The 57477-nt window shown below is 48.5% G+C and carries 53 protein-coding genes, 1 tRNA gene and 3 pseudogenes (2 of these 57 running past the window's edge); 23 read left to right on the top strand and 34 right to left on the bottom strand.

From position 1 onward, the window contains the following. From H6G00_RS11075 to H6G00_RS11005, 15 genes are all read right to left on the bottom strand, one after another. A protein-coding gene (locus H6G00_RS11075; RefSeq protein ID WP_190796754.1) for an alkaline phosphatase PhoX crosses the window boundary here: on the bottom strand, nucleotides 1–1821 show its 5' portion. Its footprint begins 72 nt before the window's first position; the window shows 1821 of its 1893 coding nt (coding positions 1–1821); its start codon is at nucleotides 1819–1821; its stop codon lies off the left edge, out of view. A gap of 373 nt (nucleotides 1822–2194) precedes the next feature. Further along, nucleotides 2195–2716 (bottom strand): hypothetical protein, encoded by a 522-nt coding sequence (locus H6G00_RS11070; RefSeq protein ID WP_190796753.1) that lies wholly within the window; start codon nucleotides 2714–2716, stop codon nucleotides 2195–2197. Nucleotides 2717–3344: 628 nt separating this feature from the next. Further along, nucleotides 3345–5612: a Tex family protein gene (locus H6G00_RS11065; RefSeq protein ID WP_190796752.1), complete on the bottom strand. Its 2268-nt coding sequence runs from the start codon at nucleotides 5610–5612 to the stop codon at nucleotides 3345–3347. Between the two features lie 123 nt (nucleotides 5613–5735). After that, on the bottom strand, nucleotides 5736–6824 hold the full coding sequence (locus tag H6G00_RS11060; RefSeq protein ID WP_190796832.1) for a choice-of-anchor A family protein: 1089 nt from the start codon (nucleotides 6822–6824) through the stop codon (nucleotides 5736–5738). A 327-nt stretch (nucleotides 6825–7151) separates the two neighbouring features. Continuing rightward, nucleotides 7152–7391, bottom strand: coding sequence for a DUF3134 family protein (locus H6G00_RS11055; RefSeq protein ID WP_190642077.1), 240 nt, complete (start codon nucleotides 7389–7391; stop codon nucleotides 7152–7154). A gap of 109 nt (nucleotides 7392–7500) precedes the next feature. Further along, a complete protein-coding gene (locus tag H6G00_RS11050) occupies nucleotides 7501–8598 on the bottom strand; it encodes a fatty acid desaturase (protein ID WP_190685487.1) in 1098 nt (365 codons plus the stop codon). Nucleotides 8599–8747: 149 nt separating this feature from the next. Then, entirely contained in the window at nucleotides 8748–9152 is a 405-nt protein-coding gene (locus tag H6G00_RS11045) for a fasciclin domain-containing protein (protein WP_190642079.1), read from the bottom strand. 175 nt (nucleotides 9153–9327) lie between these two features. After that, a complete protein-coding gene (locus H6G00_RS11040) occupies nucleotides 9328–10386 on the bottom strand; it encodes a SpoIID/LytB domain-containing protein (RefSeq protein WP_190796751.1) in 1059 nt (352 codons plus the stop codon). Nucleotides 10387–10428: 42 nt separating this feature from the next. Further along, entirely contained in the window at nucleotides 10429–10833 is a 405-nt protein-coding gene (locus tag H6G00_RS11035; RefSeq protein WP_190642081.1) for a hypothetical protein, read from the bottom strand. A 68-nt stretch (nucleotides 10834–10901) separates the two neighbouring features. Next, nucleotides 10902–12002, bottom strand: a complete 1101-nt coding sequence (locus H6G00_RS11030) for a DUF2382 domain-containing protein (RefSeq protein WP_190796750.1) — start codon at nucleotides 12000–12002, stop codon at nucleotides 10902–10904. Between the two features lie 229 nt (nucleotides 12003–12231). Next, a complete protein-coding gene (locus H6G00_RS11025; RefSeq protein WP_190796749.1) occupies nucleotides 12232–13083 on the bottom strand; it encodes a helix-turn-helix domain-containing protein in 852 nt (283 codons plus the stop codon). Nucleotides 13084–13209: 126 nt separating this feature from the next. Then, nucleotides 13210–13755 carry a G/U mismatch-specific DNA glycosylase gene (mug, locus tag H6G00_RS11020; protein ID WP_190796748.1) on the bottom strand — a complete coding sequence of 182 codons (546 nt, stop codon included), beginning with the start codon at nucleotides 13753–13755 and terminating at the stop codon, nucleotides 13210–13212. Between the two features lie 12 nt (nucleotides 13756–13767). Continuing rightward, nucleotides 13768–14022, bottom strand: a complete 255-nt coding sequence (locus H6G00_RS11015) for a SemiSWEET transporter (RefSeq protein WP_190642085.1) — start codon at nucleotides 14020–14022, stop codon at nucleotides 13768–13770. Between the two features lie 213 nt (nucleotides 14023–14235). After that, on the bottom strand, nucleotides 14236–14907 hold the full coding sequence (locus H6G00_RS11010; RefSeq protein WP_190796747.1) for a hypothetical protein: 672 nt from the start codon (nucleotides 14905–14907) through the stop codon (nucleotides 14236–14238). Between the two features lie 191 nt (nucleotides 14908–15098). Then, nucleotides 15099–15788 carry a glutathione S-transferase family protein gene (locus H6G00_RS11005; RefSeq protein ID WP_190796746.1) on the bottom strand — a complete coding sequence of 230 codons (690 nt, stop codon included), beginning with the start codon at nucleotides 15786–15788 and terminating at the stop codon, nucleotides 15099–15101. Between the two features lie 356 nt (nucleotides 15789–16144). Between H6G00_RS11005 and H6G00_RS11000 the strand changes: the two are divergent. Further along, a pseudogene (locus tag H6G00_RS11000) lies at nucleotides 16145–16504 on the top strand (transposase); the annotation flags it as partial. Nucleotides 16505–17128: 624 nt separating this feature from the next. Beyond that, entirely contained in the window at nucleotides 17129–17329 is a 201-nt protein-coding gene (locus H6G00_RS10995; RefSeq protein WP_190642089.1) for a hypothetical protein, read from the top strand. Between the two features lie 181 nt (nucleotides 17330–17510). Here the strand turns inward: H6G00_RS10995 and H6G00_RS36590 are convergent. Both H6G00_RS36590 and H6G00_RS10990 read right to left on the bottom strand, forming a co-directional pair. Beyond that, nucleotides 17511–17724, bottom strand: a pseudogene (locus H6G00_RS36590) (PIN domain-containing protein). Beyond that, nucleotides 17724–17966 carry a hypothetical protein gene (locus H6G00_RS10990; RefSeq protein WP_190796745.1) on the bottom strand — a complete coding sequence of 81 codons (243 nt, stop codon included), beginning with the start codon at nucleotides 17964–17966 and terminating at the stop codon, nucleotides 17724–17726. Before H6G00_RS10990 ends, H6G00_RS36590 begins: the two are co-directional and overlap by 1 nt. A gap of 811 nt (nucleotides 17967–18777) precedes the next feature. Between H6G00_RS10990 and H6G00_RS35265 the strand changes: the two are divergent. The 3 genes and pseudogenes from H6G00_RS35265 to H6G00_RS10975 all read left to right on the top strand — a co-directional run. Further along, nucleotides 18778–19010: pseudogene (locus tag H6G00_RS35265) on the top strand (ABC transporter ATP-binding protein); the annotation flags it as partial. A gap of 12 nt (nucleotides 19011–19022) precedes the next feature. Next, the gene (cynS, locus tag H6G00_RS10980; RefSeq protein ID WP_190796743.1) at nucleotides 19023–19472 is read left to right on the top strand and encodes a cyanase; all 450 of its coding nucleotides are present in this window, start codon (nucleotides 19023–19025) and stop codon (nucleotides 19470–19472) included. 223 nt (nucleotides 19473–19695) lie between these two features. Beyond that, nucleotides 19696–20169 carry a tryptophan-rich sensory protein gene (locus H6G00_RS10975; protein ID WP_190642092.1) on the top strand — a complete coding sequence of 158 codons (474 nt, stop codon included), beginning with the start codon at nucleotides 19696–19698 and terminating at the stop codon, nucleotides 20167–20169. A 144-nt stretch (nucleotides 20170–20313) separates the two neighbouring features. Here the strand turns inward: H6G00_RS10975 and H6G00_RS10970 are convergent, their stop codons facing one another. Continuing rightward, entirely contained in the window at nucleotides 20314–21339 is a 1026-nt protein-coding gene (locus H6G00_RS10970; protein ID WP_190796742.1) for an Npun_R2821/Npun_R2822 family protein, read from the bottom strand. 721 nt (nucleotides 21340–22060) lie between these two features. On the opposite strand from H6G00_RS10970, the gene nuoB reads away from it, so the two are divergent. Then, complete coding sequence (gene nuoB / locus H6G00_RS10965; protein WP_190796741.1) at nucleotides 22061–22861, top strand: NADH-quinone oxidoreductase subunit NuoB; 801 nt, start codon at nucleotides 22061–22063, stop codon at nucleotides 22859–22861. Nucleotides 22862–22885: 24 nt separating this feature from the next. Continuing rightward, a complete protein-coding gene (locus tag H6G00_RS10960) occupies nucleotides 22886–24055 on the top strand; it encodes a PAS domain-containing protein (protein WP_199318428.1) in 1170 nt (389 codons plus the stop codon). A 153-nt stretch (nucleotides 24056–24208) separates the two neighbouring features. Here the strand turns inward: H6G00_RS10960 and H6G00_RS10955 are convergent, their stop codons facing one another. The 3 genes from H6G00_RS10955 to H6G00_RS10945 all read right to left on the bottom strand — a co-directional run bounded on the left by H6G00_RS10955 (nucleotide 24209) and on the right by H6G00_RS10945 (nucleotide 26889). Beyond that, nucleotides 24209–24502, bottom strand: a complete 294-nt coding sequence (locus tag H6G00_RS10955; RefSeq protein ID WP_190642095.1) for a septal ring lytic transglycosylase RlpA family protein — start codon at nucleotides 24500–24502, stop codon at nucleotides 24209–24211. A gap of 312 nt (nucleotides 24503–24814) precedes the next feature. After that, nucleotides 24815–25858, bottom strand: a complete 1044-nt coding sequence (locus H6G00_RS10950) for a hemerythrin domain-containing protein (protein WP_190642096.1) — start codon at nucleotides 25856–25858, stop codon at nucleotides 24815–24817. 521 nt (nucleotides 25859–26379) lie between these two features. Then, entirely contained in the window at nucleotides 26380–26889 is a 510-nt protein-coding gene (locus H6G00_RS10945; RefSeq protein WP_190642097.1) for a hypothetical protein, read from the bottom strand. Nucleotides 26890–27151: 262 nt separating this feature from the next. On the opposite strand from H6G00_RS10945, the gene H6G00_RS10940 reads away from it, so the two are divergent. Both H6G00_RS10940 and H6G00_RS10935 read left to right on the top strand, forming a co-directional pair. Then, entirely contained in the window at nucleotides 27152–28222 is a 1071-nt protein-coding gene (locus H6G00_RS10940) for an S-layer homology domain-containing protein (RefSeq protein ID WP_190796740.1), read from the top strand. Nucleotides 28223–28411: 189 nt separating this feature from the next. Continuing rightward, nucleotides 28412–29497, top strand: a complete 1086-nt coding sequence (locus tag H6G00_RS10935) for a class I fructose-bisphosphate aldolase (protein ID WP_190796739.1) — start codon at nucleotides 28412–28414, stop codon at nucleotides 29495–29497. Nucleotides 29498–29541: 44 nt separating this feature from the next. On the opposite strand, the gene hisIE is transcribed toward H6G00_RS10935, so the two are convergent. From hisIE to H6G00_RS10920, 3 genes are all read right to left on the bottom strand, one after another. Beyond that, nucleotides 29542–30192: a bifunctional phosphoribosyl-AMP cyclohydrolase/phosphoribosyl-ATP diphosphatase HisIE gene (gene hisIE / locus H6G00_RS10930; RefSeq protein ID WP_190796738.1), complete on the bottom strand. Its 651-nt coding sequence runs from the start codon at nucleotides 30190–30192 to the stop codon at nucleotides 29542–29544. Between the two features lie 101 nt (nucleotides 30193–30293). Further along, on the bottom strand, nucleotides 30294–30626 hold the full coding sequence (locus tag H6G00_RS10925) for a KGK domain-containing protein (protein WP_190796737.1): 333 nt from the start codon (nucleotides 30624–30626) through the stop codon (nucleotides 30294–30296). A 74-nt stretch (nucleotides 30627–30700) separates the two neighbouring features. Further along, nucleotides 30701–31144: an RrF2 family transcriptional regulator gene (locus tag H6G00_RS10920; RefSeq protein ID WP_190796736.1), complete on the bottom strand. Its 444-nt coding sequence runs from the start codon at nucleotides 31142–31144 to the stop codon at nucleotides 30701–30703. A gap of 738 nt (nucleotides 31145–31882) precedes the next feature. Here H6G00_RS10920 and H6G00_RS10915 point away from each other — a divergent pair. Then, nucleotides 31883–32281 (top strand): AbrB family transcriptional regulator, encoded by a 399-nt coding sequence (locus H6G00_RS10915; RefSeq protein ID WP_190642103.1) that lies wholly within the window; start codon nucleotides 31883–31885, stop codon nucleotides 32279–32281. A gap of 417 nt (nucleotides 32282–32698) precedes the next feature. Beyond that, nucleotides 32699–33346, top strand: a complete 648-nt coding sequence (locus H6G00_RS10910; protein WP_190642104.1) for a class I SAM-dependent methyltransferase — start codon at nucleotides 32699–32701, stop codon at nucleotides 33344–33346. Between the two features lie 64 nt (nucleotides 33347–33410). Here the strand turns inward: H6G00_RS10910 and H6G00_RS10905 are convergent, their stop codons facing one another. From H6G00_RS10905 to chlP, 3 genes are all read right to left on the bottom strand, one after another. Further along, nucleotides 33411–34301: a 3'(2'),5'-bisphosphate nucleotidase CysQ gene (locus H6G00_RS10905; RefSeq protein ID WP_347277312.1), complete on the bottom strand. Its 891-nt coding sequence runs from the start codon at nucleotides 34299–34301 to the stop codon at nucleotides 33411–33413. A gap of 654 nt (nucleotides 34302–34955) precedes the next feature. Then, nucleotides 34956–35837, bottom strand: a complete 882-nt coding sequence (locus H6G00_RS10900) for a PfkB family carbohydrate kinase (RefSeq protein WP_190642105.1) — start codon at nucleotides 35835–35837, stop codon at nucleotides 34956–34958. Nucleotides 35838–35953: 116 nt separating this feature from the next. Beyond that, nucleotides 35954–37177: a geranylgeranyl reductase gene (chlP, locus tag H6G00_RS10895; RefSeq protein WP_190642106.1), complete on the bottom strand. Its 1224-nt coding sequence runs from the start codon at nucleotides 37175–37177 to the stop codon at nucleotides 35954–35956. Nucleotides 37178–37422: 245 nt separating this feature from the next. Here chlP and H6G00_RS10890 point away from each other — a divergent pair, with 245 nt between their 5' ends. From H6G00_RS10890 to fba, 4 genes are all read left to right on the top strand, one after another. Further along, nucleotides 37423–38592 carry a DNA double-strand break repair nuclease NurA gene (locus H6G00_RS10890; protein WP_190682916.1) on the top strand — a complete coding sequence of 390 codons (1170 nt, stop codon included), beginning with the start codon at nucleotides 37423–37425 and terminating at the stop codon, nucleotides 38590–38592. An 88-nt stretch (nucleotides 38593–38680) separates the two neighbouring features. Then, nucleotides 38681–40591, top strand: a complete 1911-nt coding sequence (locus H6G00_RS10885) for a ShlB/FhaC/HecB family hemolysin secretion/activation protein (RefSeq protein WP_206757008.1) — start codon at nucleotides 38681–38683, stop codon at nucleotides 40589–40591. Between the two features lie 153 nt (nucleotides 40592–40744). Further along, a tRNA-Lys gene (locus tag H6G00_RS10880) sits at nucleotides 40745–40816 on the top strand. A gap of 212 nt (nucleotides 40817–41028) precedes the next feature. Continuing rightward, nucleotides 41029–42108, top strand: coding sequence for a class II fructose-bisphosphate aldolase (fba, locus tag H6G00_RS10875; RefSeq protein ID WP_190642108.1), 1080 nt, complete (start codon nucleotides 41029–41031; stop codon nucleotides 42106–42108). Between the two features lie 509 nt (nucleotides 42109–42617). Here fba and H6G00_RS10870 read toward each other — a convergent pair. After that, nucleotides 42618–42914, bottom strand: coding sequence for an RNA-binding protein (locus H6G00_RS10870; RefSeq protein ID WP_190642109.1), 297 nt, complete (start codon nucleotides 42912–42914; stop codon nucleotides 42618–42620). Between the two features lie 322 nt (nucleotides 42915–43236). Further along, nucleotides 43237–45507, bottom strand: coding sequence for a transglycosylase domain-containing protein (locus tag H6G00_RS10865; protein ID WP_190642110.1), 2271 nt, complete (start codon nucleotides 45505–45507; stop codon nucleotides 43237–43239). 293 nt (nucleotides 45508–45800) lie between these two features. On the opposite strand from H6G00_RS10865, the gene H6G00_RS10860 reads away from it, so the two are divergent. The 3 genes from H6G00_RS10860 (at nucleotide 45801) to H6G00_RS10850 (ending at nucleotide 48353) form a co-directional block, all read left to right on the top strand. Further along, nucleotides 45801–46454, top strand: a complete 654-nt coding sequence (locus tag H6G00_RS10860) for a DUF4439 domain-containing protein (protein WP_190796735.1) — start codon at nucleotides 45801–45803, stop codon at nucleotides 46452–46454. Nucleotides 46455–46837: 383 nt separating this feature from the next. After that, the gene (locus H6G00_RS10855) at nucleotides 46838–48211 is read left to right on the top strand and encodes an HlyD family type I secretion periplasmic adaptor subunit (protein ID WP_190796734.1); all 1374 of its coding nucleotides are present in this window, start codon (nucleotides 46838–46840) and stop codon (nucleotides 48209–48211) included. Further along, complete coding sequence (locus H6G00_RS10850; protein ID WP_190796733.1) at nucleotides 48186–48353, top strand: hypothetical protein; 168 nt, start codon at nucleotides 48186–48188, stop codon at nucleotides 48351–48353. Before H6G00_RS10855 ends, H6G00_RS10850 begins: the two co-directional genes overlap by 26 nt. A 12-nt stretch (nucleotides 48354–48365) precedes the next feature. On the opposite strand, the gene H6G00_RS36065 is transcribed toward H6G00_RS10850, so the two are convergent. Both H6G00_RS36065 and H6G00_RS10845 read right to left on the bottom strand, forming a co-directional pair. Continuing rightward, nucleotides 48366–48488 (bottom strand): hypothetical protein, encoded by a 123-nt coding sequence (locus H6G00_RS36065; protein ID WP_277881866.1) that lies wholly within the window; start codon nucleotides 48486–48488, stop codon nucleotides 48366–48368. A 99-nt stretch (nucleotides 48489–48587) separates the two neighbouring features. Next, nucleotides 48588–49469, bottom strand: coding sequence for a hypothetical protein (locus tag H6G00_RS10845; protein ID WP_190796732.1), 882 nt, complete (start codon nucleotides 49467–49469; stop codon nucleotides 48588–48590). A 197-nt stretch (nucleotides 49470–49666) separates the two neighbouring features. Between H6G00_RS10845 and H6G00_RS10840 the strand changes: the two genes are divergently transcribed. The 3 genes from H6G00_RS10840 to H6G00_RS10830 are packed head-to-tail and all read left to right on the top strand — an operon-like array spanning nucleotide 49667 to nucleotide 53657. Continuing rightward, nucleotides 49667–51454: an ABC transporter substrate-binding protein gene (locus H6G00_RS10840; RefSeq protein WP_190796731.1), complete on the top strand. Its 1788-nt coding sequence runs from the start codon at nucleotides 49667–49669 to the stop codon at nucleotides 51452–51454. 13 nt (nucleotides 51455–51467) lie between these two features. Next, on the top strand, nucleotides 51468–53252 hold the full coding sequence (locus H6G00_RS10835) for an ABC transporter substrate-binding protein (RefSeq protein ID WP_190796730.1): 1785 nt from the start codon (nucleotides 51468–51470) through the stop codon (nucleotides 53250–53252). A 51-nt stretch (nucleotides 53253–53303) separates the two neighbouring features. Further along, nucleotides 53304–53657: a zinc ribbon domain-containing protein gene (locus H6G00_RS10830; RefSeq protein ID WP_190796729.1), complete on the top strand. Its 354-nt coding sequence runs from the start codon at nucleotides 53304–53306 to the stop codon at nucleotides 53655–53657. A 230-nt stretch (nucleotides 53658–53887) separates the two neighbouring features. Here the strand turns inward: H6G00_RS10830 and H6G00_RS10825 are convergent, their stop codons facing one another. Further along, nucleotides 53888–54355: a hemerythrin domain-containing protein gene (locus H6G00_RS10825; RefSeq protein ID WP_190642118.1), complete on the bottom strand. Its 468-nt coding sequence runs from the start codon at nucleotides 54353–54355 to the stop codon at nucleotides 53888–53890. Nucleotides 54356–54736: 381 nt separating this feature from the next. Further along, nucleotides 54737–55714, bottom strand: a complete 978-nt coding sequence (locus H6G00_RS10820; RefSeq protein WP_190796728.1) for an SDR family oxidoreductase — start codon at nucleotides 55712–55714, stop codon at nucleotides 54737–54739. A gap of 244 nt (nucleotides 55715–55958) precedes the next feature. On the opposite strand from H6G00_RS10820, the gene H6G00_RS10815 reads away from it, so the two are divergent. Beyond that, nucleotides 55959–56378 carry a metalloregulator ArsR/SmtB family transcription factor gene (locus H6G00_RS10815; protein ID WP_190642120.1) on the top strand — a complete coding sequence of 140 codons (420 nt, stop codon included), beginning with the start codon at nucleotides 55959–55961 and terminating at the stop codon, nucleotides 56376–56378. Between the two features lie 197 nt (nucleotides 56379–56575). Here H6G00_RS10815 and H6G00_RS10810 read toward each other — a convergent pair whose 3' ends face one another. Beyond that, a complete protein-coding gene (locus H6G00_RS10810; protein ID WP_190642121.1) occupies nucleotides 56576–56680 on the bottom strand; it encodes a PetM family cytochrome b6-f complex subunit 7 in 105 nt (34 codons plus the stop codon). Nucleotides 56681–56751: 71 nt separating this feature from the next. Here H6G00_RS10810 and pdxA point away from each other — a divergent pair, with 71 nt between their 5' ends. Beyond that, on the top strand, nucleotides 56752–57477 hold the 5' portion of the coding sequence (pdxA, locus tag H6G00_RS10805; RefSeq protein ID WP_190796727.1) for a 4-hydroxythreonine-4-phosphate dehydrogenase PdxA. 393 nt of this gene lie beyond the right edge of the window; the window shows 726 of its 1119 coding nt (coding positions 1–726); it begins with the start codon at nucleotides 56752–56754; its stop codon lies beyond the right edge, outside the window.

Below are 57477 nucleotides of genomic sequence, written 5' to 3'. Positions count from 1 at the left end.
TTGGGGTGCTGGGAAGTTGGTCAGCGCTGGGTCACCATCACCTGGGTGCTGAAGGTTGACAAACATGGTTCGGCGATCGGGTGTTACGGTAATACCAGTAACTTCACAAGCCGTTACTCCAGAGAAGATGCGGCGAATTTCCCCTGAACCTGGGTCAGCAACCAACATTTGATCATTTAGCTTCACACCATTAACTTCAGGCTGCTCTCCATCAGTTTGAATGAATAGCCGTCCATCGGGGTCAGCCCATAGACCATCTGGGCTACCAAAAGCGCTCTTCTCAGTAGAGTGAGTATCTGTCGCAAGAACGAAGATATCCCAGGTAAAGGTGGTGCCGACGTGATTGTTGCTATCGCGCCACTTGATGATGTGACCAAAGGGGTTGGGTGCCTGTGGGTTAGGAGGGGTAGCTTCTGTGCGTCGAGTGTTGTTGGTGAGAGTCGCGTAAACATCTCCGTTGGGTCCAGCAGAAATCCACTCTGGGCGATCCATTGGGGTAGCCCCTACCGCGTCAGCTGCAAGGCGAGTGTAAGTTAACACTTCAGCCTGATCTGCAAATTTAGCTCTGAGAGCAGGGTTGTTGATGGTGAGTTCAATCCAGCTGCCTGTGCCGTCGTCGTTGAACTTAGCAACGTAGAGCTTACCCTGATCCAGTGGGCTGATGCCCCGTGCAACCATCGATCGCCAATTGCTATCAGAAACAAACTTGTAGATGTAGTCAAAGCGCTCATCATCACCCATGTAGACTACGGCACGACCGCCTTGTCCAACTACAACCTCTGCATTTTCGTGCTTAACCCGACCCAGTGCAGTACGTTTCACAGGTGTTTGAGAGGCGTTCATTGGATCGATTTCAACCACCCAGCCAAAGCGGTTCTCTTCATTGGCATAGCGGGGGTTTGACAGATCAAAACGAGGATCAAAGACATGCCAATTGTAGCCAGCACCACCTGCTGAAAAACCATAGCGAGCTTGCGCTTCTGTGGGCGTCCAAGCACCCGTTGCACCAAAGTAGCCGTTGAAGTTTTCCTCACAGGTGAGATAAGTTCCCCAAGGGGTTTTGCCGTTAGCACAGTTGTTCACGGTTCCCAAAGGTGCATTTCCTGCAGCGGTTCTGAGCAGACGGCTGTTGGCAGCTGGACCACTGAAGGTAACGGGTGTGTTGACGTGAATGCGGCGAGCATTGGAGCTGCTGACATTCTGCCACCTGCCATTCACTTTTCTAATTTCAACTACTGATGCACCATGAGCGTGCTGGGAGAGACGTACATCTTCAAGGCTTTCTGGCGCTTCTTTACCAAGGATGTGAGTGTTGTCACCAAACTCGTGGTTAATTGCTAGCATTCCGTGATCGTTACCCTCACCAATGGGGAAGAACCACATGCCGTCGTGACCAATTCCCACTTGCTGAGCCTGCTGGGCGGCGGTGGGTCGTCTGTTGGGTTCACCGTTGTAAGCTGGACCACCGGGTTGAATGGGGGTTCCCCAGGGGATTAGCACCTCGTACTGATAATCAGATGAAATGCTGGGGGTAGCGCCTGCGCCATCTGCCGCACGGACAAATGAGAAGTTGATGAGGCTGCCGCCTTGACGGGCGATCGCCGTTCCAGTACCTTGAGCAACGGCATCACCAGCAGCCTGGGCTGTAGCAGCAGTGGCTTCCTGAGTAAACAGCTTGTTGCCAGCTAGCGCTGCTAAAAAACCAGTGGCTGACAGTGCAGCACCACGCGCAAGAACGTTACGCCGAGACATTCTAGCCCGCAGAACGTCCTCAAAAGAACGGTTGCCCGATCTATTGCTACTTCCGTTATCGTGAATCACCTGTGTTCTCCTCTCAATATTGAACTTGCTAGCCGAATCTGTTGTCAAACTAACTAACTGAACCTGTTAGGGTTAGAAAAATGACTTACAGCAGTTTCCACTTGTGTAGACCACAAATTTCTGCAGGGCAGTTCGCCAACTGCCCCTACCCGTGGCTTATCCACCTGACAATGGCTGTAAGTCCTGGAATTCGATCAACGTGAAACCACCCACTTTTGAGTCAAAACACGGTCAGCACCCTCCCCATTAGAATCTGAAGCTTTTCTCTGATGAGAACTCACACACTTGATTGCGACAGAACTTTGAGTTCTTATCAGGGATTTATCACCAGTCCGTCACATCAATTGGACAGGCTTGCACTCGGACCTCAAAATCAATCCAGATCACTCAGATAATCCTGGGCGGCTGCTCCAGTGAGACGACCCGAATCAAAGGCTTCATCGATCCAAAAGCGATCTTGGATATCAGTGTTTCCATCCGCAGCTCTAGCTGGAGCCACTGCCACTGTTTCCGCTGCCTCATGTCGTTGAAGCAAAGCGTAAGAGGCACGGTAATATCGGCTCCAGGCACTCACCTGAGGATTTGCCTGCCACTGAGCGCAAGAAACAGTCACGGTCAGAATTGGAATCATCTCACCATTGCGATCGCCCACCACATCTACTTGAAGAGTCGAAAGATCAGGGTTTTGGCTAAACTGACGACTGATCGCCTCGCCCAGCAGCGACTCTGCCTGTGCAACCAACTCACTGTGATCGACCTGCCTATCTACGGGCATATCAATCACAATCCGTTCATCTTCTGCCTGTGCAGGCTGATAGTTTGCACTCAAAAAACTAAACATGAATGAGACTGCGATCGCCATCCAAAATCGGTGAGTAAAAGTCTTTTGAGACACGAAATCAAAAACCTATCTAAAGTACTCTGCTTGAGTAAGAAGTCTGAAATATTACAGACCATTTGGTTTACAACCGTATTGATGTTCCCATTAATTTTTTATGAGAAGGTCAAGCAAGGGTTAAGCCGAGTTGAACTGAACTTTAAAAGAGCGAGAACAAGTATGAAGATATTGTGAGGCGTACTCAATCAGGAAGTACGTCTCTGGCTCTCGGCTCTGTCCAAGTTTTGTTTGTTACAGCAGTGGGACTTACAGCAGTCTCCCCTTGTATAGCTACAGCGATAAATTCCTCTACTGACGCATTTAAGCTAATTTACTGCGTTAGTTTCAGGACTCATACGGAATCCATTTCGTAAAGAATCACTATTGGGTGTAAGGGCGAAGCATTCGGTCATGATTCCTGCCACTAAGGCACAATTCTTTTGCCGAATGCTTCGCCCCTCCCGGTACTGCTACTCTACAGACGGATTTAGTATCGGATCTTCCAGCTCAGTTTCTTTAACAGCATGGGTTCTGCTCTGCTTCACCCATCCTACAAAACTCTTGAAGTAGGTTGAGTGGAGCAAAGCGGAACCCAACGTTTTAAGCGTGTTCCGCTACTAAATGGCTGGTCTGAGTCAGCAACACCCTACTTTCGTTTGCCAAACTTCGCTTTCAGATCTTCTAAAGTGGGAGCTGAAGGCTGCGAAGCTGACGGTTGAGATTTTCCTTTTTGGGGACGATTTTGAGCAGGAGCAGGCTTATCGGCAGAACGCATGGACAGACTAATTCGTTTAAGCTGTTCATTCACTTCTAAAACGCGTACCGTCACCACCTGCCCGACTTTGACCACCTGTTTGGGATCGCTAATGAATCGGTCTGCCAACTGCGACACATGCACTAACCCGTCCTGATGGACACCAACGTCAACAAAGGCACCAAAGTTAGCCACGTTGGTGACTACACCTTCTAGCTCCATGCCCTCCTTTAAATCAGAGATTTCCTTTATCCCTTCCTTAAACGTGGCATATTTGAACTCGGCACGGGGATCACGTCCCGGCTTCTCCAACTCCGTCAGAATGTCACGCAGGGTTGGTTCACCGATCGCCTCTGTCACATATTTCTTCAGGTCAATCTGCTTTAACCGAGCGGCAATTTCAGTGATGTTTTGCAGCGGCTGGTTTAAATCAGCCGCAATTTGCTCAACTACGCGATAGCTTTCTGGGTGAACCGCTGTGTTGTCTAACGGATTTTCGCCCTCTCGAATGCGTAAAAAACCAGCCGCCTGTTCAAATGCTTTTGGTCCCAATTTGGGTACTTTCAACAGTTGGCGACGATTGCGAAATGCGCCATTTTGATTGCGATAGGCGACAATGTTGTTGGCAACGGCAGCAGAAATTCCCGACACAAACGTGAGTAATTCCTTTGAAGCGGTGTTGAGATCTACGCCAACGTAGTTCACGCAGCTTTCAACGGTTTCGTCCAGTTTCTTTTTCAACAGTTTCTGGTCAACGTCGTGCTGATATTGCCCCACGCCAATCGATTTGGGATCAATTTTCACCAGTTCTGCAAGTGGATCTTGGAGACGACGACCAATGCTAACGGAGCCGCGAACGGTGATATCTTGATCAGGAAATTCGGCGATCGCCACCTCGCTGGCTGAATACACCGACGCACCCGCCTCATTCACGATTACCGAAATGGGCTTGCGTTCTAACGTTTGCAGTACTTCTTTGACAAACTCATCGGTTTCCCGTCCAGCGGTGCCATTACCGATCGCCACCAGTTCAATGTGATAAGTCTGAATCAGGTCTGCGAGCGTTCGGGCTGCCTGTTTGCGCTGCTCAGCCGAATGGTGGGGAAAGATCGTTTGATACTTTAAAAATTGACCCGTTTGATCCAGCGCGACCACTTTGCAGCCTGTGCGAAAACCGGGGTCGATCGCCAGCGTTGGCTTCATTCCGGCAGGTGCCGCTAACAACAGTTCTCGCAGGTTTGCCTCAAAGGTTTTGATCGACTCTACATCAGCGGCTTGCTTTTTGGCAGTGCGAACTTCAGTAATCAGTGAGTTTTTCATCAGGCGATCGAAGGCATCTTGCACCATTGCCCGATAAAAGTCACGCACGGGTTTCACTTTTGTGCGAATTTCCTCAGATTCTAGGTAAGACAAGACTGCATCCTGGTCAAACTCCAGCGCTACTTCCAAAATGCCCTCTGCTTCACCTCGATAGAGCGCTAACAGGTTATGGGGTGCAACCGTTTTAACCTTCGTTTGATAGTTGCGATACATCTCAAACTTGGTCGATCCTTCTGCATGATCTGGTTTGATGCGCGAGGTCAATACGCTGGATTCCATCAGGTATTCGCGCAAATAGGCGCGGTGTTTGGCAGTGTCTGCTACCTCTTCTGCCAGGATGTCTGACGCACCACTCAGGGCAGCCTCAGCCGTTGCTACTCCCTTCTCCGCAGAAACGTATTTGGCGGCTTCCTCTTCTAGCGATCGCTCCTCTGCTTTGGGATGATTCAGCGATTTAATCCAGGTTGCGAGTGGTTCCAGCCCTTTCTCACGAGCGATCGCTGCTCTGGTACGACGTTTGGGACGATAGGGCAGATACAAATCTTCTAAGTCATTTTTTTGCAGACACGCCTCTATTTTGGTGCGTAGCTCGTCGGTGAGTTTGTCCTGCTGGGCGATCGACTCCAGAATGCTCTGCTTCCGCTCTTCCAACTCTGTCAAGTAGGTGTAGCGATCGAACAGCTTACGCAATTGCGTTTCGTCCATTTCGCCTGTGCGCTCTTTGCGATAACGGGCAATAAACGGCACCGTTGCGCCTTCGCCAAAAAGCTCCAGCGCATTTTGAATCTGAAACGGTTTGAGCGAGAGTTCGTTTGCCAGCAGTTGAGGAATGTTCAGCATCGAGTCTATCTAGAGAGCCTGATCTAGGATAGACCCTATGATAGCGGGATTAGGGATTGGGGACTTTAAACCTCGTTTCCAGGTTCTACCTTGTAACGAGGAGCCCTCAACCCCCAACTCCTATCACTCAGCTTTTTTACGACGAGATGCGCCGAAAGCAGCTAGCGACAAGATAATTCCCGCTACCGTTCCGGGTTCTGGAACCGACTCAGTATCAGGACTTTCGGGACGATCACCTTTAAACAGATGCAAGTTAGACTGACCGTTGCCTGACAGAGAGCCTGCGATCAGGTTGCCGTTAATGTGACCATTGTTGAATTTCACATCGGCATTCGGAGCTAAGACGCTGCCCATGATGCTGATGCTGTTCAGGTCAAGCGACTTTGCCTCAGAGAAGTTGAACAAGACATTTTGGGCTTTGCCTCGGCACCCCATGTGGACATTGCTGTTGTTGCAATCTTCCCCATTGAAGAAGAAGCCAAACTCAGACATGGAGGCAACTTCGCCAGTGACGTTGATTAGAACAGTGGAGTCTTCAGGAGCCAAAATGTTGAAGTATTTCGTATTTGCCAACTCATCAGCAAAGATATTGAAAATATTCAGCTTAGAGTCAGAACCTTCCATGGTCGCCAATAGGCTGGTGCCATATTGCTCAAATAATGTTTTGGTATTGTTTCCAATGAGGGTGGTGAAACGGTTGCCCCATTCTTCTCTCACTTCTTTGGTTGTGGGGACAGCCTGTGACTGGGCGTGGAGAGAGGCTGATAGCGTGCGTAGGTGCTGTCCGGCAGCAGCAAAGTCAATCGGCTTACTCTGAGTGATGTTGCCCTGCCGAATCACCTGATTGTTGGTATCTAATACTTCAAAGCCAACATTGGAGGCGATCGCCTGATTTCCACCAAACGTGGCATCTCCATAGACCTTGCCATTGCTGAGGGTTGTGTCTCCCCCAACAACCATGGCCTCTCCATTGCCCTCACCCCTTAGCAGCATTCCGACGGCAAAGCCATCCGTAAAGCTGGCATCACCCCCGACGGCTAATTTTCCTTCGGTATCTGTGCCGGTCTGGTTATAGTCTCCCAATACAAAGACGTTGTATTCGGCAGCGGGCCCGAGGCTAACCGCGCCTGCCTGCGTTGCATAACCAACGCTAAAAGCAACAACTGGAAGGGTCGCTGCCAATTGCCCAAAGCGAATCAGTGTATGACTCATAGTCGAGAGTTCCAATAAGTGGTGCAACTTCTGTAACTCTCATCGGACAACTGGGGACATTACAGGGCGTTTGTATCAGAGCTTACCGTCTCTTTACCAGAGGTCTTAGCTTTGTTAGCAAGAGAACAAATTTTCTCTAATCAAGTGGTGGAGCGGAATTCAGGAGAAAAAAGAAAAATTGCAGCCTCAAAGCAAATCGTTTTGAAGCTGCAATTTTTACTATATTTAGCGATGTAGTGTTTGAGATTGTTCCCTTCTCAATTAAAGATCAGGGATGCGCCCCCCGTCGCGGGAGCACATCCCTGATCTTTAATTGAGAAGGAGTAATTAGTCCTCTCCACCCCAATCATCATCATCTTCCTTATCTACACCATAGAGAGGGGCATCCATAATCTCCTCCAACTCTTCTACTGGCTTATAGGGGATCTCTTCAGCCGTCTCATAAGGCTTAAATCGCCCAGTGCTTTCTAACCATTCGAACATTGATTCATTCTCTCTAGGAGGAATGACAAGTGGCTTTTGGCTCAAAAGTTCTTGACGGAGAGCAGGATTACGTGGCGTGGACATCTTTGCTCACCTAATTAGCTATTTGTATTAACTACTCTAACACAGAAACAGAACCTGGTAAAAGTTTATACATCTTGCAGCTTCACAACGCAGTTTTTCATTGAGCTCACTAATCCTCCATGGGTTGACTAAGAGGACAAGACACAAACTTTTTCCCTGACCAATCTGTAAAAGTGGTGTCGTTTTGATGGTGTCGAGGAGTTTGCATCAGTAAACGCCAAACTTCCCCTGCCTCTAATAAATTCAACCGTTCGGGATAATGGAGCTGCAGTAATTTTTGAACAACAGGATAATAATCACAATTTATCCCTGGAAAGATATGGTGTTCCGTGTGATAAGAGAAATTTAGGTGAAGCACATCCAATAGCTTAGGGACTTTCAGAGAGACACTATTAATTAACGGATCGTTGATGCTTGTCATTTGACACAGCATGTGATTTGTAAAAATGTAGAACATAGCTCCGGCATAGCCAATTCCGATCGGCAGGAAATAGCTCAACACCAGTTTGATTGGCTCAAAGTTTAGATAAGCCATGATACTGAAGTGAAGCATGAAAATTAGCAGAAATTCCTGGGCGATCGCCCAACGCTCCCTAGCGCTAACTGTAAAAGCAGCGGGAACATAGTCAACATCTTTGCGATTAAACAACAGTACAGAAGTGAGATTGCGAAAGCCATGAATTCCCCAAGCTGTAGCCATGCCAATGGCTAAACAAATAGGATTTACCTCGGAAGAGGGGACAAATTGATTCTGAATCCACTTTCCCCAAGTGTTGGACTGCTTGGATAAATAATTGCGATCCGGATCAGCTAAAGAATTCGTCTTACCATGATGTTCTCGATTATGAACTGCTTTCCAGAGTGTGGGAGGCATCCACCACATAGCTAAACCCAACAAACTGATCCAATGAATTAGACGAGAATTTTTAATAACGCTGCCGTGCATCAACGCATGAGAGCTGAACAATAAAACAATGATGCTGTTGCCCATAATGAGCGTCAGGGGTAAATAAAGCCATAAAAGGCTGGTTTGCCACTGATTTAAGTAGGTTGCGATCGCCCAGCCTAATCCTAAAATGATCAGATTAAGCAGAAGGATGACGAGCTTATTTAGATCAGGCTCAAATGCTTCGACTGGAAGCAATGGACGCAACAATTTGATGTAATCGGCTTGAGGAATTAACAGTTGCTCATCAACTGACTTCATAGATTTGCTTAATAATTTTAGAGTTAACAGTTGGGGTGTAATTGAGAGATGTATCGAACAATCTTCAAACGCTATCTCTCAACAGATGCGGGGCAACAGCTATCAACAACTGTTACCCCGCATCTAAAAAGTATTATTCAACCAAGCAATTAAGCAGGCAATAATACGGTGTCAATGATGTGAATCACGCCGTTATCTGCTGCAACATCAGGAGTTGCAACTGTGGCATCATTTACCTTAACACTGCCATTTGTAGCATCGATTTTTACATCTGAACCTTCAACAGTAGTTGCTGATTTTAGCTTAACTACATCAGATGCCATCACTTTGCCTGAAACAACGTGATAAGTCAGAATTTGCTTGAGTTTTGGGATGTCCTTAAGCAGTGCATCTACCGTCCCATCAGGGAGTTTAGCGAACGCTTCATCAGTAGGTGCAAAAACAGTAAAAGGACCAGCGCCTTTCAAAGTATCTACCAGATTGGCAGCTTTAATTGCAGTAACTAGGGTGCTGAAAGAACCAGCATTAGCGGCAGTATCAACAATGTTAGCCAACGAAATCACCTAGTTTTTTTGCTTGTCTGCTGACTAGTGTAGACTACTTTCCAAAAAGAAAGTATCGCTTGTTGCTTTTTCACTTGGTACTTCTTGCATAGAAATAGTAGGTGGGGCGCTCAGTACCTCACCTACCATTCCTAAAAACATTACAATGCTGTACTATCTTTCAGTTTTATTCAAACTCTTGTTTGATTCGACCCACTTCAGTTCCAGGATAGTAATTACTCAAGATTTGCTGGTAGCTATATCCTTGATTTGCTAAATCTAGCGCTCCTAGCTGACTCATTCCGCGTCCTTGAAAAGCTTCCATCACGATCGCATCTGAGGCAGCATACAGCGACTCAACAATGCCGCCTTCGTAGCTAACAAACTCTCCAGCGGTTGCATCGACCGCCTGACGAATTGTATCTGCCTCTCGTTCAATGCCTCGATAGACCTGATAGCGCTCGGTTGAACCTATATCATAGGCAGAATGGACGGGTTTAAAGTGATAGGTCAACCCATAGGAACGAGCGGCGATCGCCTGTGCCTTGAGCGCCTCCACATTCCAACTGGGTGATACTTCACTACCTACAACGCTGTAGAGGTAGCTTCTCATGTCCACAAAGTTGACTGCCCAAAGATTTCCCCCCTCCGCAATCAGCAACAATCGCCCCCGATAGCCGCGATCGCCCAAATAAAACAGTCCTTGAGGCGACGGATCGATCATGACCACAGAGGGCAGTTGGGCGGAGTTTAGCTGAACTGAATTGCCACTGGGCTGAGCCGTGTAGGTTGTCTCAGCAGAGAGCGTTTGGAGTTGCTCTCCATCCTCGTCAAACACAACCGCGTCTGTAGACGTGCGAATGGCAGCAGAAGGAATCCCTGTAGCGATCGCCACCCGCATCTCAATTAGCGAATCGACCGACGGTAAAGAAGACAAAAACTCTTCGGTGTTGCGGCGGTTCAATTCCTCCTGCTCTGGGGTTAGGGTAGGAGCCGCAGCCGATGGCGTTGGCGAGGGTGTAGGGGAAGCCTGAGTTGCAGGTGTGGCATCCGGGGAGAGAATAGATGCAGCAGCCAGCTTTGTCGCGTCCCGTTCTACTGGGTAAGCCAAGTCATCTCCAGCAGGCACTGCACCAGGTAACAGCAGTTGCCTAGCCAAAACCACTCCAACCGCTACCACTCCCAGCAGCGGCAGCATGACCCAGGTATAAGGTTTGAGCCGTTTAATGGTTTGCTGCCAATTCATTTTCAAGCAGTTCAAATGCTCCTCACTAAACTACTCGATGAGCTAAGCAACCAGCAAATTTGCCACTTCTGCGTGCATCAGGGCAATGTTAGGGTCACGCTGAATAGCGTGATAGTAGCGCTTTTTCAATGCATTTTCTGAAGCAGGCTGAATCAGCGATCGCGCCTGCTCCAAAAGCTGGTTTGCCTGCTCTAGGGTGACTGGCTCCTTACCGCTCAGCGTCTCATCCAGGTGAGCAATAAACTGAGAAATAGGGCGCAGCCAGCTAAACCATTCGTGCCCAATTACCAATTGAAAAAACTCGCCATTCGTCTGAATGCGTCCGTGAAACTGCTCATAGACAATCCGTTCAGAATCTAGCAGAGCCTTGTGCAGGCGGATTAATGCAGTCCGTAACTGGCGCAAGCGTTGCAGTAAAGGAGCCAAAGCTGGATCAACTGAAGACATGGGTAGAGATTAAAGCAGCACTTTCTACATCCTTGCATATTTGATCAGGGGTCATGGGTCTTGCCAGGTTACGAATCCTGCGACCGGAATTGCTCAAACCATTCCTGGTAGGTGCGCTGGATCTGGGAGTTTTCGACTAAAAGCTCGACGTTGACCTGATTGCAGCGGTGGGGAAGGGCTTTGGCGATCGCCTCCAACATCTGTCCGGCCAGACGCGGACTGGGAAACTCGTGGTAAGTTTTTTGCACATCCCAGCCGCCCAGCAAGATTTCGATGTTGACCTGCTTGCAGCGGTGGTGCAAAGTTTTGGCGATCATATCTAGAACGTGGCTGGCAGCCGCAGGGGTGGCAAATTCGCCCTTAACTCTGGGTAGATAGGTTGAATCTGAAGCATCAGCAAACTCAACCCCAATCACTTCCCCTTTGCCCAGGTCAATCGCCGCAAGCTGGCGAGTTTCTGCGCCGACATCTGTCCCAATCTGCTCTATGATTAGCTTCTCGTAGCGCACCGGCACCTCAACCATGCGCGTTTCAACTTCTTTACGCACAATCACCTCACCCGCTTTGCGTTTGCCGCGATTGAGGACTAGCTTCTCTTCGAGGGTTCGCACGACTTCTTCGATCACCTGCGATGGCTCAGTCGTAGACGAAGTGGTGTCCAACAGAGCATCAGTCGCCGGAGGCGTCGTTTCTAAAGCGCCTTGAAGTCCTTCGGGCGGAAAGGGATCAAATTCGCCAGAAGATTCAACCTCTCGCTTAGAACCACCGACCAGACTTAGCTCTTGCGACCTTTCGCCAGAAGTTAGTTCTGCTAGCTCTCGGCTTTCGGAGGTGTCAAGCGATCGATGCTCAGGTAGCTGTTCCACTTCTGCCTCGCTCAGCTTGGTGAAGAAAGTGCGGTTTGGAATATCAATCTTTCGCAGCAAACCACTATGAATCAACAGCGTGCGATTTCCGGTAGGCGTGGGGTGAATGACCGCCAGGTTAAAATTTCCTTCATCCCCCGAAGGGTCTAGCACTAAATCTTGGACTTCGCCGATCAACCCACCTTGCGCGTCAAGCACCGCAAAGTTATTCACTTTTCCCCTTAACCTGTCAACCAAAGCTTTGGCATGACGAGCGTTTGACACTGTAGATGCAGCTTTTTTGACAGATTTTAGGTCGTTCATCTTGCAATTCCAGTAAGTGTGATGAAATCTATATAACAATCCTAACTGAGTGGACTGACTGAATGGGTGATGAGAGGCGCACCCGGCTCGTCTTACAGCTGATTTAGAACTGCTATATAAAATCTATATTGTCAAAAATTCTGGCGTTGTACCAAATCCGTTTTAATTGTCAAAATTTTTTCATCAAAAAATTTTCGCTGAATCGCTCTGGGCAAGGCCGGAGAATGATTTATACCGGGCTGATTTGCTTCCAGGTGCGATCGCTAATTTCATCCGCTGGAAACATACATTCAATCCGCAGTTCTTGAAGCGTAATGTCATAGGGTGTCCCTAAAGTGGCGATCGTTGAGAAAAACTGTAGCTCCAGCGCATCTCGCTTAAGGTGGATAGTTAGAAGTAGCGTATTTTGTGCTGTGTGGTTTGTGGTGTGCCAAATTTCAGGGACACCTGGATAACTCATCAGTTCGTGCAGCAGCAGAGTAGACATAGACTGCTCGTGTTCAACTTCTGCCATCGCTTCACGGTGCAGCCGTTGCAGCAAATGCTCTGAAAATTCTTCCCAGTTGACAATAAACGGGCGTAACCCCTGCGGATGAAAGACAGCCCGCATCAGATTGATTTTTCCGTCTGTGCAAAAGTGAGCTTGCAGTTGATCTAACCCAATAAAGGTCGTTAGCAGCCGAGTCGCAGCATCATTGGCTAAAAGCAGATGCCAGTAGCGATCGACTACGAGTGCCGGATAGGGTTCCTGCTGCCGCAACATAAAATCGATTGCCTTACGCACTGACGCCATCTCAGGAGCCGCCAAATCTGTCTCAGCGTGAATCGGAGTAAACCCCGCTGCCGTTAGCATCAAGTTTTGCTGCCTGAGCGGAATCTCTAGAACAGTTGCCAGTTGCAGCACCATTTCTCGGCTGGGTTTAGCGCGTCCCGATTCAAGGAAACTAATGTGGCGTTGAGAAACTTGACTGGTCACCGCTAAATCAAGCTGACTGAAACCCCGCTGGTTGCGCCACTGTTTCAGCAATATGCCGAATGAGTGCTTTTGATCAGGATTGGCAGCGGTCAAATGTTGAACCATAGAATTCCTGATGGAATGATGGGACGACCTACACAAATCGTCTACATAGGTCTTCTGCGTGAATCGTAGCGCAACGGAACCGTTCTACCATTCATGCTTCAAAAAATGATTCATGCAATGCTGCCTTCAAATTGTGTCCTTCAATTCTTGGTACACCTGCTTCAGATCATCAAGCTGATAGTGAGCATTCAACCCACTGGGGTTTGGTAAAACCCAAATCAAGGTGTCGTGGAGTGTCTCAGGCTGTCGTCCTAGAGTAGCTTTGGGCCGTTTGAACGCAGTGCGATAGGCGCTAATTCCCAGAATGGCAAGACATTTGGGGCGATCGCGCATCACTTTGGCGGCTAACTGTTGATGTCCTATCACCAGTTCTTCAGCGTCTAGTTCGTCTGCTCTGGCGGTTGCTCGATCGACAATGTTGGTGAGTCCGTAGCCAAAAGTGAGAAGCTGTTGATCTTCAGATGGGTGGAGCAGGCGATCGGTAAATCCTGCGGCGTACAGCGTTTTCCAAAATCGGTTGCCCGGACGCGCAAAATGATGTTGAACCACTGCGCTGTAGAGACTGGGATTAATACCGCAAAACAACACTCGCAGCTCAGGTGCGATGATATCTGGAACCGTTTTGCCAACCGCTGCCTGAATTTCAGCTTTCGTCGGTTTGTAAGAAGTCATGCGAATGTAAGTTTACCGATACTTAAATTTCATCGCCAAGATGGTTAATGCCAGCATCAACGTGACTGCATTTGCGATGATTACAGGGAAGTCACGGGTAAGAATGCCGTAGATCAGCCACAGGGTTACACCACTGCAAAACACAACAAACATACCTGTGGATAAATCATTGGCTGACTTAGTACGCCAGGTTCTTAGCACCTGCGGGACGAAGGCTGTAGTGGTTAGCAAACCTGCCAACAATCCCAAAAGAAAAGTAAAGTCCATAAGCCAGCCAGCGGTAGCGCAACAGCTTTAGGGTACATGGAAAACCGTTCTTTGTCGCTGGCGATCGCCCTTAAATTCCTTCGTCCGAAAAATCCTCATACTTGACGTGCAACAATTTTAGTATCGTCCGTAGTGGCGTAAAATGGAGAGATTTTGAGGGGCGATCGCTCCATCTATTTGAACACTGAGCCGTGTAGGTCTGGCGACTTTACGTTACCAACTCATCACAAGTGGCAAGCCAGGTCGAAAATCTACCTGCAGCCCTTGCACTTCTCCATCAAACCCAAGCTCTACACAATACGCTGCTCCTTCCCGTAGCTTTATCTGCTTTGTATTAACCACTGCTTGAAGTTCGGGTGACAAATTATTTGCAGTGGGACTAACCAACTCTACACGAGTAATTTCGCGTAAACCAATACCATGCTCTAGAGGTTGCGACTTCTCAACAGGATATTGATCTGGACGTTGACCAAACGGAGTCTGGAACAGCCATGGCTCAGTTAACACATCGCTATTCTTTCCTACCTCAATACTCAGTGCTTTAGGCAAATAAGGTGGGTGATATGCCCAACTGGAAAATGCAACTGTGTTACCAAAACCTAAGGCTGGACGTAGACAGACCCCGAATGGACAGCCCCCACCATTTCGATTCTCCCATCGCTCCCAAAGCCGAGTGGGACGAATTAGCTCAGACCTCGCCTCTTCTGGATCATGAACCCACAACAACTCCAACATTGCATTATGGAAAAAGAAACGGCGATTGGTTGTGCCCTGCCCAAGATGCGTATTAGAGGTTCCCTCTACCAAACCGAATGATACTAGACACTCAGCTTCGTCAGCACCAATGTCAGTCCAGATAAAGAGATGATCTAATTCAAATGCCATAAGCTTCAAAGGCGTCTGAGGATAGGCTTACTCAACTTCTCAAGTTTAATGAATCTAGCAGACAAGTTCCAAGCACCGACCAACACCAATAATTCGAGCCAGCTAACGTTCCCGTTCACCCGCCGCAGATAACCTTTCGGGCTTAATGCAGAAGCTCTATACGGTCGGTGGCAACGGGATTATTAGGCTGCTCATTCCAACTGGCTGGACGACTTGCCAGTGAAAACCGCCAGCTGAGCGTCGAAAGCACGTTTAAAAGCCGGCCGCGCTTCGCCACGGGCGACATAGGCTATAAGGTTCGGATAGTCGTCCAGAATGCCCGATCTGCTTAGCCTGCGCAGCACCTGCACCATCAGCAGATCGCCAGCACTAAACGCCCTATCGAGCCATTCGCCATTGCCGAGCCGAGCGGAGAGGTCGTCCAGTCGGCTGCGGATGCGATCCTCGACGATCAGCAGGCGCTCCTCGTGCCAGGACTTGTCGTGCTCCAAATACATAGAGACTTCGCGTTGAACGATCACAGGCTCGACCGTGGAGAGCGCAGCAAACATCCATGTGATCGCGCATGCCCGGGCAATCGCATCGTTCGGCAGCAGTCCCGCATTGTGCTCCGCGATATGAAACACGATCGCCCCCGACTCGAACAAGGCGAGATCGCCTTCTTCATAGGTCGGTATTTGCCCGAAAGGATGAAGCGCACGATGTGTAGCTTCCTTCATCGCACTGAATGAAACAAGACGAACGTCATAAGGCTGACCCACTTCCTCGAGCGCCCAGCGCACAGGCATGTCACGCGCCAGTCCCTGTCCGCGATCGAGCGACCGTTCAAAGGCGGTGATGGTCGGGATGGTCGGGACTATTCGAGAACTCCAGTTGCGCATTTTGCTGCTCCTTTATGGATTATGTGGTTGCTCTCGTTAGTCGAATAGCGCAACACAAAATCGACAACCCACAGGATTTTTTACCGATAGCCAACTGTGAACCTAACGGTTTGCTTGAGCGGCCGTCGATAACTTTTGCAATGTGCCAAGATCTTTCGGCAGTCCGCTCCAAGCAAATTGTTATATGGGACTGTCCGCCACTACCTCAGCCGCCAATTGCTGTGTAATACCCCCATATCAGCTTTTTAGAGGTTCCGCAGATCAACCCTGGGTTCAGCGAGGGGTGAGAAAAACGATGAAACCAGGAAGATGAACGGCGGTACTAGACATTGGGTGAATGGTTATAGATGGCAAGCGTCAGTTGGATTGCTGGATTAAAGGAGGGACGTTTGTTTGCCCCAATGACGTTTGCAGATTCTTGTAACCGAGACTTGTTTAAGCTGTGGCTAGAGCAATGCCTAGTGCCGCAATTGCAGCCAGGAGATGTGATTGTGATTGACAATGCCAGTTTTCATCATGGTCAAGCCATTGAGGACATCGTAGCTCAAGCTGGCTGTGAGATTTGGTATCTACCGCCCTATTCTCCAGACTTAAATGAGATTGAGCATTGGTGGTTTGCACTGAAGAATTGGATGCGACAGCGATGGGATGAGTTTGATAACTTTCGGGATTGTGTTGATGCTGCTTTCAAAAACTGCCCTAACGTGATTCCGTAACGCTATAACCCTCTTCTGTCACTCTAAACAGAGAATAAATTCTTGTTCTGTTGAGGTGTAGTTCGGCTAAATTCATTCAGTTCAGCCACAACGAATTTACGTCGTTTCAGCTATTCTCTAGCAAGAGTGATGAATGAGGGATAACGATATTATTAGATAGATTTTTTCCAACCCAATAGCCTCCTAGAGAAAATAGCGTGAAGAAATCACACCATTTGGAAGATCGGGAAATTAGATAGATTTTTTCAGCCTAATACCCCTGTAGAAATTATGTTGAATCGGGGTGGATGTGGGGTGCGAAGTCCACTGGATGGGTAAAGCGTTTTGCTTCTCACGCTCTCATTCTCATCGATCGCCCACAATTCCCTTCATACGCTTGTGTCCGCTCGCTCTTTCCTTTATCCTATGAAACACTGGTTTTCCAGTGGACAAAGCTTAAGGTGAGGATAACGCTGATTAGGAGTGGTGGCACACTCGCTAACCAGCTAACCTAACTCCTGGAGTCAGCAGGAGGCTAGGCTGTGTTGATTTTAAGATCAAATTGCCTTGCTGAAGCAAAACGAGTGGTTGGGAAACCACGCCTTAAGCTGTTCTTCTCTACATCACAACAGTGAGGCAAATAGTATGACTACAGAGTTCAACGAACTGCTGCCCGTTCCGCCTGCCGAAAAAGTGCAGATTTGGATCATTGGCACACGAGAACAAGTAACGCACACGATCAACGAGTTTTACGTCAAGCAAATCGTCAGCGATCGCATTCACTTTATGCCGATTGTGCCAGCCCCATTTGCGCGAGGTAAGTTTATGACGGTGTTAGAGCGATAGATTTGGAGGTATATTCAGCAGTTAAGAGGGCTAAGTAGGTTGTGAGAATGCGCTGCTTTAGGGTGCGCTGCTCACAACCTATTTGAGATTGCTACATAACGTACTTTCTACCAATGGCGATCGCACTGGTCCCATTCGGCTCAAATAGTGTTTTAGTCCGCGATCAGTACCAACCACTCATTTAGAATTGTCGCCAATTTTCGATCTGTAAACTGGGAATCCGCTCAAATTCCCGTTGGTTTGCTGTAACCATAATCAAGTTATGTTGAAGCGCGGTAGCTGCAATCAAGACATCGTAAGCACCAATTGGTTGTCGTTTGTTTGAGCTTAGCTGTAGCTCCAGCTTCACCTTTGACGAAGTCACTGATGACGCAAGTATCGAGGAGATAACGCATCAAAATAGCTCTGGTTCACGCGGCGGAAGGAGTTCATCACGATAGGACTCAAATGCAGGAAAGTCAGGGCTTCCTTCATAAGACAGAATAACCTTCGACCATTGAGAAGTGGAAACAGGTGGCGTTTGGATCATCTGACGTAACGCCTGCAGAATCAAGGTTTGTAATGGAATATTAGATTGCTCTGCTTGGCGGATCAAATCTTGTTCGAGATCGGGCGGTAGATTGATTGTGATTTGCATGACTTCATTCTCCCAAGGGTTATCTAATCTACCTGCCGCGTAGACTCCTGCTGAACTTGAGGAGAAAAAATGATTGAACCATTGCTTAAACTCTTCATTAAACGCGCCGCTGACCCTCATGCCAGTCAAAATTCCAATTACAGCGAGCCAATGCTAAACAGCGATGAGGCTTAAACTCTTTCTCAAGGATAACCTCGTCTAAAAGATTTAATTTCCTTACCTACTGACTCAACGGATAGGTTGGCTAAGTTTCTTCTAAGGGGTGCATCTCGACAGATACTTCTAACACTAGAGAAGTTGAGGAATTCTGTAATTGCACTTGCAGATGTAGGTCTTAATCTGATGAATGCAAGTTCTGGCTCCATGAACACCTATGCTGACTTGATAAACGCCAAAGCAGAGTTTATAAATGCAAGTTCTGACTTAATGTTTCAAGTTCTAACTTGATGTTTGCAAGTTTTGACTCCGTAAATGCTTATGCTGACTTAAAGTCCGCTTAAGTAGAACTTATGAGTGCGGGTCTTAACTTGATAGACGCTCCTCCGTTTAATTTTGCTTTTTCCACTTCTCTAATGTCTGCTAAATTCTAAATCTAAAGAAAGTCCTATTTTCCCCAAAAAAGCTCTGATGTCAGGTAGAGCCACACTTGATAATCTACTTGCAAGGTTTTTTCAGAGCATTACCTATGGCAGTTTCGACAAAAGCTTGGTCTAGTACTGCCCCGTGTCCCTACGACAGCGATCGCTTCCCTCAGGATGACTGGCAGTTGTTTAAGAGTATGCCTCAGAAGCCCTTCTCGCCGAAGCTAGCCAGCATTGAATCAGAAGCCCTGTTGCTGTCCAACAAAATTATGATGATGACACGCGGTCCCGCTGCCCAGATCGCCAAAATTCTAGATGTGTCTTTCCCCTATCCGCGTCATTGCGAAGCCCTCGATCAGCATCCTGCTTATCACTAGCTTAAAGCGAGATAGAACTGTATCTCTCGGGTGAAATCCACGTTATTGAAGAATTCCGCATTCGCAAACTCGTCGTATCAAAATAAAGGAGTTTTCTCATGCCAGTAACAGAAACCCTAAAAATCACGAAAAAGCTGTTGGCTGCAAAAGAAGCAACGGGGGTCACATTTACTGAGCTAGAAAAGCTCATTGGACGGGATGAAGTTTGGATCGCCTCTGTGTTTTATCGTCAGGCTAGCGCTTCTGAAGAGGAAGCTAACAAAATTGTCAGTGCGTTGGGACTTGGTCCAGATGTTGCTGCAGAATTGTCCTCTTATCCCGTGAAAGGATTGGGTCCAATCGTCCCTACCGATCCGCTGATTTATCGGTTTTATGAGATCATGCAGGTTTATGGAATGCCAATGAAAGAAGTGATCCACGAGAAGTTCGGAGACGGCATCATGAGTGCGATCGACTTCACCCTAGATATTGAGAAAGAAGAAGATCCCAAGGGCGATCGCGTCAAAGTGATCATGAATGGTAAGTTCCTCCCTTATAAAAAGTGGTAAACAGCCAAAAGATAGTAAACACAAGCAGTTAGTTGCAGTGTAGGGCAGTACTCAGGTTGTGAGGTCGCTCTACACCTCTTTGAAAGCCATACTCAGGTAAGGGTAGTAGGGAATACCTACTGCCTTTTTTGTTCTTTTTTAGAATGCTGCTGATGGAAGAGGCGATCGCCTTCACTGGTTACTACGCTTAACACAATCAGTAAACGAGTTTTTCCTTAAAGTTATGTTGAAACCCTGGATGGTGATTGGCGGAGTCACCCTAATCGTTGCTCTATTTGCAGCATTTATCAAACCGCGTGATATTCCTTGGGCGGCTCGTCTAGAGCGACCCAAATGGCTGTTTTTTGAACCTGCCATTCCCTTAATTTGGATGGTGATTTTTGCTTGTGGTGCAGGGTCAGCGATTTTAGTTTGGCAGCAAGAACCAGGCAGCTTCAAAACCTGGCTGCTAATGGGGATCTACCTTCTAGTTGAAATCGTTACCGTTGCCTATATTCCGGCTACGCTCCAGTTTCGCAGCTTGAGCATCGGTACGGTTCTGGGTGGTACTGGCTTCATTCTAGGAAGCGGATTAGCGCTGTTTGTCTGGTCTATTACTCCCAATGCAGCCTTACTCTTACTTCCCTATGTGATCTGGAGTCCCGTTGGCACCTATGCTACGCGCAGAATGATTGATTTGAACCCCAACGCAGCTTGAGTTGTACCGAAATTTGTTTGAATTGGTATTAGGAATTGGTATTAGAACAAGAAAGGGCGTTTCGTGAAACTTCCTTTCTTGTTCATTAGGTTCATTAGATAGATCAGCAGCGCTTAATACATGTAACCTCGTGTAGACACAGTATCAACTAGCTACGAGGCTTTTTTTAACTTTGTGGACAACTCGTTGAGTCATCCGCTGAGTTTTAGTAATTAGATTAGCAGGTAGGAGGTGCTCTGGTTTATTTTGCGGTTCTCTAAGAAAGCGGTAGTGCAAAAACACATCCCGATGGGGAATATCAACCTCTTCGCCCTGGCTCAACCGAGTGAAATCTTTAGACGAATAGCTCATATAATGAATCCGCAAAATCGGCTTCATTCCCTGCTGGTTATACAGCACATTATCAACGTTGACGAATGGATCAGCATTGGCGCAGTTGCCGGTGCGTTCCTGACCATTGGGGCTGAGGGTGAAATTGAATAGGGGGCGATCGCTGCGTAGACTGAGATAGCTAAACAAAAATGCGTCGTCCCACCAGCCCTTGCCGTTAATCCATTCAACTTCGCGATCGTCAATCAACCGCTTCTTTAAGTCCATCAGTTCCTCAGGGTTAAAGATGCCGCGCTTGGAGCCAAAGAAACTACCGCAGTGTAGTTTAGAGCGCACGTCATTGCGTGAATACAGCCCCGTCTTCTCAATCGTGGAGAGATTTAATGCGGCAATGGCTTCAGGCTTCAAATGCTCCCAATCATTGAACACAAAATCGTAGGAATTGAGCTTCTCGATGATATCGTCAAGCGGCTTCATGACCAACGTATCTGCGTCAAAGAAAACAAATTTCTCAAACGGGCCGTCAAATGCTGCAAAGCGTCTCTGAACATGGCTTCGGTACCATCCTGGCAGCGGCAAGTGAGTCTGTTTAGCCCTAGGATGAGCAGCCCAAACTTCTTCAGCAAAGTCTTCCCATCGACGGATTGCATCCCAATCGTCAAAGAAAGTAACGTTACGTCTAGAGCTGACCTCTAATCCCACTCGTTTCGGCATCTCATTGTAAGGGATGATACAGACGGGAATGTCAGCACCAGCATTCACCTTAATGCTGTTTAGTAAAGCTACAACCTGGTCGTAAACGACATCGCTCGATAAAGTATAGATACCGAAGGGTTCCATAGTGGTAGAGTCCTGGGTGGGCTTTGATTAGGGGGGCAAAGGAGGGAGTAGTCCTGATATAGAGGCTGAGAGAGGCTTTACGAAAACAGCACTTCTCCTCAGCAAAAGGACCTAAGAGGGGTTTACTGCTATCTTTGGCATCGCATGCCTTAAAGCATCGGAACCAAAAAGACTGGTTCCGCGCATTTTGCACCCACTTACGTGGGAAAGCGCGCCGTTTTGTACCTCCATCCAGCGGAAGGATGCCAAAACTTCCACCGCAACACGTTCAGCAAGGTGAAATGTTACACGGAGGGCTTAGCAAAGAACTGAACAGCAACACTAATTTTTAATGGATATACAGTAGCAGTACGTAGAGGAAGGAAGAAGATAAGAGACATGAATTCATGTAATCTTCAACACTTAGCGTCCGTACTGACGGAAGTTTTATAGGTAAACACACCAAAAGCTTGAATCTAAGGCAGCCGCGTTTTGATTTTTTAGAGGATAACTTCATCCGAACTCTGCAACAGCTTAGATGAAGCTGAGATGAAGTAAAGGTATTTCTCTGACTAAAAATTCATTCTTTAGATATAAAGTAGTTCGTTGAACTAGCTCTCAAGATAGACCATCTGACTGGCAGCGATCGCTAAGGTAGATTAGACTAGCCCGTCCTACTGAAACCCCATCAAGTTTAGATCAGTTGGACTGAGGCTACTGAGCAGAATCTTTGGAGAGCGTCATGACAAGTTACATTCCTGCTTCGGCAAACCCTCCAGGCGATCGCCAATCGCTTGAGCAAGAGAGTGCAATCATCAATCCAATCGAATATCCAGGTGTCACTCAGCAGCTTTCCGAAAATGTAATTTTGACTACAGTAGACGACTTATACAACTGGGCAAGGCTGTCTAGCCTCTGGCCACTACTTTATGGCACAGCCTGCTGCTTCATCGAATTTGCTGCTCTGATTGGTTCACGTTTCGACTTCGATCGATTTGGCTTAATTCCACGCTCTAGCCCTCGGCAGGCTGACCTGATCATCCTGGCAGGCACTCTCAACATGAAGATGTCTCAACCTACGATGCGTCTGTATGAGCAGATGCCTGATCCTAAATATGTGATCGCAATGGGAGCCTGCATGATTACAGGCGGTATGTTTAGTGCTGACTCACCCACTGCAGTGAGAGGAGCCGACAAAATTTTGCCAATTGATGTTTACATTCCGGGTTGCCCACCCCGTCCAGAAGCGATCATGGACGCCATCATCAAGTTGCGCAAGAAGATCTCAGCTGAATCTCTACAAGAACGAGGCGAACGAGAGCCAACGCATCGCTTTTACACCATTTCCCATCAAATGAAGCCGGTAGAGCCTCCGTTGAAGGGTATCTATTTAAATTCGCCCTCTCGTCAAGCTCCACCCGCTGAACTGGCAGAGGCATTAGGAATACCTGTCTCAGATGCCCTTCAAGCAAGGCAAAATAAGAGTGTAGAGGCTGCTGAAGAACGACAGCGTAACTCTTCAGGCGCAATGGGGTCATCATAAAGTTATCGAGTAACTTTAAAGAGAATGGGACACTATAAACTGCCAGTTGACGTTTTAGTTCGACAATTAGAAGCTGCATACGAACGCATCTTTGCGCTCTATGATGATGTCAACTCTACGCTTGTGCCTAGCGCTAGCATCTTGCCCTCAGCTCTTAAGGAATTAGGAATTGCATCGGAAGAATTGCAGGTAGCCGCAGAGGAATTAAACCAGCAAAGCGAAGAATTGGTCGCGACTAGAGCCATTGTAGAAGCAGAGCGGCAGCGCTATCAAAACCTGTTTGAATTTGCCCCAGACGGTTATTTTGTGACTGATCTTCAGGGCATGATTCACCAGGCAAATCAAGCTGCCGCTCAGTTACTCAATTTGTCACAGCAGTTCTTAACAGGCCGACCCATAGCAGGCTTTGTGTTAGAAACGGAGCGTCAGGCTTTTCGCTCTAAGCTAAGTCAGTTGCATCAGTCAAAACGAGTACAAAAAATTGAAACCGTTGTTCAACCCCGCTTAGAAGAACCCCTTAATGTAGCTTTGACGGTTGCTACGATTCAAAATTCAACAGGTGAGCCCGTTTCTTTGTGCTGGCTGATGCGAAGACTTGCTAAGCGCAGTTCCTCACCGGCTCAGGAAAAGGGCTATGACCCTAGCCAAGATTATCCTATCCATAGTTATGCAAAGGGTGAGACTGTTCCACTCAAACCTCAGGAGATTTGCCTAGTCAATCAGGGGTTGGTCAAGCTAAGTACCTTTTCAGGCAATGGCAAAGAGGTTCTGATGGGTTTAGCAGGGGCTTCGATGGTGTTTGGCTCTACGTTGACTTCTCTAAGCATCTACCAGGCGATCGCCATGTCGGATGTGCAGCTTGTCTACATTCCTCAGGAGCAAATCACCACATCTCCTCGTCTGGCTAACCTGCTCATGCCCAAAATTGCTCAACGGCTCAAACAAACAGAAAAGCTATTGTTGATTGCTGGACAACCACGCGTCAAAGATCGTCTATGGGAACTGTTATTGCTGCTTAAGCAAGAGGTTGGAGAACCAGTCGAAGACGGCGTTCGCCTGAATGTACGTTTGACTCACGAAGACTTGGCGAGTGCCTGTTGTACAACTAGAGTCACTGTGACTCGTCTAATCACTCAGCTTATGCAAACTGGACAAATCAGTTTTAATAAGCACTACATTGTTTTGCATGATTAATTGAGATGGCAGTCTTTCTATACTCTTTCTATAAAGAGTTTCAGCCCCTGAGGGGTGGATTTAACGTTGAACCCCAGATCGAACAACGCTTCGTCTGCTAAACCCACCCCTACAGCACCGTAGGCGACTAGCAGGATTCAACGTGGAGATCCTTTAATAGTAAAGACAGACTTCTAAGCTCAGTTTGTCCCCACCGGGATCTAGTGCCTCCATCACGGCAGGCGTAACGTCAATAATTCCCCAGCCTGGATTGTAATCATTAACCTCAACAGTCACTTCTAACCCATTATCCAGGTTCTGAACAACAACATAGGTGCCATTAGGAATGTAGCTAGAAGCCGCAGTGTACGCACCCGGATCAAACGATTCACCGCTACTAGTCACTTCGCCCGTGTCGTAATAAGTTGCAGTGCCGCACTCCTCCTCATGTGCTTGGATTGGCTCCACTAGCAGCACAACAGAGCAAGTTAGAATACTACTGGCTAAGATCTTCCTGAGCAGTTTTCTTGATAGTGAGTGGAAATGAGACTGCCAGCTGCAGCAATGTGAGGGGCAAACGACTGTACTAAGTATGTGATCCTGCTTCATATCTTGACTCAATATGACAACATTACAAAGGGCTGAGAGCTATAGTACATGACTTAGCTCTCAGCCCTAAATAATTTGGTTGGCACCGCAGGTGCAACTCTTCTAACCGTTCTTACCTTAAGCCTCTCCCGCGGGAGAGGAACTTAAGGGACCGCTATTGCTATGTGGCTATTAGCGAACAGAAGAGGCCATTCTGTCTTGAATCCGGCTCTTGGACTGCTTAAAGCGTGTTGCCATCTGCTCTTGCTGGTCTTCAGAGCAGTTGTTGCGAATCGCAGAGAACATGGTGCTCTCTTCCTGACGGACGTGATCCATCACGATTTCTCGGAGGTTCTCCACCTTGGACTTAAACTCAGGTGAGGAAGGACTGGTGCTCTTGATGTCATCCAGGATTGCCTTCATCTGAGCCTGCTCGTCATAAAGCTCCTGAGTGTCACCCTCTCCGTAGAACGGACGCACAGCGGGGTAGACAACCTCTTCCTCAGCTTCAGAGTGAGCAGTCAAGTCTTTGTAGAGCTGCCCAAAGTATTCCTGAATCTTCTGAGGATCGTTGCTGCCTGCGATCTCCATAAACAGGGTGTTTGCTTTCTGGTGATCCATCCGGATGATGTCCTGGATGTTCATGTCGGACTTGTCAGAGGTTTGAGTGACAGCACTGCCTACGACACCGCTAAAGGCAGCGATCGCGTCTTGAACACGACCCCAGAGTCCTTGATCAGGCTCTTTGCCAGTCAATTCACGCACACCGATTACTTCGATGATGCCTTTGAGTTGCTCTTGGTGAGCGCGGTTCTCAAAGTTAACAGTGTTGAGCGGGGCGATCGCCGCTTCGATGTCTGCACCAACAACCTGAGCGCACTTGTGAACCAACAAGCCCATCATAGTTTGAGCATGCTTCAACAACTCATGCTGAGCTACCTTCTCTAGCATGGTTAGCTCAGAGCCTTGCATCAGCTGCCGAGTTTTTTCGATCATTTGCTGAGTCGTTTGCTTGGGCTCTGCTTTGTTGCCATACTGAACAACAACAGTTTCCAAAATCCCTTTGTTCTTCTGGTCGTCCTCAAGCATGTTCTGAAAACGCTTGCGAAGCTCACCGTCAGAAGCAGCGGTTAAAAAGTTTTGTTCATTAGAAATCAATAAATCCTGCATAGCCAGCATTTCTGCTAGCTTCATAGCAATTGCAGAGCGCTTTGTATCTTCTAAAGATGTTACCATCGTTGTTCTCCTTCTCTTGCACAATTAAAATGTGCGTTCTTATTAAAAAGTGACATTTGCTGATAGCAACTTCATCATCCTTTTGACTGACTGTCTCGTCAGCCTTTAGTCCCCTAAGCAAATGTTGAAAAGATTAGCCTGGAGCTTGTGATCGCGCTAGAAAAAGGCATTGGGTCAGGCTCTCAAGGTTTTCCTGCTAAATGCTTTTCTCTTACAGAAGGCATTTTCTACTGCTCAAATACCTTCTGATTGTCTCTGCACATCCTGCTACAAGAATTTGTAGAATAGAGCCTCTACTTCACCCTCATGACAGATGTAAAACTCATTGCCAGGCTCCAAAGTTGGAAATTGATTTATGATTGCAAGAATAATTAAAGGCTAATTTATAGCCTCTGGTGAGTATCCTTGTTTACGCTGCTTTTATGTTCTCGCAATAATTCATTAATTAGGTGATTCAAACATTGCAAGTATTGCAATGTTTGTAACTTGTATAACTTGTTGCTGGTGCCCTTCAAACGTCTTTAATCAAGTTTGTTTGTTTCTTTGTTTAATTCAACGCTAGATTGAATTTCTGCAACCTTGGTTTCTGTTTCATCTGCTTTAGCCTGAGCGTCATTCGCTCGCTCTTGGGCTTCATCTGCTCTAGCTTGAGCCTGACTTGCTTGCTCTTGCAGTGCGGCAGCCCGCTCTTGGGCTTGCTTAACCTGACTGTCATCAATATCTAGGTCAGCAGATTGATCAACAGCCTTCTGCTGAACTTCGTCAGCTTTCCCCTGAATTGCGTTGGCTTGAATTTGAGCCGCGATCGCCCTTTCCTGAACTTTGTTGGCTTTGATTTCAGCCAGCGCTGCTCTCAACTGAATAGCATTCTGTCTAAGTTCTTCAACATTGGTTTCAGAAACTTCAGCCCTAGTCTTGAGCAGTTGAATTTCTTGTTGAAGCTTGATGATTTCGCTTCGGGTTCTCTCATCTTCTGCAATCATGGAGCCTAGTTCAGCAACGATCGCATCTAAAAAACTGTGGGTGTCCATCGTTGAAGTCCTCGCGCCTGTAGTTTCAACTAATCATCAGAAGGTACTGCCATGATTTTACAGTTAGGGGTGCGTGCCCGTAGATTAACTGTAAAAGCGACTCAATCGAGTGCTCACAACGACTCTGCCAACCAACTCTGCCATTAGAGTAATTGAGAAGTGCTTTTAGAAGATGGTTATATAGAGAACAGCATGCGAGAAATGTGCGGTAAATCGCAAAGATTGGCAAAAAACGACTCAATTAAATAGGCAGCATCCAGCAATGACAAACTCTCCTCCCCCGCCTCCAGGTTCTACCCCACCTTCTGGCAGACCGCTTGGCTTTGATGAGCTGATCAGCATTGTGATTGCTTTTCTAGTGCTTGGCACCGTTTTCTTCTGGTCAACCAGTCGCCGAGAACAGAGTTTTGTGCTGCTAGATCCACAAATCCTGCCCCAGCAACCGGATGCGTCTGAAGGCGACCGCCAAGAAGAAGATTCTGCGGAAGAGGTTGAACCCGAGCGCTTGGTTCCATTTGGCGTAGTGCCAGGACTAGAACCTCAAGGGGATCGCCAAACTAATGTAGTGGTGATTCCGGCACCTGCTAGAGAAGCCGCTGAGAGCCGTAGAGCTGCCGTGCCGTTGGATGCAAGAGAACCTTCAGAAGATTTGGATACACCGCAGGCTGGGGGAATTGTTCCCCTTCCGGTTGATCCTTCCCCCACTGCTACAACTCCGGACGCTTTACCCGTTGGCGAGCCGATTGAGTTTACGGATGTGCCATCTGACTTTTGGGCACGACCGTTCATTTCAGAAATGTCTGCGCGAGGCATCATTAGCGGGTTTGATGATGGCACCTTCCGCCCCAATCAACCCATTACTCGGGCAGAGTTTGCTGCCATGTTGCGGGAAGCTTTTGGGCAAGAACCTGATAAGCGATCGGCTCCTACCTTTGGTGATGTACCTGCTGATTTTTGGGCCGCTTCAGCTATCCAAAAGTCCTATCAAATTGGCTACATCGAAGGTTATCCAGGCAATGTGTTTCAGCCGACTCAGCAGATTCCCAGAGTGCAGGCATTGGTCGCACTAGCGACAGGTCTAGGACTCAATGCACCTGCCGATACGATTGGAATTGAGCAGACCTACCAGGATGCTGACCAAATTCCTGATTATGCTACAGGCAAAATAGCCGCTGCGACAGAGTCTAGATTAGTCGTAAATCACCCCAATCCACAAACTCTAGAGCCAAACCAGAACGCGACCAGAGCCGAAGTTGCAGCATTCATCCATCAAGCCCTCGTTCAATCAGGAAGAGTTGAACCCGTTGAGTCGCAGTTCATCGTGCAGCCATAGCATAATGGGTTTCTAAAGACAGCGGTAGTCACTTACTCCTTTCCTACTAAAAGATCAGGGATGCACTCTCGCGACGCGGGGGTGCCCTTCCATCTGTAGCCTCTTTATTAGAGAAACCTTATTAGACGCATGATCGGGGGAAGCTTGCGCTAGCCTGGAGAAAATATAGAAGCTGTCGAGGAAACTGTTGTGGTTACTAGCTTATCTGCACCCCAGTCAATTGAAGCGGTTTTGGGTGACGAAGCAGGAGATTTACTCACCCATCGTGCCAAGGTTTCTAAGGATATGCTGCATCTACCTGGTCCAGACTGGGTAGACCGGATTTTTGCTCAAACCGATCGCTCTCCCCAAGTGCTTCGCAGCCTTCAGCAGCTTTACTCGTCCGGCCGGTTGGCTAACACAGGCTACCTGTCGATCCTGCCCGTTGATCAGGGGATCGAGCATTCTGCAGCAGCATCGTTTGCGCCTAACCCAATGTACTTTGACAGTGAGAATATTGTGAAACTGGCGATCGCCGCCGAGTGCAATGCTGTCGCTACTACATTAGGAGTTTTGGGCAGCGTCTCTCGCAAATACGCCCACAAAATTCCCTTTATCGTCAAGCTCAACCACAACGAACTGCTGACCTACCCTAACCAGTTTGACCAGATTATGTTTGCCTCTGTCGAGCAAGCCTGGAATCTGGGCGCAGTTGCAGTTGGAGCCACCATTTACTTTGGCTCACCAGAGTCAGCTCGGCAGATTCAGGAAGTCAGCAGAGCCTTTGCTCGTGCCCATGAGCTAGGTCTGGCAACCATTCTCTGGTGCTATTTGCGAAACAGCAGCTTCAAGCAAAACGGCACAGACTATCACCTTGCCGCTGACCTGACCGGACAGGCAAATCACATTGGCGTGACAATTCAGGCAGATATCATTAAGCAAAAACTGCCCGAAGTCAATAACGGCTACGGTGCAGTCGTTGAAGCTACTGGCAGCAGCTACGGCAAAACCGACAAGCGCGTTTACTCAGAACTCACCACCGACCACCCAATCGATCTGACCCGCTATCAGGTACTCAACTGCTACGCCGGGCGGATGGGGTTGATCAATTCTGGCGGTGCCTCTGGCAAAAATGATTTTGCTGAAGCCGTGCGGACAGCAGTAGTCAACAAGCGGGCTGGTGGCTGTGGTTTGATTTCAGGGCGCAAAGCATTTCAGCGTCCGTTTGAGGAAGGCGTGAAGTTGTTCCACACCATCCAGGACGTGTATTTGTCGCCAGACGTGACGATCGCCTGACCCGCAAAAGCAAAACTGGGGATGCTCAGCATCCCCTAGTCACCTTATCGTCGCCGCTCTTGCAGCTTGCGGTAAACATCTCGGATGTCTACTTTATGATGCGCCAGAGCTACGAGCGTGTGATAAAACAAATCGGCTACTTCACCTGCGATCGCCTCTGGATCGTCGTCCTTGCAAGCCATTACCACTTCCGCAGATTCTTCCCCAATCTTCTTAAGAATTTTGTTGTCTCCCCCCGCTAACAGCTTGCAGGTGTAGGAATCGGGGTTAGGATGATCGCGGCGATCGCAAATCACCTCATAAACCTGGGATAACGTATCCGCAGGTGGAGCTTTCACTTCGCTATCCACTTGATGAAAGCAACTGCGCTCTCCAGTGTGGCAGGCAATGTCGCCGATTTGCTCCACGCCAATTAACAGCGCATCACTATCACAGTCATATCGCAGCGATCGCACCTGCTGCAAATGCCCCGAAGTTTCACCTTTGTGCCATAGAGATGCTCGCGATCGGCTCCAAAACCAGGTTTCTCCAGTGTCTAATGTCTTTTGTAAAGACTCTCGGTTCATCCACGCCATCATCAGCACCGTTCCATCCAGATAATCCTGCACAATTGCGGGTACCAGCCCCTGCTCGTTGTACTGAATTTGTTCAACGGGAATTGCTAAGGCAGGAGAATCAGATTGGCTCGCTAACATGGGTCTGTCAAATTCGTACAAGCTACCGCTTTATTATCCAACGTTGACAACCATAAGTTGACAACCATAAAGAGCTTGCACGAAACTGACCGTTTCCAGAATTATTCAACTGAGTTGAGCAGAAGTTGCCAAACTTCATTGAGCAAGTCCTCTGAAAGATTTGGAGTAGGCTGATGGTCGTCTTGTTCGAGCAATTCCAGCTCTTCGCCACAAAACTCTAAAGCAATCCTCACCTTGCCTTTATGCAACCCTCTATTAGGGCTCAAAATTTCGCACTCTATGCCTTTAAACCAGTTTTCGCTTTGCCCGATTTGGTTTTGCATAGCTTCAACCAACTCAGAAACTTCAAAGGTGGTGTAGCCAGAAATTAACGTATCGCTTTCCTTGATATAGACAATTGCGTTTTGTTCAAGCGGCTCAAATTCTCGATTCATATCAATCCTCAGTGGAGATTTCCAGGCTGGTTGAATTCAGTATTCCCAAGCCCGAAGAGCGATAGCAGTTCCGCCTAAACGACAAAGCTCGTTGCTTCTCCCTGAGCTGCCTGCCAGCTTCGAGCATCGTAGTAGAGATCTTCGAGGGAAATACCGTAGAGGGCATCTTTTAGCTTTTGATGGAGTCGATGCCACAGGCTAAAGGTGACCCAGTCTTCGGCTTGTTCGGCTTCGGGCGAGTGACGTGGCAGTGGCTCGACTGTTTCGCCGACGGCTTCGAGGATTTGACCAAGAGAAATCTGGGCAGGCGATCGCGCTAACCGATAGCCTCCTTGAGCACCCCGAATGGATTCAACCAGTCCTGCCCGACGTAGCTCAATCAGCAATTTTTCTAGATAGGGAGCGGGTAGCTCTTGGCGCTGTGCGATCGCTCTGACTGAGGTAGCCCCTCGTTCGGGCTGCAAGCTCAGGTCAAGCATTGCCTTGACGCTATAGTGTCCGCGAGTTGTTAGCTTCATGCTAGCTTTAAACCTTCACACATCCTTTCAAGCGCTAAGTCCAGACTACTTGATCTGCTCGTTCACAAACTGAGAATACTGTAGCCTTAAATGATTTGTGCAATGCCGCAATGTGCAACTTTTTTGAAGCAGGATTTAACGCAAAATCAAGGGGTTTAGACTTTTAGTTGCACGTTGCATAAATGGGTGATGTGTATGAGAATGAGTACTTTTACAGATTATTTAGGACTGTAGCAACAGCCCTATTGCTGAACATTTAGCTTTAATCTGAATAAAAATCGAAGCGATAGCAATCCGGAATAGTTGTGGAACTCACTGCACTAGGCTACATCAGGAACAAGAATGGAGCCAGCGCTACTCTGCTTAAACCTTTCAACATCGACAAATGAACCAGCAAAATAGGTTTGAAAGGCTTAATCTACTGGAGTGCAGTATTCATAACCTGACTTGCATTGCTATAGATGAACATTCTGTCAGAACGAATTCCTTACCAGAATGTAAGCAACAATGCTGAATTGTAGGATGGCTTGACAGCCAGGAGTACTTCACATTTATATTCGGTTTAAGAAGACTCATCAAAAAGACAGCATTCCAATATAAACTCAGTGAGAAAATTGACTCTAGCAGTGTAATATAGTTTCAAAAGCTGAGCTAAAGCTAGGTTTGTAAATTCCTTGGCGATCGCCAGCTAGGGTACTGCTACGCTAACTCCTTGTTGATTAATTCAGATTTACGTTGATGAGTAAAAAGAAAAAGATCGAACCTCTGACTGGTGAAGTGCTTCTTGCTAAAGTCAAGGAGCTAGAACATCTGAGCAAAGAAGAAAAGGCTAGAGAATGCGGCTATTACACGGTCACTAAAAACGGTGTAGAGCGGGTCAACATGATGAAGTTCCTGAATGCTCTAATTGATGCAGAAGGAATTCAGCTTGACGGTAAGCAGAGCAATAATGGACGAGGTGGACGTAGCGCTAGTTACAGAATCAGCGTCCAATCTAATGGCAATTTGCTGATTGGCTCAGCTTATACCAAGCAAATGGATCTCAAACCTGGAGACGAATTTGAAATTTCTCTGGGTCGTAAGCACATTCGTCTGAAGCAGCTAGACGGAGAGTTAGTAGAAGATTTTGACGAGTAAGTTTGTCCTCGCTAGAGGAGATAGCTCATGGAAGCTTAAATCTTCTGGGGTTGCTCAGAATCCTCTCTTGATGACAATTTGCGATCGCTTGATAGAAGATTGGAGTAAGTCAGCGATCAGTTACAATTTGGCTTTGCTGCTTCAAGAGATAAGCTTGGGCATAGAGACAAATTTTGCATTCGAGGTTATCCTCCTCAGCAACGCCTAAAATTTTGTTATTGCTATCTTTAGCACTTCGAGAGATAAAAGCTTTGCTTTTACGTCCTAGCAAAACTGCAAATCAGCAACGCTGCATTTCATAGCTGTAGCCGTAAAGGTTAGGGCAAAAAAGAGGGGAGGGCAAAGCCTTCCCCCTTTTTTTACGTGAAGTGGATAGATGTTTAAACTGGAAGTGTAACGCTATGTTTCTTCCACGCTATGCCCCTACAGCCTGTTCAACGCACAAAGTTAGATGATTCAGACGATACGCTGTTTTACGACTATCCGCGCTTTGTCACCCACGTCGATGACAGCTTCATTCAGCAACTAACCAACCTTTATCAGCAGCGGCTCAAGCCCCAGACCCGCATCCTTGATATGATGAGCAGTTGGGTTTCTCACCTGCCTGAAAAGATGAAGTTTGAGCATGTCGAAGGGCATGGACTGAATGCAGAAGAGTTAGCGCGTAACCCCCAACTAGACCATTACTTTGTGCAGAATTTGAACCAGACTCAGGTGTTGCCCTTGCCTGACCAATCTTTTGATGCAGTTCTGAATACGGTTTCTGTACAGTATTTGCAGTATCCAGAGCAGATTTTTGCAGAAATTTACCGGGTGCTTAAACCGGGTGGTATCTGCATTATTAGCTTTTCCAATCGAATGTTCTACCAGAAAGCGATTCAGGCATGGCGGGATGGGTCTGAGGGCGATCGCGTCGAGCTAGTCAAGGGCTACTACGCCTCAGTGCCAGGATTTAGTCAGCCAGAAGTGATTGCAAATCAATCTTCAACGCCTAGCTTTCTGCAAATGTTTGGTATTGCTGGAGCCGATCCCTTTTATGCGGTGATTGCCTCACGTCAGGCTTAAGCCATGTCGAGCAAGTAAGCGAAAACCCATTGTAGGGGCGTTTCGCGAAACGCCCCTACAATACCTAGTTATCTACTTCATTCAGGATTTGAGTGGCGATCGCACGCAATTCTGTATGAAAAGTACCGTTGCTGGCGATTAGACAGCCCCACTGATTTACGTCACCCGTGTTGTATTGCAAGGGCGTACCGTCAGCGTGGGTGAATTGTCCGCCTGCCTCGGTCAAGATTAGCTCTGGCGCAGCCATATCCCAATCTTTGGGAGCCGATTTGCCTGAAAGTGAGAGATAAACATCCGCTCGTTGTTCCACAATTGCCGCAATCTTGCCGCCGACACTGCCCACATAAACCTGGTTCTGGCAAGGAAGCTGCTGAAGCAGATTATTGAAGCGCTCGTCTCGATGGCTACGGCTAACGACCAGTTTCAAATCTTCTATCCGGCTTTGCTCCGATACTCGTAGGGGGCTGGTAGCACCGTCAGGCGTTTCAACAAATGCACCACCGCCTAAAGTTGCGTAATAAAGCTTTTCTAACTCTGGGCAAGTCACTACGGTCAACACGGGACGCCCCTGATGAGTCAAAGCCAGGTGAAAAGCATACTCTCCCGTCTTATCAATAAAGTCACGGGTGCCGTCGAGTGGGTCAATGATCCACACCCATTCGTTGGCGATCGCCGCAGCTTTGGCTTTGTAGGTTTCCTCACTGAGGTAGCCAAACGATTCTGTCCCTAAAGCCGCCTGCAGGTTGTCTAAGATATAGCTGTTGACGGCAAGATCTGCTGCCGTCACGGGGCCATCCTTTTTCTCTTGGACTTCTAAATCGCGCTCGGTGCCATCTTGCCAGGGTTCACCCCGATAGTATGACCGCAAAATGCGTGAGGCTCCCCAGCCCAGAGAACGGGCGATCGCCAAAATATCTTCAACCGGAGTTCCCGCAATCGATTGTAGGCTCTGCACTCAAATTTCCTCAGTCAGTGTAAAAGGGTTAGTGGCGATCGCTGCGCCATTAAGGGTCTGAACTGCATCATTCCAATTCAAAACTGCATCATTCCAGCTTTAAACCCCATCATTCTAATTCCAAACTGCATCATTCCTGTTTCAAACCTCATCATTCCTGTTCAGAACTGCATCATTCCTGTTTTAAGTCGCATCATTCTAATTCCAAACCTCATCATTCCTGTTTTAGACTTCACCATTTCAGTTCAGAACCGGATCGTTCCAACTCCAAACCGGATCGTTCCAACTTCAAACTGCATCACTTCAGTTCAAAACCTGGTTGCTCAATAAAACTCTAAAACTATCAACAAAAGTAGGTTGGGTGAAGCAAAGCAGAACCCAACAGAATCCAGGAAGGTGTTGGGTTTCACGTTGTTCCACCCAACTTACACGAAAAGATTTGTCAGCAATCAGGCTCCAAACTCCATCACTGAAGTCCGGAACTGCATCCTTGAGACTCTAGACTGCATGATTAAAAGAACCATCCAAAATCTTGTCTCAACTGAACCCTAAACTCAGCCAAACATCGCTGACTATCAGCTTGCAATAAAGGCAGATGACTAAGGATAAAGGCTCATTCTTCATCTCTCCCTGCTTACCCAGCATCGCGCATCCTTACATCCAAGAACGGGTGCCAAATGATTCACAGGCTTTAGCAGCGACGTTTGCTGAAGCGGCGATCGCCTGCTCAAAACCGAGCCGCAAGATGTAATGACAAAATGCGCCGTGAAAAATGTCTCCTGCCCCCAGCGTGTCTACAGGACGAATTTGAGGTACTGGAATTGAGCTGGCAGTGCCTTCGCAAAAAGCCTGAATTGGTTCTCTGCCCTGAGTGATGGCAATGTGAGGAACGCCCAAATGAGTTAGATAAACTAAAACCTCTTTAGCGCTAGAGCAGCCTGGAGGATGGAAATTGCTGGAGCAGATTACATAATCCGCTAAGGGCAAAACTTCCTCAAATCCCGGCTTCCAGCTTCCGCCATCAATGACAACAGGAATTTGAGAAGCTTTTGCCCGTTGAGCAATTTCTCGCCCGACTTCCATCTGGTGCCCGTCAATCAACACAATATCAATCCCGGATAGGCTATCTGGGGGAATGCGATCGCCCAACGCCTGCTCCATTTGCTCCAGACCAGCCTGCGACCGGACTGCGTTAAGGGAAACGACCGCACGTTCTCCAGTTGCCTGAGTGACGATGATCGAAGAGGTGGGCAGAGGTTCCGATTGTTTCGGATTCAGGTCAGCGATTGCCACACTACACTGCTCTAAATCCGCTAGCACTAGCTGATTAATTGGATGAGCGCCAAAAATACTGAGTAGGGTGGGGCGATCGCCCAAATATCCAAACGTAACTGCCGCATTTGTCGCCGGGCCACCCGCTGCTACGGTGTAATCCAGCGCCACAATCTTCTGATTTTGGGTTGGCAATGCCTCTGTCAGATAAATTAAATCCAGAGTTGCCAAACCTACAAATAAACCGTGTTTGTTGTCGGTCATCTGTCCTTCATCTCGTTAGCCAATGACCAATGACTCAATAAAAAACAGGGGACACTTCCTGTATCACAGGAGGTATCCCCGTTTCTTGTTAATGGGCGATCGCCCTGATGCCTCGCTTAAGGAGCCAATGCACTGCCGCGCAGCAAGCTACCAATCGTTTTGGCAGTAATTTTAAGCTGCGTGATTGGGTTCGCAGGAACTACCGTCTTGTACAGATAGCTGTCAAACGTGAGTTTCTGCACATCCATGTCGGCGCACATTTCCACAAACGCTTCACGAGTCGCATCGGAACGATAGAAGACTGTTTGCAGCAGGTCAAGTACCTTGTAGGTCAAGCCGTACATCTTATCCCACCGCTTCAGGTACACCTTCAGGTCAGCTTCCGTGGGAATGCGCTCACCATTTCTGGAAAACTCCACGATCGCTTCAGCGCACATCCGAGCAGACTTAGCGGCAAAGTAAATGCCTTCACCCGAAGACTTGGTGACAGTACCCGCTGCATCGCCCACTAGCGCTACCCGACCAACCACTCGGCGAGGTCTGGGATGCTCTGGAATCGGATGCGCTTCGACTTTGATGATTTCACCGCCTTCCAAGCGCTTTGCAGCACGGGCGCGGATGCCTGCCTGGAGCTTTTTGATGTCGGCTTTGTTCACTTTCATCGTGCCAGTGCCAACCGCAACGTGGTCATACTTGGGGAAGACCCAGGCGTAGAAATCCGTGGAGACATCATCTCCCACGTACATTTCTGCCAAGTCCTGGTAGTACGCCATCTTGTCTTCGGGCAACCGGATGCGCTCTTGGAAAGCGATCGCATAGTTGTAGTCACCCGCATCGATCGCCTTAGCAATCCGAGAGTTAGCGCCGTCCGCACCAATCACCACATCGACTTGCAGGGTTTTAGCAATACCCTCCAAGTTGCCGTTGGAATGATCGGCATAGTGGAGCGTGTAAGGATCAGTGCTGTTTGACGGAATTTCTAGCGCGTGAACAGTCCCATTGATCAGCTTTGCGCCGAGCTTATGGGCGCGATCGCGCAAGAACCCGTCCAACACTTCCCGCCGACACATGCCGATGTACTCATCGTCAGTCAACGTGCCCCCAATATTGACCTCGACGTTAGACGGCGAGATCATCTTCATCTTGCGAACGCGGCGGTCGATGATTTCGGGTGGAAGATCGAATTCGCTCACCATACACAGCGGAATGGCTCCACCGCAAGGCTTAGCGTTGTCTAACTTGCGTTCAAATAAATAGGTTTCAATTCCAGCTTTTGCTAAAGTCTCAGCAGCGGAAGAGCCTGCCGGACCCGAACCAACAACAGCAACCCGTAGTGCCAAAGGTTTTTTCTCCCATCTCTAAGGCTACGCGATGCATCGTATCACGGACTTCCAGACGATTTTTACTTCGTCCTGGAGATGTAAGCAGATTGAAATAGAGCTTAATATATCGAAATGGGGAGCTAGGACTGGAGGCTAGGGGCTAAAGAGACTTTTGAAGACCTTTTCTCGTTACAAGTGTTCACCCCCCAACCTCACAACCCCCAATTCCCACCCCCCGATCCACTCATTTCCATCTCCCGCTTATGCCTCTCAAACCTTCCCAAGTTCGCGATATCTTAGATGCCAAACGCGAGCAGTTCAATGCGTTTGATCGTGAAACCTGGCAATTTTTGCAGCAGTATCAAGCTGCCCTAGCAGAGTTGATGAAATTGCCACCAGCCAAACTCGAAAGTATGCTGGACGATTTTCCGTTTGAGGTGGGGGCGCGATCGCTAGAGCCTTTCGATGGTGCATCTAATGGCGTTTTGCCCTGCAAGTTAGTCTGGCAAAGTCGAGAGCAAAGTCTGAACTGGGTGCGCGATCGCCTGATAGGAATTTCCACCTTTGCAGTAGATGGCTCTCAAATCTATCCCGGCAAAGATTTGTCAATTCCCGTAGCGCTGGTGCAGATAGGCTGGTTTGAGAATCCGCATTTGCCTAGCGGCAGCTACAACAAAGACATTGCCCTGGATGTGATGACACCCAGTGAGTTGCAGGTCGGCAACAGCGGTGAACCCGCTGACCGTAAGGTCAACTTGCGCCGCTTTCAAATGGAAACAGAGCGGCTGATTCAATACATTCAGGAACACCCCAACTCCAATGACTGCCTCGTGTTTTTTGACGGATCACTGGTGGGCACGTTCGCAGATGCCTTCGACCGGGATTTGCGCCAAAAATATCTCGATTGCTTCTTGGAATTACTCCGCGCCAGCGAGAAGTGCCGCGTGCCGCTGGTAGGTTACGTTGATACGACCTATGCGCGTGACCTGACCGTGATGCTGCAAAAGCTCTACAAACTGCCAGAAGTTGGGGCAATTCACGATGCTCAGTTGGTTAATCCGTTTATGGAGTGGGGCGATCGCACCCCTCTATTTCTCTGTCAGCGATTCGGCATCCTTTCAGATTACCAGGAACAGCGTGACAAAATTGCTTTCACTTACCTCAAAACGACGCGAGAAGGCTACCCCACCCGCATTGAGATGCCGCTATGGATGTACGAGGCAGGCTTGCTAGAGCGCGTCATGGACTGGGTACGAGGTGAAGTGATCATCGGCAGTGGCTACCCTTACGTGATTGAAACTGCCGACCAAACCGCTGTGCTGCAAGCCGAGGACCGTCAGACCTTCTTCCGAATTTTGCAAGATTGGGCAGAGGCAGCTCAGCTAAACCTGCGCTTCTCGCGCAAAATGGTGAGCAAAGTCCGTCGCCGCTGATCACCCATATCCTGTATCACCCATATTCTGTAAATAAACAGAAAATTGGAGGATCTTCCGGAATGGAGTTTAATAACTCTGGTAGTCTTTGCATGACCTTTCCGAGAAATTGGAGACGCAGGCGTTTATGCGCTGGCATTTCAGGCTTTTGGCATTTTGGTGTGGGGTTTCAATTCCAGGGATAACAGCTTGCCTTGCTTCGAGCGCGGCAGCTGTACCAAGCCCAATTGAAACGGCTCTCAATCCCGACAATCCTCAGGCTGAAATTCCTCAGGCTGAAGCTCCTCAAATTGACAGTCCAGAATGGCTGCAACTGGGACAAGTTCCTGCTGGTCCAGAAACTTTGCCCGACCCAGACGATCGCTTCTTGCAGCCAGCTCCTGCTCCAATTCCGGTCACACCTGAGGAAGAAACTCCGGTCGCACCTGTTGAGGGAACAGAGACACCAGAACCAGAGCCAGAGCCAGAATCAGAAGCAACGCCACCTGTGCCAGATAACTCCTCGGTTCAAATTGAGGTACGTCAAATTGAGGTAGTAGGCAGCACAGTATTTGATGAAAATGACTTTGCGCCCGTCGTAGAGCCGTTTGAAGGGCGATCGCTGACCCGTGAAGAACTGATTACCGTCGCAGATGCAATTACTCAGCTCTACCTTGATCAGGGGTACATTACCTCCAGAGCAGTCGTAGCAGACCAGACCATCACTGATGGAGTCGTGCAGATTGTGGTGGTAGAAGGTTCGCTAGAAAGCATCGAAATTGAAGGCACTGAGCGCGTTAACTCATCCTATGTGCGCGCTCGCGTTGAACTTGGAGCCAGCACTCCACTCAACCAAGCAGAACTAGAAGACCAACTGCGCCTCCTGCGGCTAGACCCGCTGTTTGACAATGTAGAAGCCAGCCTCCGAGCAGGAAGTGGCTTGGGTCAAAGCATTCTCACGGTGAGAGTGACCGAAGCAGATCCGTTTGTCAGCAGTTTCAGCATTGATAACTTCTCTCCCCCTGGCATTGGTTCCGAGCGACTTGGCGTTGACTTGCGCTATCGTAGCCCGACGGGGTTGGGTGATGAATTAGCGGCTGCGTATTATCGCTCAACGACAGGCGGCTCTAACATTCTTGACTTTAGCTATCGGGTGCCGCTCAATCCCATGAATGGCACCCTTCAGCTTCGCTACTCACCGACTGACTACCGCGTGACTGACCCAGAATTTTCATTTCTGAACATTGAAGGAAATTCCGACCTGTACGAAATCAGTTTCCGCCAACCGCTGGTGCGATCGCCCCGCGAAGAATTTGCCCTCTCCCTCGGCTTCACCCACCAGGACGGGCAAACGTTTATTTCTGACATTCCTACACCCTTCCAGTTTGGACCTGATGAGCAGGGCAGAAGCAGCACCAGCGTTATCCGATTTGGGCAAGACTACGTGCGGCGAGACGTGCGGGGAGCCTGGGCACTGCGATCACAGTTCAGTCTGGGCATTGACCTGCTTGATGCCACCATCAACCCTGAGCCAATCCCCGATGGACGCTTCTTTAGCTGGTTGGGACAGGCGCAGCGGGTACAAGTTTTAAATCCTGACAACCTGCTGATCATGCAGGCAGATATGCAGTTAACTCCCGATAGCTTGCTGCCCTCTCAGATCTTTGTAATCGGTGGCGGACAGTCGCTCCGAGGCTATCGCCAAAATGCTCGCTCTGGAGACAACGGCTTCCGGTTTTCAGTTGAAAATCGCACTGCGCTCCAACGCGACGAGGCAGGCATTCCCATTCTCCAGCTTGCTCCATTTGCAGAAATCGGCTCAGTCTGGAATTCTGACGACAACCCCAACCAACTTCCCGAGCAAACCTTCTTAGCAGGAGTGGGTCTGGGACTAATCTGGGAGCCTTTGCCCGATTTCGCCATTCGGCTAGATGCGGCCCTGCCCCTGGTTGACTTGAGCGAGCGCGGCGAAAACGCCCAAGACTACGGCTTTTACTTCAGCATCAACTTCCGACCTTGAATCTGCACCTCGACAAATAGTGCTATTTTTTTGCCGAAACTTTTCATTAACCTATACAACTTGAGCAAAGGATGTGATATGTTGGTAAACGGCAATCAGGGAAGTAAATTTAACGCGAAAACCGTTAGATTTAGCTGATAAACTAGTAGTGATGGGTCGCTAACTCAAAGGTAGAGTACTCGGCTTTTAACCGATTAGTTCCGGGTTCGAATCCCGGGCGACCCATATTTTTGAACAGTGTTTTTTTGAATAGCGGAATGGCGAATTTCTAAATCAAATTAGTTGAAATTATTGTTTTAGTAAGAGCAGCTAATCAGGATTCCTAAAATCCGTTTCGCACTCGTCTAAAAAGTGCCTTAAGATTATCGTAAGATTTGAGACTGTTAAAAACTGTCTAAAAGCGATTTGATACCGACGAAGTATTAGGAGGATAATCTATGGCGCTCGTACCAATGCGGCTGATGCTCGATCATGCCGCTGAGAATGGCTACGGCATTCCTGCTTACAATGTCAACAACATGGAGCAGATTCAGGCAATCATGCAGGCTGCCCATGAGACAAATAGCCCTGTAATTTTGCAGGCATCTCGCGGTGCTCGCAAATATGCTGGGGAAAATTTCTTGCGCCACCTAATTTTGGCTGCGGTTGAAACCTATCCTCACATTCCCATTGCCATGCACCAAGACCACGGCAATGAGCCTGCGACCTGCTATTCTGCGATGCGCCAGGGTTTCACCAGCGTGATGATGGATGGCTCTCTGGAAGGAGACGCAAAAACCCCAGCCAGCTACGAGTACAACGTTGATGTGACTCGTGAAGTGGTCAAGGTAGCTCACTCCATCGGCGTTAGCGTCGAGGGTGAACTGGGTTGCTTGGGTTCTTTGGAAACCGGTATGGGTGACAAGGAAGACGGTCATGGTTTTGAGGGCAAGCTGTCTCATGACCAGCTGTTAACTGATCCTGACCAGGCTGTTGATTTCGTTGAGCAGACCCAGGTTGATGCACTGGCAGTGGCAATTGGCACCAGCCACGGAGCTTACAAGTTCACTCGTAAGCCGACTGGTGAAATTTTGGCAATCAGCCGCATCGAAGAGATTCACCGTCGTTTGCCTAACACCCACTTGGTAATGCACGGTTCTTCCTCCGTTCCTGAAGATCTGATTGCGATCATCAACCAGTACGGTGGCACCATCCCCGAAACCTACGGTGTACCTGTTGAAGAAATTCAAAAGGGCATCAAGAGCGGTGTTCGCAAGGTGAACATCGACACGGACAACCGTTTGGCTATTACAGCTGCGGTTCGGGAAGCTTTGGCACAAAACACTAAAGAGTTTGACCCCCGCCACTTCCTCAAGCCCTCAATCAAGTACATGCAAAAAGTCTGCTCCGATCGCTACGAAGCTTTTGGAACAGCTGGTCAGGCAAGCGGCATCAAGCAAGTTTCCCTGGATGATTTTGCTGCTAAGTACGCCAAGGGTGAACTCAACGCCATCACCAAGGCTACTGTTTCTGTGTAGTTTATTGATGGGGGCGCATTTTGTGTTGCAGGATGCGCTTCTGTCGATAAGCTGTTTTCTTTAAGCTGCCATTACTTAAGCTAAAAGCAAAGCGTAGGGGACTCGCCTCTACGCTTTGCTTTCTTGTCCAATTCCAAAAATTAGGGACACAGCTGGAAGGGCACTCCTCCCATCTGTGTCCCATTTTTAGAGAAACGTTATTATGTAACAGCACCTAAAGCTTCTGTGCTCTCGTTAGCTTCCACTCAAGAATGGGAACTCTACCATAAGCTAGAGGCAAGCCAAGCAAGAGTATAAGATGCTAGTAAAAGGGTACTTTGATGGAGATTGCTCCTAGCAGGCAGCGATCGCTGTCAGCAACAATCTGTTGCTTGGAGTCTTCGTTAACCAAACGACGCAAAGATTCCTTAGTAGCTAGTGGAGCCGGACACCAGAGCCGGAAATCATCCTGATTCTGCTACTTAGGTTCTCTACTGCGCTCGGCTGTAGAAGATTGAAGGGAAGTAACTTTAGCTTCTAGAAAAGCTTCCGCCGTTCTTACGGCCCACGTTCCCTCCTCCGCCTTCACGGGGTTTAGCCTTGTTGACTCTGATCTCTCGACCTAGCCATTCGGCACCGTCAAGCTCAGAGATTGCTAAGTCCTCTTTGGATTCGTCCTCCATCTCCACAAAGGCAAAACCTCTTTTTCTGCCTGTTTCGCGGTCTGTAGGGAGGCTGATCCGGCTAACCTTACCGTATTCAGCAAATACTTCACGTAAGTCTTCTTCGGTAGCCTGAAAAGACAGGTTGCCAATGTAAATAGTCACGATCCTCTCCAAACCAAGTGATGTAAAGGTGCCATTCAGAGCGATTTAGGGTAGTGCGTTTAATTCGGACATACCCCAATTCTGCTATTGAACTTGTTTCGCTGTGATCATAGCTGATCTCTCAGTCAATGACAGCAGCATGTCATAAAATCCTACCTATCTTTTTTAGGAAAGATTGATAAGAAGTATATCCAAAAACAAGCTTCTGTAAAGATGCGATGAACACCTTTCTACAGAAGCTGGGCTTGTATATTTCTGCACAGGTTTGCCAAAATACTGTCTAATCCGGGTTTGACCCAGTTTAGGAAGCGACCTACTTGGTTTACTGCCTGACTTGGCTCATATAGTCACCCCAAATTTGAGCTGCTTGAGCGCTACTGCCAGAAGTCGGTGTGTTGTCATCGTTTCCTAACCAAACCCCTGTAACTAGTTCTTGTCTGGGAATGTAGCCGATAAACCAGAGGTCTACGTTGTCATTCGTTGTCCCTGTTTTTCCAGCCTCACCTCGGCCTACGGCTGCTCCGCGTCCCGTGCCACTCTGGATCACACCCTGGAGCAAATCGGTCATTGTATCTGCGACTTGAGGGTTTATGACAGGTAAGTTAGATTCAGCATCCTGGGCGTAGTCGTAGATCACTCGGCAGGTGCTTAAGTCCTCAGGGTTGCCACAATCACTGCTGTCGAGGATACGACCAATCGTGTGGGGACGATTTCTTTGTCCCTGGTTGGCAAAAACGGCGAACGCGCCAGTCATTTCTAGCAGGGTCGCTTCACTTTGCCCTAAAACCAACCCAGGGACTGGATTAAGTTCAGAGTCAACTCCCATTCGCCGAGCGACAGACACTACGTTATCTAGCCCAACTTCTTGAGCAATTCGGAGCGCAACCGCGTTTTCAGACAGAGCTAAACCTGTGTACATATCCATGCTACCTGCACCCGAACGGCAACCTGCGAAGGTTTGACCACCCCAATCTAGAGGAGCACAGGAGTAGGACTGTCCAGGTGAAATTCCGCGCTCTAAAGCAGCGGCGTAGGCAAATACCTTAAAAGTTGATCCGGGCTGTCGCAGAGCCTGACTTGCGCGATTAAACTGGCTTTCCTGGTAGTTGGTACCACCGACCAGGGCAAGTACCTCTCCGGTGCTGGAGTTGAGCGTGACAATCGCCCCTTGAGAAAAGCCATAGTTTAATCCATCGTTTCCCACTGCACCCTGAAGGCTAGTTTCCGCCTGAGCTTGAATTTGGGGATCAAGACTGCTTTCAACGATGAAGTTTCCTTCTTGAGCCAACTCTGCGCCTAAAAGCGTCTCCAATTCGTTAAAAACTTGACCATAAAAGTAGGGCGCGATTGTGCTTTCCAGTTCTTCGATCGCCTCTGGGTTAATCTCGATGCGCGATCGCCTGGCCCGCTGGGCTTCTTCCTGGCTGACCATGCCTTGAGCTGCCATGCGAGTGAGGATGCGATCGCGCAGTTCCACAGCGGCTTGATAGTCCTGAACTGGGTTAAAGCTGTTGGGTGCTGGCAAAATTCCTACCAGTGTGGCGGCTTCAGACAGCGTCAGGTCAGCGGCAGATTTTCCAAAATAAAACTGAGCCGCATCCTCAAATCCATAGTTACCGTTACCTAAATAAACCCGGTTTAAGTAGGTCAGCATGAGGAAATCTTTGCTATGGAAAGTTTCCAGCTTTAGCGCAACGATCGCCTCACGAATTTTGCGACCCGCCGAGTCTTCCCGCCCAACATATTCCTGGAAGATGCTGCGAGCAAGCTGCTGAGTAACGGTGCTGGCACCTTCGCGAATTTCACCGCTAGAAACGTTCGTCACTAAAGCACGCAGGATGCCGATTGGGTCAACGCCCAGATGCCAGTTAAACCGAGAATCTTCAGAGGCAATGACGGCATCCGGCAGATAGGGCGAAAAGTTGGATAGTTGCTCTAGCTCCAGGTGTGCCTCATTCCGAATCGGCTGTAGAGGGGTTTGACCGTCGCGGGCTAGAACAACGACCGGACCTTGAACCGATTCGGGCAGGGGGCGAACGGAGAAACGTTGCCATTCCACCCCAATCCACATCGCGACCAGAGCAGTTGCTCCGGTTAGTCCATATAGCCCATACTGCGCTGTTTTGATGTACCAGGGAGGCGGATAAACGTATTGAACGCGCACAGAAGCCGCTAACTCTGGCGGCCCCAACGTAAAAACGTCGCCATGGCGCAGGGTCGTCTCGGTGACTCTGCGTTTGCCGCGATAGATGCCGTTGGTGGAGTTTTCGTCCTTAATCTTGAAGGCGGCGTTGCCCTGTTTGCTGTCGCGCGTAAGGGAGAGGTGAATCTGGCTAATCACCGGATTTCGCACCACGATATCGCAAGATTTAGAGCTGCGTCCCAGCAGGTAGCGATCGCCCAGCAGTGGATAAACCTCAGCTTTGTCTGCGTCTGCCTCCTGCACCCACAGTTCTGGTACCTTTGCATCTGGCTTCAGCGCAAGTTTAGAAAAATCGACCCTTGCCTGAACAGTTTGCACAGCCTGAGTGATAGCACCCAGCAAAGTTTTTGGTGAATTGGGTGGTTTTTGAGGCGACTGAGGAGGAGTCATGCGACGTTAGGGCAAAAGTTATACAGAAGATAAAAACAGCTAAATCTGCGAGGGTTTCGGACTGCACTTCCAACCATTCTACTTGTTGTATCAGGGTGGGCAAATCCAAACTGCTCGGTGACGCGTATATCTTTCTAGATTGGCAAGGGTAAGTTGGCACTTCACCCTGAGGGAAGCAGCTTTGCGGCTGTTCCTCTGGTTTTTGCGTTCGTAGTCTAGCTTGTCGTGAAGCCTGTCGAGCCTAAATCAATTATTTGCTTACCTGCTGAGTCTAGAGGAGAACTGGATCTATTATGACGAAAGAGAATTTTTTGCTGATTGAACCTACTTCCCACCGCAGTATTTCTCGACGGGGTGTGCTATTTGGGGGAGCGCTCGCCGGAGTATCAGGCGCATTGGGGCTATCGGCTATTACGGCCCGCCCTGCTCAAGCTGGACGCCGCCGCGATAGGGAAGTTTTGAACGGCGCACTCTATTATGAGCACCAGGCAATTTGGGCCTATGGCTTTGCCGCAGGTGCTTTAAGTGACACTGAAGTCGGTCAGGCAGTTTTGGCACTGGCGCTGAAAAACCAGGCTGACCACATGGTTCACCGAGATACTCTAACATCAGTGATTACTAGCCTGGGTGGAACTCCCGTGATGGCTGAGGAAAGCTATGACCTGTCTTCTTACCTGGAAGCCGGAGAAGGTGCTTTGGACTCGGATGTGAATATTGCCAAGTTGGCGCTAGCGCTGGAAGTAGATGCGGCGATCGCCTATGCCAACGAAGTCGCTAAACTCGGTGCTCCTGAATTGGTGACGGCAGGTGCCAGCATTGGCTCTACCGAAACAGCCCATGCCACTGCAATTCGTGCTGCCTTTGTTTCCTTGGGCGTTGACATCCCCTACGTTCCTGCTCCGTTTGTCAGTGCAGACACTCGTGAAGCCTGGATTCTAAAGGTCTAACGTTGAGTTGCACCTAACCTCCCGCGTAACTGGATTTCTACAGAAACAACGCTTCAATTTTTCTCTCCAAGATCAGGAGGCATACAGCAATGTATGTCTCTTTTTTTAACGCTAATTCTTTTCAAGTCCGGGTATTTTGAGCGCGCCCTGCGTACACGGAGCACTCAAAATACTCAGCTTTATACAAAAAAGCGTGAATGGCGATGCGACTTCGCCACGCCACCATTCACGCTTCAAAAAATGATTCATGCAGGAAGCCTGAAGGTAAGGTCATGAGATTTACTGAAAAATTGGGAAACCTTAGATGAAGAAATAAGTCTATCTCCGGGATAGCCACTAGGATCTAAACGTCAGAAAATCTGTTTGAACGAGATTGCTTAAATATGGATTCTTCTCAGCCGACTTCCGCCGCTCAAACTCGCCAGACCCGACAGCAGTTTGTCAACCCCGAAGATTACCTGTCTTACGAGTTGGGTAAAGCCGTTCGCCAATTGCCGCCTCTTTACACGCGGCTGCTAGCCGGAAGTATCAGCATTTTAGTCGTAGGGGCGATCGCCTGGGCGCATTACAGCAGAGTAGATGAGGTGGCGGTTGCTCAAGGAGAACTGATCCCCTCTACCCAGGTGCGCCCGGTGCGATCGCTCGAAGGTGGCGTAATCCGTGAGATCAAAGTGCAGGAAGGCGATGAAGTCAAACAGGGAGACATCCTGGTTGAGCAAGACCCCACCCTGTCTCAAGCAGAAGTCGATCGCCTGCAATCAGCCGCAGAGCTAGTTCGTCAAGATCTGGCTCGATTGGAAGCTGAGCGGACAGGTGAAACATCGACTGGCAATGCCGTGCAAGATCAGCTATTGGCGGCTCGGCTAGGAGACTTTGATACGCGTCGGGGAGCGGCGATCGCCGACGTAAATCGTCAAGCAGCGGCAGTGAATGAAGCCCGATCCCAACTGGCTCGACTGCAAGAAAATTTGATTAACGCTGGAGAAACGCTGGAAAATGCTCGCGAACGAGAAGCTAGTCTGCGTGGTTTAGTGGAGGGAGCCATTCCCCGATTTGACTATCTGGAAGCTAAAGATCGGCTGACCGAAGCCCAAGACCGAGTTGCCTCGCTAGGGCAAGAAATCGCGGGTCAAGAGCAAGCCATCCAGCAGGCACAGCAGGCTTATCAAGCGGCACAGCAGACTGCTGAAAGCCTGGAATCACAGCGGCGCAGTGAAATTTTGACTCAACTCACCCAACGCCAGGAAGAGTTGTCAAACATTGAAGGGCAGTTGAATGAAGCGACCATCAAAACCGATGGACAAACTATTCGTGCGCCTATTTCTGGCAGAATTTACAACATCGAAACGACACTAGCAGAACGCACCATTGAACCGGGTGAAGAAATACTGTCCATCTTGCCCGCAGGCGAAGACTTGATGCTAGAGGTCAAGGTGCTGAACCGGGACATCGGTTTCATCGAAGAAGGAATGCGGGCAAAGATCAAAGTCGCAACCTTCCCATTTCAGGAGTTTGGCACGATTGAGGGCGAAGTCATGCAGGTTAGCCCCAACGCCACGCTCGACGAAGACTTGGGTTTGGTTTTTACGACACGGGTCAAGTTAAACCGCACTTCTGTGGCTGTGCAGGGCAAGCCCGTTGAGTTGGTTCCCGGCATGGCTGCCACCGCAGAAATCGTGACTCGCCAAAAATCAGTCCTGACATTCCTGATTGAGCCTGTGACTCGTCGCTTTGACGAAGCCTTTTCAACTCGTTGATGGGGTGTTGATGCGATCGCCAACATCCTTAAGCAGCGCAAGATCTAACCGATTAAGCAATCTGCAAGTGCCTATCAGTTTGAGAATAATTTTCCTGACGCTGCTTCGGCTATTTCCGACGCGATCGATCGGCGTATTTTAGTTTTCCTAAAGCTTACTGGGAAATAGATCCAGTCAACAGCAAGGGCAATAACAACAGCCCCACCACAATCGCTGTCAGCGTAACAGCATCCACTTTAATGATGTTTTTGTCTTCATTCTGATTTGAATTGCTCATATTAATATCTCCATAAACTAGATTTAACCAACAGCTTAACGAGAAATTTTATGTAGGGGCGATTCGCGAATCGCCCCTACAGGTGGGCAGGTTAAACTCCTAGCGCTGCGGCTGAGGTGAAGTGCCTCCGGGTTCTGGCAGGCGGGGACGAGGCTCATAGGGCATGGGAATGTATTGCACACTGGGACGACCGCCGCGTGGCTGAGGATACAGATCCATCAGTTGATAAATTGAGGTGGGCATATCGGTATTGATCGGCAAACCCATTTCTTTGGCTTCTTCGACCGTGATCGGATAGTCGTGAGTGACACGCCCCGTGGTAATTGCTTCAATGATCGAATCTATTTTTTCAGGCGAAATTTTCCTTTTAGGCACTTCATCTTCTAGCAATGTGCGGACAAAACGCTGTACCTGGGCAATCGCCTTTTGAGCAATATCCGCCATAATTAGCGTCTGGTCATCCACTTCACCGATGGGCTTGTCTTGCCTGACCCGCAAAATGCTAGCGGCTGGAAAGTTACCCAACTGTGGATCAACCGGCCCCAGCACCGCGTTTTCATCCATCACAATTTCGTCAGCCGCCAGTGCCAGCATCGTGCCGCCACTCATGGCATAGTGCGGCACAAACACGGTGACTTTAGAAGGGTGGCGAATCAGCGCTCTAGCAATTTGCTCAGTCGCCAGCACCAAACCTCCGGGCGTATGCAGAATCAGATCGATCGGAGTTGCGGGCGGAGTCAGGCGAATTGCCCGCAAAATTTGTTCTGAATCTTCGATGCTGATAAAGCGCGAAAGCGGAATTCCCAACAGGTTAATAGATTCCTGTCGGTGAATCAGCAAAATAACGCGCGTATCTCGTCGCCGTTCAAATTCTTTCAGTGCCTGGATGCGTCGTAGCTCAACGGTTTGCCGCTGCCACGCAGGTTGAACAGAGGCGATCAGTAGCAAAATCCAGAAAATGTCGGAAAAGTTAAAATTCATGGGAGCAGTGATGAAGTGAGAGGCTATTCTTCGTAACTGTGATTCGTTGCAACTATGGGTAGTAACATCTGCCTCATTGTTTCATTGCAACCGTTTTTGCTGATCTACCTTTAGAAGAATAGACCGCCGCAGAGTAGGCAACACTCACTTCAAGCCTCAGCGTTTATGATGCAAAGAAGTTCCGTTCAATCTGTTGGATGATTTCTGCTGTGTGGTCAAGAATTTCCTGGCGAAAGATGCTGGTGGTGCTGCTATCGGTGGTGGCGATCGCCCTCAGTTCATGCAGTCTCAACTCGTTCAAAACCGAGGCAGCTCAGGTTCCGCGAATTGTAGTCAGCAGCCTCAGCGACCCCAAAACCTTTAACCCAATTATTAACACCGAGTCCAGCGATGTCCTGGCTTACATCTACGAAGGGCTACTCTCCCAAAACGGGCTAACAGGTGAGCTAGAACCGGGAATCGCAGAAAAGTGGGAAATTTCAGACGACCAGCAAAGCATTATTTTCACCTTGCAGGAAGATTTGAAATGGTCTGACGGCGAGCCTTTGACGGTAGACGATGTCGTCTTTACCTACAACAGCATCGTCTTCAACGAAAAGGTTCCCAGCAGTGTTCAAGACATCTTTCGGATTGGCGAGACAGGAGCTTTTCCAAGCGTTAGGAAATTAGATGAGCGTCGGGTTGAGTTTCGCTCTCCTGAACCCTTTGCGCCCCTGCTACGGTTTGCGGGGTTGGGCGAAGTTTTGCCTCAACACGCCTTGCAGAACTCTATAGAACAGACAGATTCAGAAGGCAATCCTTTCTTTCTTTCGGCTTTGGGAACAGATACCCCTCCAGCTGAAATTGTGGGCAGTGGACCTTACTACATTGCGAACTATGCGCCAACTCAACGGATTGTGCTAGAGCGAAATCCCTATTACTGGCGCAAAGATGCCCAAGGCAACCCGCAGCCCTACATTGAGCGCGTTGTGCTTGAAATCGTCGAATCAACGGACACTTCTCTAATGCAGTTTCGTTCGGGTGGATTAGACGTTGAAGCCATTCCACCTGAATACTTTGCGCTGACCAAACGAGAAGAAAGAAGGGGTAATTTCACTATTTATGAGGGTGGTCCAGCGCTCAGTACAACCTTTTTGACATTCAACCTGAACAAGGGCAGCCGAAATGGAACGCCTTTGATCGATCCGGTTAAGTCACGCTGGTTTAACTCACTGGAGTTTCGGAGGGCGATCGCCTATGCAATCGATCGCCCCACCATGATCAACAACATTTACCAGGGGTTGGGCGTTCCTCAAAACTCCCCCATTTACATTCAAAATCCTTACTACTTGTCGCCAGAGCAGGGCTTACCCACCTACGAATACGACCCGGCTAAAGCAAAAGAGTTACTCGAAAGCGCCGGATTTAAGTACAACAGCGCAGGGCAACTGCTGGATGCAGAGGGCAATCGGGTGCGCTTTAACCTGATTACCAATGCTGGAAATAAAGTGCGTGAAGCGTTGGGATCACAATTTAAGCAAGATTTGTCCCAAATTGGCATTCAGGTTGACTTTCAACCAATTTCATTCAACACCTTGGTAGATAAGCTCGATAACAGCCTTGATTGGGAGGCACTGATATTAGGCATTGGTGGAGCCGGGATTGAGCCAGATGGCGGCAGAAATACCTGGTCAGTCGATGGCAGACTCCACGTCTTCAACCAGGCACCCGCACAAGGGCAAACTCCTATCGAAGGGCGTGAAGTCACAGATTGGGAATTAGAGATTAGTCGACTTTATGTTCAGGGCGGTCAAGAACTGGACGACGAAAAGCGCAAAGTCATCTATGGGCAAACCCAGCGCTTGGCACAGGAATATTTGCCGTTTATCTATTTGGTCAACCCGCTGTCTTTGATGGCTGTGCGCGATCGCATTGAAGGCGTAAAGTATTCTGCATTAGGCGGGCCGATCTGGAATCTCTACGAACTTCAAGTCACTGAAAATTAAGTTTTCTAGCTCAATGTTTTTTTCCGTATTCTCAAAAATTTCTCTGCGTCGAGCAAGCCTGGTGCTGCTGTCAGTAGTGGCGATCGCCCTCAACTCATGCAGCCTCGATCGCTTCAAAGCTGAAGCCACTCAGGTTCCTCAAATGGTTGCCTCCGTTGGCACTGATCCCTCTACCTTTAACTATGCGCTCAACCAAGCAGCTCCTAATGTATTTGGCTACATCTATGAGGGCTTGATTACCAGTGATGGCATGACTGGGGAAATTATTCCGGCTCAAGCAGAATCATGGGAAGTCTCAGACGATAACTTGAGAATTACGTTTACCCTGCGCGAAGGGCTGAAGTGGTCAGATGGGGAGCCGCTGACGGCAGATGACGTAGTTTTTACCTTCAACGACGTTTATCTAAACGAAGAAATCCCGGCTCCCACGCGAGACGTGCTGCGAATTGGCGAAAGTGGAGCGTTACCGACTGTGAGAAAGGTGGGCGATCGCCAAATCGAGTTTGTCTCCCCCGAGCCCTTTGCTCCCCTCTTGCTCTACGGTGGCGGCGCACCCATCTTGCCAGCCCATAAACTACGTGAAGCCGTTGAAACAAAAAATTCAGCCGGGGAACCGTTATTTCTCTCCACTTGGGGCACTGGTACCGACCCTGGAGAAATCGTCGGCAACGGACCCTATGTCATGGTCAGCTATTCCCCCGCAGAGCGGGTCGTCATGCGCCGTAACCCCTACTACTGGCAGCAGGATGAGCAAGGCAATCCTAAACCTTATGTTGAACGGTTTGTCTGGCAGATTATTGAGAACACCGACACAGCCCTGCTCGAATTTCGCTCTGGTGGCTCCGATCTGATCGAAATCTCAGCCTCCACCTTTCAATTGCTAAAGAAAGAAGAAAACAGAGGAAACTTCAGTATTTATCAAGGCGGTCCAGACACCAGTGCGCTCTATTTCTGCTTCAACTTGAATCAAGCCAGCCGTAATGGACAACCAATCGTTGACCCAATCAAATCGCGCTGGTTCAACACCTTGGAATTTCGTCAGGCAGTCGCTCAGGCGATCGATCGCCCCACGATGATCAACAACATCTTCTTGGGATTAGGTGAAGCCCAAAATTCCCCAATTCCAGTACAGAGCATCTACTATCTTTCTCCACAGGAAGGCTTAAAAACCTACGACTACAATCTAGAGCAAGCAAAAGAGTTACTGACCAGTGCAGGATTTCAGTACAACAGTGCAGGTCAATTGCTGGATGCAGAGGGCAATCGAGTTCAATTCACCCTTTTAACCAATTCTGGCGGCAGACGAATTGCAACTATTGGTGCCCAAATCAAGCAAGACCTGGCTCAAATTGGGATGCAGGTCGATTTTCAGCCGATTGATTTCAACACTCTGATTAACCGACTGGGCAATACCTTTGAGTGGGACGCTTACCTGGGGGGTATCACTGCAAGCACTGAACCTCACGGCTGGTCAGCAGTTTGGGCATTAGACGGCAGCTTGCATACCTTCAACCAGGCACCTACCGCAGGGCAACCTCCCGTTGAAGGGCAACAGTTTGCCGATTGGGAACGCGAAATCGCTAGCCTTTATGTCAGAGGGTCACAGATTTTGGATGAAGCCGGACGTAGGGAAATCTACGCTCAGGCTCAGCAATTAATGCAGGAACACCTGCCATTTATCTATTTGGTCAACGCCTTGGACATGGCTGCAGTTCGCAATACAGTCCAGGGCATAGAGTATTCTTCTCTAGGCGGACCTTTATGGAATCTGCCTGACCTCCGAGTTGCTGAGAATTAGCTGGGCTAGGATTGGGGTAGCCCACGTCCATTGACTACCCAGAGTTTGTTGATGTCTGAGTGTCCTCGTTGTCATCAGCCCGTTGAAGTGCAGGCGATCGCCTGCCCCCACTGCCGCTTACCGCTCAAAGCCTTCGGGCATCCCGGTATCCCCCTGCATCGTGCAGATGCGGGAGACTATCTCTGTCCAACCTGTCTCTATCATGCCGATGACACCTGCAACTTTCCCCAGCGTCCCTATGCTAAGGACTGCACACTCTACGTTGACCAGTCCCAGCAGATTCGGCAGGTCACACCCTACAAGCCAAAATGGACTTCTCTAGCAAGAAGCTGGTTTAGTCGCAACGCAGTTTGGTTCGTTGTAGGAACGATTCTATTAATTAGTATCTTGATTGCTCTGTCTTGATGCTTTCTGAGTCGATTTCCAGGGAGGATTTGAAAAGCCTAATTTGTCTTTAAACACATCTGTAAAGACATCTGCTGTCCAAAAATAATGGAGGGGCTTAGCATTCGGGCAAGAGTTTTCGGGCTATTTCATAGTCCGTCTACCGAATACTAAGCCCCTACGGGGATATTTTCTGCTTATACCATTTCTATGTGCAGCCTTAAGGAAGGTTGGTATTGTAGGGGTCACTGCTACTTGATTGCAGCAACAACCTCTCCTTCCAACTTCGCTTTTGCGTCTTGAAACTCTTTGCCTAAAGACTTCAGTTCGTCATCCTCCATGCATTCTCGGACGGCTTCAAAGATTTCACTTTCCTCTTCTTCGACGTGATGCTGAACTGCTTTTTTAAGCTGCTCAATCTTCGTCTTGAACTGGTCATCACTGGGGCTCATTGTCTTAATTTCTTCTAGAAGAACTTCTGCTTCTTCATGTTCTTCTTCTGCCTCTTCAATAAATTCAGCAGTTTCATCATATTCCCGCATAGCTGGATAAAAAACTAGCTCTTCAGCTTTAGCGTGTAGATTCAATTCCTTGTAGATTTGAGTCAAACATTCGTAGGTTTTCTTAGAGCTTTTGCTTTTTTCCAGTTCTTCAAATAGCTCTTCAACCTTACGATGATCGGCTTCAATTAATGTCAAAATGTCTTTTGCCTTAGCCATGATGTTCTCCTATCCCAAAAAGTTATGAAAACTGTTTCATTTTTTCCAGCCAGGTTTTGAACCCGACTCTCTCAGATCATGGCACGGGAAATTTTCAGACTCATCACTCTTCTGACTGAGTCAAGAATCTACTAAATTTTAGAGAAACAGTTCAGACTTTGGAGATAGAAAAAATTGATCTGATTAAATTTGAAAATTAAGCAGAATAACTTAGTGAAAGACAGATTAAGGAAGTGCTTGAATACTTGGATAGTAGAAAGTATTCACTAAAAAAACGTGGCATTTAGGCGAACACTCTTGGACTATCCCAGAGTTTGTCTGCCGAATGCCACGCCCCTATACATACCTATAGCTGAATGCTTTTCCCTTAGCGGTTTGCACTCAGCTTTGCTTTTTGAATGGAGTTTTCTTTTTTGCTTTAGCTTTTTCTTTTTCGTAGTCTAACTCCCGCAGCTTCTTCATAATGCGGTTGAAATATTCCTGCATATAAGCTTCTAGAGTAGTGATCTCTTTGGGCTCAATTTCAAATACTTCGTAAGTGCGATCCATTGAAGCCTGTAGTGGCTTACCGGTGGCGATGACTTCCGTGAAGGCGAGGCGATCGGACAAGTTCCAGCCCCATTGGAAAAATCGAGCAATTCGGCGGACAGCCCGCAGCAACCCGATGGGCATTCGAGACACTTTTGCTTCCTGCCCAGATAGCCGTTCACAGAGGCGAATGATTTCGTAAGCTCCCCACGCACGTGAACCTACAACCGGAAAAGATTGGTTTGCGGTTTCGGGAATTTTGAGCGATCGCACCGCAAATTTGGCGATGTCTTGGGTATCCATGTAGGCGAGCGGGGAGGTGTCACCCATCACCCAGACAGACTGGCGTTCTAAGATGGGGATGGCATATTGACCGATTAAGCCCTGTAAAAATCCGCAGGGGCGCAGAATGGTGTAGTTCAATCCTGATTCAGCCAGGAAGGCTTCGGTACAGGACTTGATCTGCATCAACGGCACATCGGGATATTTTTCTGCATCCAGAATTGAGAAAAAGATGAATCGTTCGACGTTAGCTGCTTTTGCTGCCTGAATCAGGGATACTTTGCCTTCCCAGTCAACCTGACTGATGCTAAGTGAATCAGTCGGACGGGTAGTTGCAGCATCAATGACAGCCGTTACCCCCTTGAGTGCGGCAGTAATACTTTCAGGATCACGCAAGTCTCCCTTCACCAGTTCAGCGCCCCATTCCTTCAGGAAGGCCGCTTTCTTAAAACCTCGAACGAGACAGCGCACTTCGTATCCCTCATCGAGGGCGCGACGGGTCACTTGTCTTCCCAAGGTGCCAGTCGCACCTACGATCAATAAGGTCATGAGAGATTCAATAAGAAGATCATTAACTTTTTATAAGATTATCAGAAACTACTCATTTATTCCGCATTCATTTGCCTGGGGTGATGAATTGGCAATCGCCAGATTAGAAGCATAGCTCTTTGTCTCAGTAGACAGCGATGATTCAACTCTCAGGGCGATCGCCCTCCTTATAAAGCTGATAGGGTAGGTATAGAGTAGGGACTGTCTTCCGACAGTTGCCCTTGTTCTTCCTTTTGTACTCCCTATGGCTATCTCGGATTCTTCTACGGCTAAAACACCGAAGGCAAAGTTATCTCAGGCAGACCGCGATCTCAACTGCACGGTTCAGCATCCAGTTGATTTGAGCAATGTTCGCAATCTGCATCGAGATATTCTCAGTGTTGAAAAGTCTCAGCGGATGGCGGAGTTTTTTAGCTTGCTGGGAGACGCAAACCGTCTTCGGATTTTGTCTGCTCTGGCAATTCAAGAGCTATGCGTATGTGATCTAGCGGCGATCGTCAAGATGAGCGAGTCAGCCGTTTCCCATCAACTGCGGGCGTTGCGGGCGTTGCGGCTAGTCAGCTATCGCAAGCAAGGGCGAAATGTTTTTTATTACCTGAAAGATAGCCACGTTCTGAATCTCTACCACGAAGTGGCTGAACATCTGGATGAGCCAGAAGAATAGCTTCAATTTTAGAAATAAGTACCTTAGATCTTCTTAGATCTGAAGTTAAGTTGCCTATGAGATCAGATGCTGTTTTAGAGAATTTTGGTGAACAAAACGTCTGTGGGGGCAGGTTTAGCAATAATGCCGTCAGCCAAGGGCAAAGATAGCAAAACCTGCCCCTACCAGAGGGTAAAGTTCTTTTCTACAAGATCTCCTTATTCTTCGCCGCCTTGAATTCTCAGCAGCAGGAACCCCATTCCCAGTCCTACCAGAATTAGGGTAGAAGCCAATATTGCAGCATTAAAGATTTCGCCGTTCACTCAAGTTCTCCTGTATGCAGATGAATCGGATTTTCAAACCTATCTGAAGTATTCTAAAGCAGTTTGTAGCCATGTTTCTCACACCTACAATTCCAGTTTCCAGTACAGCGGCTCCGCGTCCTCGATTGGCGATCGCCCTGGGTGATCCGGCAGGCATTGGGGCTGAAGTTGTATTAAAAGCGCTTGTCGATCCAGCAACAACAAACTGTGATGTGACTGTGATCGGCAGTCGCAGATTATTACAAAACACTTACGAAACTTTACAGAAGTCCCTAATTTCTCAGGGGCAATCAGGTAACGATTTAGCAGATCCGCAAAACTTAACCATCTTGGATGTGCCGCTAGCTGAGTCGACCGAGCAGCAGATTGTACTGGGAACGGGCAATGCGGCGAGTGGTGCAGCCGGGTTTAGCTTCTTGGAAACGGCGATCGCCCACACACTAGCAGGAGACTTTCAGGGCATTGTCACTGCCCCGATCGCCAAATCTGCCTGGAAGGCGGCTGGACATCATTACCCAGGGCAAACCGAACTGTTAGCCGAACGGGCAGGGGTTGAGCGATTTGGAATGCTGTTTGTGGCGCGATCGCCTCATACGGGTTGGCTGCTGCGAACGCTGTTGGCAACGACCCACATTGCACTGCGACAGGTGCCCGATGCCCTCTCGCCCCAACTGATGACCGCAAAGTTAGACCTGCTGCTGCTGTGTCTGCGGCAAGACTTTGGCATTGTTGAACCGCGAATTGCGATCGCTGGGCTCAACCCTCACAGTGGCGAACAGGGGCAATTGGGGCACGAA

Origin of the sequence: Leptolyngbya sp. FACHB-541 (assembly GCF_014695875.1) — a bacterium.
Taxonomy (GTDB): Bacteria; Cyanobacteriota; Cyanobacteriia; order Elainellales; family Elainellaceae; genus JAAUTN01.
This window is presented reverse-complemented; position numbering and strand designations above follow the sequence as displayed.

Bases quoted from the DNA above. Each gene is read 5' to 3' on its own strand.
- H6G00_RS11065 (WP_190796752.1), bottom strand. From the start codon at position 5,612: ATGCTGAACATTCCTCAACTGCTGGCAAACGAACTCTCGCTCAAACCG.
- H6G00_RS11060 (WP_190796832.1), bottom strand. From the start codon at position 6,824: ATGAGTCATACACTGATTCGCTTTGGGCAATTGGCAGCGACCCTTCCA.
- H6G00_RS11055 (WP_190642077.1), bottom strand. From the start codon at position 7,391: ATGTCCACGCCACGTAATCCTGCTCTCCGTCAAGAACTTTTGAGCCAA.
- H6G00_RS11050 (WP_190685487.1), bottom strand. From the start codon at position 8,598: ATGAAGTCAGTTGATGAGCAACTGTTAATTCCTCAAGCCGATTACATC.
- H6G00_RS11040 (WP_190796751.1), bottom strand. From the start codon at position 10,386: ATGAATTGGCAGCAAACCATTAAACGGCTCAAACCTTATACCTGGGTC.
- H6G00_RS11035 (WP_190642081.1), bottom strand. From the start codon at position 10,833: ATGTCTTCAGTTGATCCAGCTTTGGCTCCTTTACTGCAACGCTTGCGC.
- H6G00_RS11030 (WP_190796750.1), bottom strand. From the start codon at position 12,002: ATGAACGACCTAAAATCTGTCAAAAAAGCTGCATCTACAGTGTCAAAC.
- H6G00_RS11025 (WP_190796749.1), bottom strand. From the start codon at position 13,083: ATGGTTCAACATTTGACCGCTGCCAATCCTGATCAAAAGCACTCATTC.
- mug (WP_190796748.1), bottom strand. From the start codon at position 13,755: ATGACTTCTTACAAACCGACGAAAGCTGAAATTCAGGCAGCGGTTGGC.
- H6G00_RS11015 (WP_190642085.1), bottom strand. From the start codon at position 14,022: ATGGACTTTACTTTTCTTTTGGGATTGTTGGCAGGTTTGCTAACCACT.
- H6G00_RS11010 (WP_190796747.1), bottom strand. From the start codon at position 14,907: ATGGCATTTGAATTAGATCATCTCTTTATCTGGACTGACATTGGTGCT.
- H6G00_RS11005 (WP_190796746.1), bottom strand. From the start codon at position 15,788: ATGCGCAACTGGAGTTCTCGAATAGTCCCGACCATCCCGACCATCACC.
- H6G00_RS10995 (WP_190642089.1), top strand. From the start codon at position 17,129: ATGACTACAGAGTTCAACGAACTGCTGCCCGTTCCGCCTGCCGAAAAA.
- H6G00_RS10990 (WP_190796745.1), bottom strand. From the start codon at position 17,966: ATGCAAATCACAATCAATCTACCGCCCGATCTCGAACAAGATTTGATC.
- cynS (WP_190796743.1), top strand. From the start codon at position 19,023: ATGCCAGTAACAGAAACCCTAAAAATCACGAAAAAGCTGTTGGCTGCA.
- H6G00_RS10975 (WP_190642092.1), top strand. From the start codon at position 19,696: ATGTTGAAACCCTGGATGGTGATTGGCGGAGTCACCCTAATCGTTGCT.
- H6G00_RS10970 (WP_190796742.1), bottom strand. From the start codon at position 21,339: ATGGAACCCTTCGGTATCTATACTTTATCGAGCGATGTCGTTTACGAC.
- nuoB (WP_190796741.1), top strand. From the start codon at position 22,061: ATGACAAGTTACATTCCTGCTTCGGCAAACCCTCCAGGCGATCGCCAA.
- H6G00_RS10960 (WP_199318428.1), top strand. From the start codon at position 22,886: ATGGGACACTATAAACTGCCAGTTGACGTTTTAGTTCGACAATTAGAA.
- H6G00_RS10950 (WP_190642096.1), bottom strand. From the start codon at position 25,858: ATGGTAACATCTTTAGAAGATACAAAGCGCTCTGCAATTGCTATGAAG.
- H6G00_RS10945 (WP_190642097.1), bottom strand. From the start codon at position 26,889: ATGGACACCCACAGTTTTTTAGATGCGATCGTTGCTGAACTAGGCTCC.
- H6G00_RS10940 (WP_190796740.1), top strand. From the start codon at position 27,152: ATGACAAACTCTCCTCCCCCGCCTCCAGGTTCTACCCCACCTTCTGGC.
- hisIE (WP_190796738.1), bottom strand. From the start codon at position 30,192: ATGTTAGCGAGCCAATCTGATTCTCCTGCCTTAGCAATTCCCGTTGAA.
- H6G00_RS10925 (WP_190796737.1), bottom strand. From the start codon at position 30,626: ATGAATCGAGAATTTGAGCCGCTTGAACAAAACGCAATTGTCTATATC.
- H6G00_RS10920 (WP_190796736.1), bottom strand. From the start codon at position 31,144: ATGAAGCTAACAACTCGCGGACACTATAGCGTCAAGGCAATGCTTGAC.
- H6G00_RS10915 (WP_190642103.1), top strand. From the start codon at position 31,883: ATGAGTAAAAAGAAAAAGATCGAACCTCTGACTGGTGAAGTGCTTCTT.
- H6G00_RS10910 (WP_190642104.1), top strand. From the start codon at position 32,699: ATGCCCCTACAGCCTGTTCAACGCACAAAGTTAGATGATTCAGACGAT.
- H6G00_RS10900 (WP_190642105.1), bottom strand. From the start codon at position 35,837: ATGACCGACAACAAACACGGTTTATTTGTAGGTTTGGCAACTCTGGAT.
- H6G00_RS10890 (WP_190682916.1), top strand. From the start codon at position 37,423: ATGCCTCTCAAACCTTCCCAAGTTCGCGATATCTTAGATGCCAAACGC.
- fba (WP_190642108.1), top strand. From the start codon at position 41,029: ATGGCGCTCGTACCAATGCGGCTGATGCTCGATCATGCCGCTGAGAAT.
- H6G00_RS10865 (WP_190642110.1), bottom strand. From the start codon at position 45,507: ATGACTCCTCCTCAGTCGCCTCAAAAACCACCCAATTCACCAAAAACT.
- H6G00_RS10860 (WP_190796735.1), top strand. From the start codon at position 45,801: ATGACGAAAGAGAATTTTTTGCTGATTGAACCTACTTCCCACCGCAGT.
- H6G00_RS10855 (WP_190796734.1), top strand. From the start codon at position 46,838: ATGGATTCTTCTCAGCCGACTTCCGCCGCTCAAACTCGCCAGACCCGA.
- H6G00_RS36065 (WP_277881866.1), bottom strand. From the start codon at position 48,488: ATGAGCAATTCAAATCAGAATGAAGACAAAAACATCATTAAAGTGGAT.
- H6G00_RS10845 (WP_190796732.1), bottom strand. From the start codon at position 49,469: ATGAATTTTAACTTTTCCGACATTTTCTGGATTTTGCTACTGATCGCC.
- H6G00_RS10840 (WP_190796731.1), top strand. From the start codon at position 49,667: ATGATTTCTGCTGTGTGGTCAAGAATTTCCTGGCGAAAGATGCTGGTG.
- H6G00_RS10835 (WP_190796730.1), top strand. From the start codon at position 51,468: ATGTTTTTTTCCGTATTCTCAAAAATTTCTCTGCGTCGAGCAAGCCTG.
- H6G00_RS10830 (WP_190796729.1), top strand. From the start codon at position 53,304: ATGTCTGAGTGTCCTCGTTGTCATCAGCCCGTTGAAGTGCAGGCGATC.
- H6G00_RS10825 (WP_190642118.1), bottom strand. From the start codon at position 54,355: ATGGCTAAGGCAAAAGACATTTTGACATTAATTGAAGCCGATCATCGT.
- H6G00_RS10820 (WP_190796728.1), bottom strand. From the start codon at position 55,714: ATGACCTTATTGATCGTAGGTGCGACTGGCACCTTGGGAAGACAAGTG.
- H6G00_RS10815 (WP_190642120.1), top strand. From the start codon at position 55,959: ATGGCTATCTCGGATTCTTCTACGGCTAAAACACCGAAGGCAAAGTTA.